Here is a 56,439-nt window from a genome sequence, read left to right on the forward strand (position 1 = left end):
AGATCCCAGTCGACCAGCACGCATTGGAGAGCGGGATCGGACCTGATCACGGCGATACCGTCGTCAGCGCTTTCGGCGGTCACCACCTCGATCTGGCGGCGCTCGAGTTCCGCGATCAGCGACCGAACGGCGCGGCCGGCAGCACTTTCCTCGCTGATCTCGTCGTCAAGAACGAGTGCCTTCATGCCGAGGCGGCGGTGACCTCTGTTTGACGTGCTCATATCCAATCCTCTCCATAGTTCGGTGCTAGGTGCGGGTGGGGGTATTTCGAAGTGTCAGCTGGTGGACGGCTCCTTCCTCTCGACTGACAGGTAAACGGGCAGTGCCACGAGCAGCAGGAGCAGGCACCAGAGGCCCGCCTGAGGTCCGCTGCCGTAGACCGTCAAAAGGGAAAAGACGAAAGCGACCAGCGCATAGGGCTTGTAGGGGCCGATGCGGATGCCGGCCCACTCCGCGTCGCGCGGACGCGCGAGCGCCAGGAAAAGCGCGCCCTCGACGAGGCTGCAGAAGACGTAGGGCACCATGGCCGCCGTGGTCGAAAGATCGACTGCGAAGCGATAAACAGCCATCAGCCCGGAGACGCCCGAGGTCTGCAGCACCAGCAGTGCCGAGGCGAGCAGCATCGACACGACGATGCCCCATTGAGGGACGCCGCGGCTCGACAGGCGGCCGAAAACCGGCGGGAACAGGCCGTCTCGCGCCGCCGCCATTGGCACCTGCGCCATCAGCAGCGTCCAGCCGTTGAGCGCGCCGATCGACGAAAGCACCACCGCGGCAGCCACGAGAGTGCTCCCCCACCCGCCCCACATCATGAAGGCCGCATCGGAAAAGGGGGCGGCAGAACGGGCAAGCGCCTCGCGCGGAACCGTGCCCATCACCACGAGCGTGCCGAGGATGAAGATCAGGCCGCAGCAGAGCGTGCCGAGCACCGTCGCCCGCGGGATCGTGCGTTTCGGATCGTCGACATCGCCGGCCGGGACGGTGGCAGACTCGATGCCGAGAAAGGCGAACATCGTCAGCGGGGCGGTCGCCGAGATCAGCCCCAGGACGGAAAGCCCGCTCGGGTTGACGGGTGTGAGGTTCTGCGGCTCAATCCAGAAGAGGCCGAGAAGGGCGATGGCGATGAAGGGAACGAGCTTCAGCCCGACGGTGACGATCTGGAAGCGGCCGGCGCTCTTGACGCCGAACATGTTGATGGCGGCGACCAGCCACATGGCGGCAAGCGAAACCGCGGTGAACCCGCCTGGCACATGCTGAAGGTTCGGGAAGAAGACGGCGAGATAACCGGCGAAGGCCATGGCAATCGCCGGCAGCGACGCCCAGATCGATATCCAGTAGGCCCAGGCGACGAGGAAGCCGGCAAACGGCCCGAAAGCCATGCGGCTGTAGGCGTAGGGGCCGCCGGTCGCGGGCCTGACGCTGGCAAGCCGCGCAAAGACCAGCCCGAGGCACATGGCGGCAATGGCCATGCCGACCCAGCCGACGAGCGCTGCGGCGCCATAGGGGGCGAGCGCTGCAGGCGACAGGTAGAAACCGGAGCCGATGATATTGCCGACGACGAGCGCCGAGCAGGCCCAGATGCCGAGGCTCGGGCGAACGTCCGTCCCTGCGGACGTCATTTGCGAAGGATTGCCGGCGGTTGCATCAAGCGGCTTCATCATCGAGTGCCGTCGTTCCAAATGCCAAGGACGAGGCGAACTTATGAACTGTTTCTTATGGTTGCAACTGCTTTATTTCACTCCACTATCAGTCGCCGCATGCGCCGACGCGGTGCTTCTGCAAGATCGGTTTTGACCGCCGGTCGTGACGAGCCTCCACGATCGCTGGCGTTGCAGGCTTCTCATGAAACTATTCCATTTTTGCGATGCCGTTTTGCCGCCGGGGGATGTAGGTTGCCCTGCGACGAAATGCCTGCTTCGCGAACGGGCCGATGGACAGGAAAACGACGAAAAAATGACGAATATCAAGCGCTTGCGCCTTCGAGATCTTGGTTTCCGGCCAGGTGTCTACGAGCCGGGTCCGCTCAACGCGATCACCGATGTCCCGGGTGTTGCCGTCGGCCAGGCCACCGTTGTCGATGCGGACCGCATCCGCACCGGGGCGACCGCCATCGTGCCGCATGACGGCAACCTCTTTCAGGATAAGGTGCCGGCCGGCTTCGCCGTGCTCAACGGCTTCGGCAAGTTTGCGGGTTCCACCCAGATCGACGAACTTGGCGAGCTGGAAACGCCCGTCGTTCTCACCAACACGCTGGCGACGGGGCGGGCTATCGAGGCCGTCAATCGCTGGACGCTGGCGCAGCCGGGCAACGAGAAGGTGGTGTCGCTGAACGCGGTCGTCGGCGAGACAAACGATTCCCGCCTCAACGACATCCGCGCCGGTCGGCCGACGATCGACGAGATCGGCGCTGCCCTGGCCGCTGCGAAGGCCGGTGCCGTCGAAGAGGGGGCTGTCGGTGCCGGAACCGGCACGGTGGCCTTCGGGCTGAAGGGCGGCATCGGCACGAGTTCGCGCCTTGTGAAGGCGGCCGGCTCGGTCTTTACGCTCGGCGTGCTCGTCCAATCCAATTATGGCGGCCGGCTCACCGTCTGCGGCCGTGCCTACGATGCGCCGGCGGCACACGACCGGGACGGCTCGATCGTCATCGTGGTTGCAACCGATGCGCCGCTGTCTGCCCGCAATCTCAAGCGCCTGGCCGAACGCGCCTTCGGCGGTCTCGCCCGCACCGGGGCGGCACTCAGCAACGGTTCCGGCGACTATGCGCTTGCCTTCTCGACTGCGGCTAGTGTGCGCCGCACCAAGGCGCGGCGAGCCGCGATCGCCGACTATCCCGACCTTCCGAACGACCTGATGTCGCCGCTCTTTGAAGCCGCGATCGAGACGACCGAGGAGGCGATCCTCAATTCTCTGACGATGGCGTGCACGACGCACGGCTTCAACGCCGCGAACGGCAAGCCGAGCACGGTCGAGGCGATCTCGCTCGAACGGCTTCGCGCGCTCAACGAACACTGATTTTGCGCCTCTGGATCGCGCCCGGTGTTGCGGTCCATGCGCTTCTGCCAAACCAATTCCTACGGAGCCCCCATGTCCCAGCCGTCCATCCGCACCGTCTATCTCAACGGCGAGTTTTTGCCGGAGAACGAAGCGCGCCTCTCGATCTTCGACCGCGGCTTCCTCTTCGGCGATGGCATCTACGAGGTCACCGCCGTGCTCGAAGGCAAGCTGATCGACAGCGCCTCGCATATGGCGCGCCTGGAGCGCTGCGCGCGTGAAATCGATGTGTCGTTGCCGGTATCGACCGACGAGATCGTCGCAATCGAAAAGCGGCTGATCAAAGAAAACGGCCTTGTCGAAGGCATGGTCTATCTGCAGCTCACCCGGGGCGCCGAGGACCGGAACTTTCTGTTCTCAGAGGATATCAAGCCGACGCTGGTGCTCTTCACCCAGGCAAAGACGCTGGTGACCGCCACCACCAAGGGGCTGTCGGTCAAGACCGTGCCCGACCAGCGCTGGGCGCGCCGCGACATCAAGAGCGTGTGCCTGCTGCCGCAGGTGATCGCCAAGCGGATCGCCAAGGCCGAAGGCTGCGATGAGGCCTGGATGATCGAGGAGGGGTTCGTGACCGAAGGCGCATCCTCGACCGCCTACATCGTGACTGCGGACAACCGCATCGTCACGCGCGGCAACAGTCAAAAGACGCTGCCCGGCTGCACCAGGCTCGCGGCTCTGGCGCTCGCCGCCGAACAGGGAATGACGCTGGAAGAACGCCCCTTCACGCTCGAAGAGGCGCTCAACGCTCGCGAAGCGTGCCTCACCAGCGCTTCAAACTTCGTTGCGCCGATCACCCGCATCGACGGCAAGCCCGTCGGTAGCGGTGAGCCGGGCCCGGTGGTCAAGCGCCTGCGCGAGCTCTATCTGGAGCACGCGCGGCGAACGGCGATCTAGCTCGACTGTGCGGGCCGGGCTGTCGCTTAGGCGACAGCCTCCAGGTTCTGCCAGACGCGGCCGACGACCGGGCGGCGGTTTTCCTTGGCGCGATAGAGCCGGATCTCGACGCTCACGTCCCAGCGCGGGTCGGCGGCCCTGACCAGCGCGCCGTTCGCCAGTTCGTCCGTCATCAGGCTCTCGGGCACCCAGGCAATGCCCCAGCCGGCTTCCGCCATGGCCTTCAAGCCCACCGACATGCTGCCTTCGTGGACCCTTTGCGCCGGCGGCAGCGTGGGGCCGATCAGGTCGTCGAGAAGCTGACCGAAGAAGGACGACTTTTCGTAGCGCAGATGCGGGAAAGGTTTCGTGCCGCCTTCGAGCCGGTGTAGCGGCGCGCCCGCTTCATTCGCCGCCGAAACGGGGATGATGCGTTCGTGGCCGAGCACGCGATGTTCGAAGGCCTGCGGGTCGAGCAGGTGCGGGACCTGGGTGTGGGCGTAGGTCAGCAGGAAGTCGCATTCGCCGTCGACGAGCGAGTTGAGGTTTTCCTCCATGCTGCCGGAATCCGGACGAAGCCGGGAAAAGAGCGGCCCGCTGCGGGCGTTGACCCGTGTCATCCACGCGGGAAAGAAGGTGAAGGAGAGCGTGTGCAGCGCCGTCAGCTTGATGGTGCGGGCGTCGGAGCCCTCCTCCTGCTGCAGATTGCGCCTTGCCTGATAGAGTTGCTTCAGCGTGTCCTGCGCCACCGGCACGAATTTCGATCCCGCTTCCGTCAAGCGCGAAGGATAGGTCGCGCGGTCTACGAGCGTTGTGCCGAGCCAGGCCTCCAGCTGTCGGATGCGCCGGCTGAAGGCGGATTGGGTGACATGGCGCTCGTCCGCCGCCTTTGAGAAGTTCAGCGTGCTGGCGAGCGCCAGAAAGTCCTCAAGCCATTTGATTTCCACGGGCATGCACTCCTGAAGTCCGGTCCGTCATTCGCCGGCGACCGGACTTCTTTTGTGGCAGCGCCCGCGCGTCATCAAGAAAAATCAGGCGCGGCGGCGATATTCGATCATCCGGGCTCGGCTTGTCACCAGTTCGAGGTGATCGGGCCCGAGGAGATGCAGGCAGATGCGCTTGACCCAGGGCCCATCGCTCAACGTGAACAGGAAGCGACCGTTGCCAAGCGGCGTGAGCTTCATAGTCTGACGGACGGGACCGACGCCCATCAATACCGCGCCGTTCTCGATCGTGAACTCCGCGCCTTCGTCCGAGCACCAGACCCCGGAGAGCGATGCCGGCAGCGGCTCGGCCGTTGCGGCCGGAAGGAAGCGTCGCCCGGCATGCCCGACCTCGCCGACAAGGGCGGAGCCGTCGCGGCGCAGTCGCAGGGGCGATGAGGCGGAGCGCGACGAGACACAGCCGTCGCCGTCGTCATAGAGCGTCTCGTCCGCATCGAGATAGGTGCAGGTACTGCCCTTGACCTCGATCCACCAGGGGCCGGTCTCCGTCACATAGAAACCGTCGCCGAGGTCAGCCGCGGGATCCGGCAGCGCGAGCCCGGTGAGCGCCGCCATGCTTTCGAGCGCGATCTTGTAGCCGTTGGTGTCCTCGCGGTTGGAGACAACGACGAAGCCGGCGCGTGTTTCCGGGTCGAGCAGGAAATAGGTCTTGTACCCGGGGTGTGAGCCGCCATGGCCGACGAATTCGCGGGCGCCGAGCGACGAATTGCGCAGGCCCAACCCGTAGCCCGTGGGGCGCCCGTCGGCGAGATATCGGGGCGCCTGCAACTTCTGCAGGAGACCGGCAAAGCGACCTTCATCATCAAGCAAGGCCTGCAGCCAGGTGGCAAGCGACAGGGCGCTGCCAGTGAGGCTGCCCGAGGCGGAAATGTGCAGGCCGGCGGCAGAAAGCTGCCAGCTTTCGCCCGCGTGCCAGTATCCGGGAACGAGGCCCGCCACCGGATCGTTCCAGACATCCGGCGCCTTCAGCGCGATGCCAAGCGGGCCCGCGATTTCCCGTTGGATGAAAGCGTCGAAGCGGAAGCCCTTGCGCTCCAGCGCCGCTTCGATGAGGCGATAACCGGTGTTCGAATAGGAGACCTCGGTGCCGGCATCAAAGTTCAGCCGCTCCAGGCGTGAGAGGTATTCGAGCAGCGGCCCCGCCTTCGTCTCTGAGTAGACGGAAAGGCCGAGCAGCGACAGGCATTCGCGGGTATCCGGCAGGCCGCCAGTCATGTCGAGCGCCTGCCCGACCGTTACGTCCGCAAGCGGCGAGCGCAGTTCCGGAAGGTGCTGACCGAGCGGATCGTCGAGACCGATGAGATCGGCATGGGCCAGCACCATCGCTGAGAAGACGTGCTTAGTGAGCGACGCATAACGCACGACGCTGTCGGCGGTGAACGGCGCAAACGTAGCGAGGCTTTCGACGCCGGCCGTATGCGAGAAGCACATGCCGGATGCGTCGAAGCCGATGACCGCGCCGCCCGGCTCGTCCGCCGCCCATTGTGCGGTCAGGCCTCTCGCAGCCGCTTCGGCGGCCTGCCAATCGAGCGTTACCGGCTTCGTCATGTCCATTCTCCAATCCTGATCGCAGCGGTTTCCCGCGCGTATCGCCGACTAAGCACGACAGTGCCTTGTGCCGCCAATTCCGATTCCGGCAGGGCCTATGCACGGTTTGCATTTGCCCGGTCTGCCTGCACCGGGTTAGTGCAGCGGGGAAAAAGGGTGCGGTTCCCGCACCCAATGTCTATGGTCCGTTCGCGACTATCCATGAGTCGCGCTTGAGGACAACAGGTTGAGAAGGCGGTCCAGAATTGGCGACGCAAGCGAAAATCCCGGTCTTTGACGGACATAACGACGTGCTGTCGCGGCTCTGGCGTTCACCGGGCGGCGCTGCCGAGCGTCGTTTCCTCGATGGTGTCGATACCGGGCATATCGATCTCGACAAGGCCGCAGCGGGTGGCCTCGCCGGCGGTCTCTGCGCCGTCTACGTGGCATCGCCGGGCCTTGCCAAGGACGGCAGCGGCGAGTTCGCAACGCCTGATCAGCAAAGCGCGCTCGAAGCCACGCTCGGCATGGCGAGCCTGCTGATGCGGATCGAGCGCCAGTCGAAGGGCCGGCTGAAGATCTGCCGCAGTGCTGCTGATATCCGCGCCGCCATGGACACTGGTGCCTTTGCCTCGGTGCTGCACATCGAGGGCATCGAAGCCGTTGGCGCTGACCTCGATGCGCTCTATGTGCTGCACGCCGCGGGTCTGCGCACGCTCGGCCCCGTCTGGAGCCGGCCGAACATTTTTGCCTATGGCGTTCCCTTCCGCTTTCCCTCCTCGCCCGATATCGGTCCGGGCCTCAGCGAGGCCGGCAAGGATCTCGTGCGCGCCTGCAACGAGTTGAAGATCATGCTCGATCTTTCGCATATGAACGAGCAGGGCTTCTGGGACATCGCCGCGCTGTCGCAGGCGCCGCTCGTCGCCTCCCATTCCAACGTGCATGCGCTCTGCCCGCACAGCCGCAACCTGACGGACCGTCAGCTCGACGCGATCAGGGACAGTGGCGGTTTGGCCGGCATCAACTTCGGCGTCCTTTTCCTGCGCGCGGACGGGACCAGGAACACGGATACGCCGCTCTCGCTCCTTGTCGACCACATCGACTACATCGTCGAGCGTATCGGTATCGAGCATGTGGCGCTCGGCTCTGACTTCGACGGTACGGCCATCCCGGCGGCCATGCGCAGCGCGGCCGATCTGCCGCTGCTCGTCGACCTCTTGCGCACCCGCGGTTATGACGACGCGGCGCTCGCAAAGATCTGCCACGGCAATTGGATCCGCGTGCTGGAGACAACCTGGGGCGCGTGAGCCCCGGCCGGAGCCGCGCAGGCGTTAGGTCCTGGAAGCGATCGGCAGGGCTTCGAGCAGCACGCTGATCGCGCAATCGACAGCGGCCGTGCGTCGATCCCTGGCGAAAAGCCCATATTGCACGGCAAACGGCTTCGGTACGGCAGACGAAGCGGGTAGCGCCCGCATCGTGCCCGCGCGGATCGCTTCCGGCGGAAGCAAACCAATGCCGAGGCCGTTCTCGATCGCGGCCTGCAGCGCCGTGATGCTCTGGCTGGTAAAAGTGATCCGGTGTTCCCGGCCCTGGTCGGCCAGCGTCTCGATCATGCGCCGGCGCCAGAGGCAGGGCGCGGCGAAGGCGACGAGGTCGACCGGCCGCGTTTCGTCGAAAGCGTAGTCCGTCGCACAGACCCATTGCAGTTCGACGTTCCAGGTGGTGAGGGCGTCGGCGGTGACCACCGAGGTTGGCACGACCATGATGTCGAGGTCGCCTTCGGGCCAGGTCTTTCCAAGCGCCACACATTGTTCGACGACAACATCGAGCCGGATCTCCTGGTAGCCGCGCCGCAATCGCCCGAGCGCTTCGGGCAGCGCCGTCGTTGCCACTTCCTCGGCAAGCCCGACCCGCACGCCGCCGCTAAGGTCCACCTGTCTGAGCCGCGCCGCCGCTTCGTCGCCGAGCGCCAGCATGCGCGTGGCGTATCCCAGAAACAATTCGCCTTCGGGTGTTGGCACGACGCCACGACCGGTGCGGGTGAAAAGTTGCCGGCCGAGCACTTCCTCAAGCCGGCGCATCTGCATGCTGAGCGCCGATTGCGTACGGCCGGTCTGGGTGGCGACACGGTTCAGGCTGCCCTGTCGGCAGACCGCGACGAAGCTGCGGAGGAGGTCGATGCTGATCTGATCAGATATCACGATCTTTGAACTCTGTTGTCATTGATATCAGTCTACACGGGGGACTCACGCATGGCTATCTGTCAGATGTGATCAGCGAGGAAGGCGGAGCAGCACCAAGCAGATTGGCATCGACCGTCGCTTGGAGGCTGCCAGGGCCAGCCGACCAACCAGAGGACCAGATCCATGAAAGCTATCCGCGTGTATCAGCACGGCGGGCCTGATGTGCTCGCCTATGAAAATGTCGAACTCGGCGAACCCGGCCTCGGTGAAGTGCGCGTGCGCAACCGGGCGATCGGCGTCAACTTCGTCGACATCTATCTGCGCAGCGGCGCCTATCCGCCGCCGCAGCTTCCTTTCATCCCAGGCAAAGAGGGAGCGGGCGAGGTGATCTCGGTCGGGCCTGGCGTCGAGGGCTTCAAGCCGGGGGACCGCGTCGCCTACGCCGAAGCGCTTGGTGCCTATGCGGAGGAGCACAATGTGCCTGCCCGTGTTCTCGTGCACCTGCCTCACGGCATCGATTTCGAGACGGGTGCAGCGATGATGTTGAAGGGCCTGACAGCGCAATATTTGTTGCGTCGCACCTTCCGGGTTGAGGCCGGTCATACCCTCCTCGTCCATGCGGCCGCCGGCGGTGTCGGCCTTATCCTGACGCAATGGGCGAAACATCTGGGCGCAAAGGTCATTGGCACCGTCGGTTCGCCGGAGAAGGCCGAACTGGCGCTGGCCAACGGTGCGGACCACGTGATCGACTACGGCAAGGAGAATTTTGCGGCGCGCGTGCGCGAAATCACCAAAGGCGAGGGGGTCGATGTCGTCTATGACAGCATCGGCAAGGCGACGTTCGAAGGTTCGCTCGACAGCCTGCGCCCCTTCGGTCACTTCGTCAGTTTCGGTGCCGCTTCCGGCCCGATCCCGCCCTTCGACATCACGATGCTGGCGCAGAAGGGTTCGCTTTACGCCACCTGGCCGCTGTTGCCCGCGCATCTTGTCCGACGCGAGGACGTGCTGGCGATGAGCAAGGATCTCTTCGCCGTCGTCGCAAGCGGCGCGGTCACGATCCCCGTGCATGCGCGCCTGCCGCTTTCCGAGGCAGCCGAGGCGCATCGCCGGCTCGAAGGACGTCAGACGACGGGTGCCATGGTGCTCCTGCCATAGATCAGCGGGGCGAGCCCATCGACAAACGCGTGACGGCGCCGGCTGGGGCGCCTGTCACTTGTCTTCGGCGATCCCGCTGGCGTCGAGCCGGTTTTCGGCCCGGGTCACGGCAAGGCTGTCGGCGGGGCTTCCGGAGGGGGCGCCGTCGCCGAAGACGTCCATGGTGCAGGTGTGCAGGATCGTGGTCGGCTCGCTGGTGTGGTTCCACATCGTATGGGTGCGCAACGACGGGAAATGGGCGGAATCGCCCGGCTCCAGAACCATCGCTTCGCCGTCCACTTCCAGCGTCAGCGCTCCCTTCAGGATGAAGAAGATCTCCTCCCCCTCATGCGACATCGGTTCGCTGCGATGGCCGGGCGGCTCGTGGATGATGGTGCTTCTGAGCACGTTGCCGGGAAAGGACGCGGAGAGCCGCTCGTAGGAAACGGCCTTGCCGCTTTCTCCACCGAGCCCATAGACCGGCCGGTGTTCGCGCCGGGTGAACGGCGTCGCCACCTTCGGCGGGTTGAGAAAGCTGCCGGCCTCGACCTTCAAGGTACGGCAGACGGCGATCAGCGAGGTCAGCGAGGGAACGGTGATGCCTCGCTCGATCTGCGAGATGAAGCCGACGGAAAAACCGGCCTCGTCGGCGACCTCCTGAAGCGTCATCTTCAAGCTCTTTCGCCGCTGGCGCAGGCGATCGCCAAGCGACGGCGTTTCTGCCGCGCCGGTCGATGCGCCGCTGGCATGGTCCGCCGTCGTCACTGTCTGTCCCCTTCTCGTCTCTCCTCAAGCTAGGGTGCAGCCCGATTTCCTGTCAATCGTTTTTAGATATCCTAAAAATCTCGCGTTCCCCAAAGCTCGGTTTGGGGTCAACGCGAGAAACCTGTCAGTTGCTGCGCGACTGTTCGACGGTGGCCGCTACGATGCGGCGCACGAACGGAAGGACCACCAACAGGCTGGGGAAGGCGACCAGCCAGGAGAAGGCCCAGGCCTTGATCCACAGTGCGAGAATATCGGGCTGGATGCCGTTGCCGATCGCCGTCGAGACGAAGGAAACGATGCCGGACATCAGGACGGAGAGAACGAGCGGCATGACGATGGTCTGGTATCGGTGCGGAAGCTTCTTTGGCATGAGGTGAACTCCGGGGGGACGGGAAGGGATGCGGTCGCCGGCCGCTAGGCCTGCACCAGTTCGTGAATGAAACTCTCGAGATTGCGGGGTTCGCGCTGAAGTGTGGCGCGTAGCGTCATGCTGTTTCCACCGAGGCCGACTTCGGCATAGTGGGCGTGGACCTTGGACAGCAGTTCCAGCTGGTGGTCTGTGTATTTTGCGGCGATCGGCTTTGCCCATTCGTGAAAGCCGATGGTTGCCGCAACGATCGGCCGACCGAGCGCGATGCTCATCATTTCGGCAATTTCCTCGCGGTTGTGCCGGCCCTCGGCAGAGAGCTCCAGCGTCGCATAGGCGAGGCGGTCTTCCGTGAGCGCGATCGCCGCGACTTCGGCGACATCACGGTAATCGACACGGGCGATGCGCGTGGTCGTCGGAAACGGCTCTGCGAAGCTGCTGGTAGCAAGCACACTTGCCCAGGCGGACCGCAGGTTCTGCATGAAGTTTGCCGGATGCAGGATGGTGTATTCGAGCGGCGAGGAATAGAGCGCATCCTCCACCGGGATCTTTGCCGCGTGGTTCTTCAGCCGCACATGGGTCGGCTGGATCACCGAAGAGAAAACGAACTTCCTGACACCGGCGCGCACGGCGGCTTCGACCATCGATACGCCCATCGCTGCCTCATCCGGTGCAAAGGCCGGACCGATGTGAAAGACACCGGCAGCACCCTCAAGCGCCTGGTCCAGACTGGCACGCTCGCGCAGATCGCCGATCGCGATTTCCGCTGCGCCGAGCGATTTCGCAAGCGCGCCCTGCGCTTTGTCGCGGATCAGGGCACGGACCCTGGCGCCGCGCCGCGCCAGTTCCGGAACGACGAGGCCGGCAAAGCGGCCGCTGGCGCCGACGACAAGGATCGTGTTGGAGCGCTGGTTCATGGGTGTCTGCCTTTCGAGCCATCGTGATGTGACGATCTCAAGCTAATGGCGCGCAACAATGCGGACAATCAGCGCAAAATGTGATTTATTCTCCAGCAAAACGGGATTATTGCATGAGCCGCATTGAAGACCTGGAAGCCTTTCTGGCCATTGTCGAGCAGGGGAGCCTGACGGCCGCGGCGAAACGCCTGGGGCGGCCGCTGCAGACGGTCAGCCGGTCGCTCGCGATGCTCGAAGCCGATGTCGGGGTCGAGCTGGTGCATAGAACGACCCGCCGCTCGATGCCGAGCGAGGCGGGTGAGAGCTTCTATCTGCGCATCAAGCCCGCAGTGGAGCAGATTCACGAGGCGCGGGAGGAGGTGGCACAGCGTCGCTCCGAGCCATCAGGCGTGCTGCGTCTTGGGGCGCCCAGTCTGTTTGCGCCGCGGTTCCTGATGCCTGTGATCGCCGAATACATGGCGAGATATCCGCAGGTCGAGGTCGATCTCGACCTCTCCGATGCCTTCGTCGACCTCGCCGCAAGCGGGCTCGATCTGGTGGTGCGGATCGGCGATCTCCAGGATTCCGGGCTGACCGGCAAGCGCCTGGGCGCGCTGCGCCGCGTCGTCTTCGGTTCGACCGCCTATTTTGCGCGCTTCGGCCGGCCGGCTCATCCGCAGGAACTCTCGGCCCATCGTTGCGTCACGCGCACAGGCGACGAGCGACCCGGCGTCTGGATGTTCACCATCGACGGGCGGGCTCGGGCGTTCAAGGTGAGCGGCGCGGTTCGCACCAACTCGATGAACGCGATCTATGCGGCGGTGGAACAGGGGCTCGGCCTTGGTTTTTCGCCGCTGTGGCAGATCAAGGACCTGATCGATGCGGGCAAGGTCGAAACAGTGCTGGAAGACTTCGAGCCTGCTCCGGTGCCGATCCATGCGCTCTGGCTGGAGGGGCGAACCCCATCTGCAAAGATCCGCCGCTTTCTCGATCTGCTCGGAGAGCGGTTGAAACTCGACCGCCTCTAGAGGGCTTGGGCTGCGCCGCCCCGTGAAAAGTCGGCTATTTCGCGAACTTCTTGGCGCCGGCGACGCAGAGCACGATCGCGCCGGTCGCCGCCAGCATGCTCCAGCTGACCGGCTCGCCGAGAAGCGTTGCCGCCAGCGCCAGGCCGAAAAAGGGCTGAAGAAGCTGTAACTGCCCGACGCCGGCGACGCCGCCGAGCGCGAGGCCGCGATACCAGAAGACGAAACCGACCAGCATGCTGAACAGCGAGACATAGGCAAGGCCCGCCCAGGCGCCGTTCGTGACGGTCGCGAAAGAGGCTGGCAGCGTGAACAGTGTCAACGCCAGCATGATCGGCAAGGACATGACCAACGCCCAGCAGATCACCTGCCAGCCGCCGAGCTTGCGCGACAGGCTGGCGCCTTCGGCATAGCCGAGGCCGCAGACGATGATGGCGCCGAGCATCAGGAGGTCGCCGATCGGCGAGGCGGCAAAGCCCTGCACCAGCGCAAAGCCGACGACAGCAGCGCTGCCGAGCGAGGAAAAGAGCCAGAAGGCCGGGCGTGGCCGCTCGCCGGCGCGCATGACGCCGAAGATCGCGGTTGCCAGCGGCAGCAGGCCGACAAAGACGATCAGATGCGCCGAGGTGACATGCTGCAGGGCCAGCGCGGTCAGCAGCGGAAAGCCCAGTACGACGCCGAAGGCGACGATTGCCAGCGAAACGAGGTCGGCCTTCGCCGGGCGCGGCTGGCGGAAGATGAGAAGCAGGACGAGCCCGAGCAGGCCGGCGATCGCCGCGCGCGCCACCGTCAGGAATACCGGGTCGAAATCCATCACCGCGACGCGGGTCGCGGGCAGTGATCCACTGAAGATCAGCACTCCGAGAAAACCGCTCACCCAACCGTCTGCCGTCTTGTCCATAGCGTTCTCCTTTTTCGCCTGTATCGGGCGAATGGGCTGGCCCGGCCAGAGACAATGCGGTACAGTTTTGCAAAACTGTATTGGACGGAAGAGCAGTACGGATGACGGTCCAGGATTTGGAGATCGGCAGCGAAACGCTGCTCGAAGGCGTGATGGCGACGATCCGGCAGCGGATCGCCGGGCGTATCCTGACGCCGGGGACGAAGCTTCCGTCGATCCGTGCCTTCGCCAACACCATGCGCGTTTCGAAGTCCACCGTCGTCGAAGCCTATGAGCGGCTGGTGGCCGAAGGCGTCATTCGCTCAAAACCCGGCGCCGGTTTTTTCGTCTCGGCGCCGTTGGCGCCCCTTTCTCTGGCCGAGATCGGTCCGCGGCTCGACCGGGCCGTCGATCCGCTCTGGGTGTCGCGCCAGGCGCTGGAAACCGGCGACAACGTCTTGAAGCCGGGCTGCGGCTGGCTGCCGCCGAGCTGGATGCCGGAAACTGCAATCCGTCGTGCGCTCAAATCCGCAACCAAGCTGGAGGTGAGCGGGCTGACGGACTACGGAACGCCGCTCGGTCATCGGCCCCTGCGCCAACTTCTCGCGCGACGCCTCGGAGAACACGGCGTCGAGGCATCGCCCGACCAGATCATCCTGACGGAATCGGGAACGCAGGCGATCGATCTTCTCTGCCGCTTTTTGATCGAGCCAGGCGATACGGTCGTGGTCGACGACCCCTGCTATTTCAATTTCCATGCCCTGCTGCGTGCTCATCGGGCCGACGTGGTGAGCGTGCCCTATACGCCTTCGGGGCCCGATCTCGAGAAATTCGCCGAGGTTCTCGCGACCCACCGGCCGCGGCTCTACATCACCAATTCCGCCCTTCACAATCCGACGGGCGCCACGCTTTCTCCGGTCGTCGCCCATCGTCTGCTGAAGCTGGCCGAACAGGCCGGGCTGACAATCGTCGAGGACGACATCTTCGCCGATTTCGAGCACGCGCCGGCGCCGCGGCTTGCCGCCTTCGACGGGCTCGAGCGTGTCGTGCAGATCGGCAGCTTCTCCAAGACCCTCTCGGCCTCCATCCGCTGCGGCTTCATCGCCGCGCCGCGGGAGTGGATCGAGGGACTGGTCGACCTGAAGATCGCCACCACGTTCGGCGGGCCGAGCCTTTCGGCGGAGCTGGTTTTTGCGATGCTCAAGGACGGCAGCTACCGCAAGCACATGGAGGCACTACGCCAGCGCCTGTCGCGGGCAATGAGCGATACGGCGGCGCGGCTTGGCGCGATCGGCATCACGCCATGGATCGAGCCGCAGGCGGGCATGTTTCTCTGGTGCCGCCTGCCCGAGAGTATCGATGCGGCTGAGGTGGCGCGGAAGGCGCTGCAGCAGGAAATCGTTCTGGCGCCCGGCAACGTCTTTTCCCATGCCGGCACCGCCAACGGTTTCCTGCGCTTCAATGTTTCCCAATGTGATGACGCGCGGCTTTTCAAGGTTCTGCCCACGATCATGCGCCAATGCGGGAAGCCGCCGGCCGGCTGAGCGAGCTGTTTAAGGGGCCGCTGCACGTTTTCCAGGCAATCGCCGGCGTTTGCCGGCGCTCGATCATCTATCGCCGCGTTGTTGCCCTGCTTTGCTGCGGAGTCAGGCAGTATTTGCCTATTTTTTGTGCGATGCGCTGTTTCCTTGCGCTGCCGCGCCGGTCCGCCGGCGCCGCATCTGTCGCCAATGATCGTTTTATCTCGTTTTTCGGCCCTGAATCCGAGTTGGCACGATTAATGCTTCTTAATTGGCATCGGTCGTCGGGTAGCCAATCTGGATTGCCCAGCCGCCTTCGGAACCCAGCCATTCCTGGCGTCATGTGAGAGAACGAAATGACAAAGTTTAAGCTCGAATACATCTGGCTCGACGGTTACAAGCCCACCCCGAACCTGCGCGGCAAGACCCTGATCAAGGAATTCGACGCTTTCCCGACGCTTGAGCAGCTTCCCTTCTGGGGCTTCGACGGTTCCTCCACGATGCAGGCCGAAGGCAGCAGTTCGGACTGCGTGCTGAAGCCGGCCGCCGTCTATCCGGATCCGGAGCGCAAGAACGGCGTTCTCGTCCTTTGCGAAGTCATGATGCCGGATGCCAAGACGCCGCATCCGTCCAACACCCGCGCGACGGTCCTTGAAGACGATGGCGCCTGGTTCGGCTTCGAGCAGGAGTACTTCTTCTACCAGGGCGGCCGCCCGCTCGGCTTCCCGGACGCCGGCTTCCCCGCGCCGCAGGGCCCCTACTACTGCGGCGTCGGCTTCAGCAACGTCGGCGACGTGGCCCGCAAGATCGTCGAGGAGCATCTCGACATCTGCCTGGCTGCCGGCATCAACCATGAAGGCATCAATGCGGAAGTCGCCAAGGGCCAGTGGGAATTCCAGGTGTTCGGCAAGGGCTCGCGCAAGGCTGCCGACGAAATCTGGCTCGCACGCTACCTGCTGCAGCGCCTGACGGAAAAGTACGGCATCGACGTCGAATACCACTGCAAGCCGCTCGGCGACACCGACTGGAACGGCTCTGGCATGCACGCCAACTTCTCGACCGCCTACATGCGCGAAGTCGGCGGCAAGGAATACTTCGAGGACCTGATGGCGGCTTTCGCCGAAGCCCGTGCCGACCACATTGCCGTCTATGGCCCGGACAACCACATGCGCCTGACCGGCAAGCATGAAACCGCTTCGATCCACCAGTTCAGCTATGGTGTTGCTGACCGTGGTGCGTCGATCCGCGTTCCGCACAGCTTCGTCAACAACGACTACAAGGGTTACCTCGAAGATCGCCGCCCGAACTCCAAGGGCGACCCCTACCAGATCGCTTCGCAGATCCTGAAGACGATCTCCACCGTTCCGACCGACGTCGAAAAGCGCGAAGCCGCCTGATTTAACGGCCCGGCGCACACGAGGGCGCCGGGCCAAAATCGACGGGGTTGCGCTTTTCGCGACCAAACAAAAACGCCCCGCGGCAAGCGGGGCGTTTTTGTTTTTGCCGGTCGGCGGGCGGCTCAGGCCGCGCGCACGAAATGATCGGGCTCGACCTCGCGGATCGTCGCCTGATCTGCCGCCGAGCGCCGGCGGGTTTCGTCTGCTTCAGCGGAACTGACCTGCGCGTTCGGGTCGTCGAAGCGGATATCCGGATCTGGCACTGCAGACAGCAGCAGCTTCGTGTAGGGATGAGCCGGGTTGTCGATGACCTTGCCGGTATTGCCCCATTCGACAATCTGGCCAGCATACATCACCGCGATATCCTCTGCGACGTAGCGGGCGGTGGCGATGTCGTGGGTGATGTAGAGCAGGCCGAGGTTCATGTCGCGCTTCATCTCGCTCAAGAGATTGAGCACGCCGAGCCGCACGGAAACGTCGAGCATCGAGGTCGGCTCGTCGGCAACGATGACCTCGGGCTTGGCCGCGAGCGCCCGGGCGATGTTGACGCGCTGGCGCTGGCCGCCGGAAAGTTCGTGCGGGTACTTCGGCGCGACGATCTCAGGATCGAGCTTCACCTGGCGAAGCAGGGCCTTGATCTCCTCTTCGACCGCAGCCCCCCGGATGTCGGGACGGTGCAGCATCAGCGGCCGCTTCAGGTGGTAGGCGATCGTGTGGGCCGGATTGAGCGAGGCGAAAGGATCCTGGAAGATCATCTGCACCGAGCGGCGATAGTCGGCGATTTCCTTGGCTCCGGCCGCGTCGACGGGCTTGCCCTTATAGAGCAGCCGCCCTTCGCTCGGCGCATATTCGCGCATGGCGATGCGGGCGCAGGTGGTCTTGCCGCTGCCGGATTCGCCGACGACGGCGAGCGCTCGTCCGGCATGCAGCGAGAAGGAGATGGCCCGTGCGGCGCGCACCGCGCCGGGGCCGTTTCCAAAGGTCTTGCTGACTTTATCCAAAGTCAGAATGGGTGCGGATAGGCCGGTCATCGAAGAACGCCTCCGTGCAACGAGGGGAAGGAAGCCCAGAGCTTCTTGGTATAGTCGTGCTCCGGTGTCCGGTAGATGGCGTCGGCGGTGCCCTGTTCGACCAGCTTGCCGCCGAGCATGATGCCGATGCGGTCGCAGAACTGCACCATCAGCCCGAGATCGTGGGTGATGAAGAGCACTGCAAACCCAAGCTTGCGCCGGAGTTCGTTGATCCGCTGCAGGATTTCGCGCTGCACGACGACGTCGAGCGCCGTCGTCGGCTCGTCCATGACGATCAGCCGCGGATCGAGCGCAAGGCAGATGGCAATGACGATGCGCTGGCGCATGCCGCCGGAAAACTGGTGCGGATAGTCGCGCATCCGGTCCGGCGAGATGTCGACGAGCTTGAGCATCTCGGCGGTGCGGTCCCGCGCCTGTGCGCGAGTGATGCGCTTGTGTGTTCTTAGCACGTCGTAGAACTGCTGCTCGATGCGCAGCACTGGGTTCAGCGAGTTCATCGCGCTCTGGAACACCATTGCCACTTCGCGCCAGCGGAAGTCGGCGAGATCCTTCTGGTCGAGGTCGAGCACGTCTCGGCCGTCGAGCAGGATAGCGCTTTCCTTGCGGATCAGCGCCGGCGGCTTGTGCAGCCGGCTGATGGCAAAGGCGATCGTGCTCTTGCCGCAGCCGCTCTCGCCTGCAAGGCCGAAGACCTCTCCGGGAGCAACGTCAAAGCTGACATTGTCGACGGCGCGGAAGTCGTTGGTCTCGCCGATATAGTCGATGGTCAGGTTCTTGACCGAAAGCAGAGGTGCGGTCACAGGCGGCCCTCCCCGGAGCGGATGAGCGCGGACCAGCGGCCGAGCCGGTTGCCGGTGCGAAGCCGCGGATTGGCGATTTCGTCGACGGCGAAGTTCAGCAGCGACAGGCCGATGCCGAGGAAGGCGAGCGCGAAACAGGGCGTCAGGATGTCCCACCAGGCACCGACCGAAAGCGCAGAGGCCTTCTGCGCGGCATAGAGCATCGTGCCCCAGGAAACGACCTTGGGGTCGCCGAGGCCGAGGAACTCCAGGGTTGCCTGGGTGATGATCGCGAAGATCACACTGCCGATGAAGTTGATGCCGACGATCGAGATGAGGTTGGGGAAGATCTCGAAGGTCATGATGCGCCAGCGTGGCTCGCCCATCATCTCGGCGGATTTCACATAGTCCTTCTGCTTGACCGAAAGCGTCTCGGCGCGGGTGACGCGGGCGCCCCAGGCCCAGGAGGTGCAGCCGAGAATGAGCGCGATGACCCACGGGCTTGCCTGGCCGATGAAGGCGGCGAGCACGAGCAGCAGCGGCAGGTTCGGTACGACGAGCACCATGTTGGTGAAGAAGCTGATGACCTCGTCGATCTTGCCGCCGCGATAGCCGGCGATGATGCCGAGCGCCGTGCCGACAATGGTGATCAGAAGCCCGGCGCCGAAGCCGACGGCCAGCGACGTGCGAGCACCGTAGACGAGGCGTGCGAAGACGTCCTGGCCGATGCGCGTGGTACCGAGCCAGTGTTCGAGCGACGGAGACTGATGCGGCCGCCCGACGCGGGCGCCCGGGTCATAGGAGGTTAGCAAGGGGGCGGCGATCGCGACCAGCAGAATGAAGGCGACGATCAGCGCGCCGACCATGGCCTTGCGGTTGTGGATGAGCGGGAAGGAGGAGGTCTTCATATCACGCCCTCTTCAGTCGCGGGTCGAGCAGCACGTAGCTGACATCGACGATGAAGTTGGCAATGAGCATGGTGGCGGTCATGATCAAGAGCTGTCCCTGGATGACGGGGTAATCGCGGGCGAGGATCGCCTGGTAGAGGATGTTGCCGAGGCCGGGGTAGTTGAACACCACCTCGGTGACCAGCGAGCCGCCGAGCACCGTGCCGATGGCGATCGCAAGGCTCGAGACGGTCGGCAGCAGTGCGTTGCGCGCCGCATACCAGATCATCACGCGGGTGTCGGAGAGCCCCTTGGCGCGGGCCATGACGATATAGTCTTCGCCAAGCAGGTTGATCATGTTGTTGCGCATGGTCACGGCGAAGCCGCCGGTCAGAACGGCGCAGAGCGTCAGCATCGGCAGGATGCCGTGGTAGAGGATGCTGCCGATATATTCGAACGTGAAGGCGGGATCGAGCGCCGGGTCGGCGGCATAGCCGGTCGGGAACCAGCCAAGCGTGAAGCCGAAGGTGAAGACGACGATCAGCGAGGTGACGACGGCGGGAACCGAGGTCGCGAAGATCGCGCCGACGGAAACGATGACGTCGAACAGGCTGCCACGGCGCCAGGCCGCGAGAATGCCGAGGAAGGTGCCGAGCGCGAAACTGACGACGGTGGCGGTTCCCATCAGACCGACGGTCCAGACGAGTGCGTTGCCGAGCACGGTGGTCACCGGCAGCGGGAAATACTTGATGGAACGGCCGAGGTCGCCGCTGAAGATGCTGCCGAGATAGGTGAGGTACTGCTGCCAAAGCGGGCCGTCGACGAAGCCGAAGGTGAGTTTCAGGGCCTGCAGGCTTTCGGGCGGCAGTTCGGCGCCGGCGCTCGAAAACATGATCTGCACCGGATCGCCGGGCATCAGCCGCGGCAGGAAGAAGTTGATCGTCGCCGCCGCGACGAAGGCCGCCAGATAGAAGCAGAGGCGGCGAAGCAGAAAGGCCATCGGGAACTCCATCGACTGCGGCTGCCGCAAGAGCGCGTCAGGTGGCAGGGCTGTCTTCTTGTCGAACCGCCCGTGGAGACGGACCCCAAGGACGATTGCGTGGCGGACGAAAAGCGCCCGCCACCGTTGCCGATCGAGATGCGGCGCCCTCCCGGATCATCGTCCGAAGGGCGCCGCGCCTTCGATCAGGGGTCACTTCACCGGTTCAAGCGCCAGCAGGTGCAGAAGACGCGCCGGGTTGTTGCGGGTGATCGACGGGTTGACGAAGGGGTTTTCCGCCGTCGCCCAGCCCTTGAAGCGCTTGGTGTTGTACTGGTACCAGTTCGGGTTGTTGAACACCGGCATCATCGGCATGTTCTCGGCGACGATGCGCTGCGCCTTGTTCATCGCTTCCTTCTGCTTGGCCGGGTCAGCCGTCTGGGTGAACTCGGTCAGCAGAGCCTCGACTTCCGGATTGAACCAGCGTTGCGAGGTGAAGCGGGTCTTGCCCTTGTCCGACGCGCTGAAGGCGCGCTTGTAGGGATAGTAGGGCGAGGCCGATGCCGGCAAGCTGTTGATCGCGGCGTCGAAGGTGCCGTTGATCAGGTTGCCGGTCCAGACGGCTTCCTCGGGCGTCTCGATCTTGGCGTCGAGACCGACGGCCTGCAGGCCTTCGACGGCGATCGTCACCGTGTCGATCCAGTCGGTCCAGGAGCTCGGCACGATGATCGAGAACGAGATCTTGCTGCCATCCGGGTTGTCGCGGAAGCCGTCACCGTCCTTGTCGGCATAGCCGGCCTCGTCGAGCAGCGCCTTGGCGGCATCTGCATCGTACTTGCCGTACTTGCCGAAATCGGCGGCAACCGACGGATCGGCCCAGCTCTTGTAGAGCTCGCCCATGCCGGCCGGGTCTTCGTTCAGCGTCGGATAGCCATAGCCGGCGACGTCGACCATGGTGCCGCGGTCGAGCGCCATCGAGGCGGCACGGCGGAACTTCACGTCATTGAAGGCCTTGCGGTTGTTTCCATTGGCCGTTTCCTGGTTGAACAGGAAGGCGACCATGCTGCTCGGCGAATACCAGAAGTGGAAGTGTTCCGGATCCTTGGCGACGTAGACGTTCTCGATGTCCGGGATGAAGGAGACGCCCCAGTCGAGCGTGCCCGACGCGGTCGCCGTCAGGATCTGGTTGTTGTCGGCAAGCTGCGGGAAGCGCACGCAGTCGACCTTGAGGGTAGCCGCATCCCAGTAATGCGGGTTGCGGCACTGGTCGTAGGTCTGGCCGGTGAAACGCGGGATTTCGGTCAGCGGACCGCTGCCGACAGGCGTCTCGTTGGCGAAGGTCACCGGCTCGGCGATGTCCTTCCAGACGTGCTCGGGCACGATCGGCAGTTGCGCCAGCTGTTCGGCTGCAAGCGAGCTCGGGTTGGCGAGCGTGAAGCGCACGGTCTGAGCGTCCACGGCCTCGACGCCGGTGATGAAGGTCCAGATGCTGACGAAGTCGAGCGCCGGGAATTTCTTCAGGTAGTCGTAGGTGAACTTGACGTCGGTCGCCGTCAGCGGCTTGCCGTCCGACCATTTCAGGGTCGGACGAAGCTTGAACTCGATCGACTTCAGGTCGTCGGCGAGCTTGAAGCTTTCTGCAAGGCGAAAGACCGGCTTGTTGCCGTCGAAGCGGTTGAAGACGACCAGCGGCTCGTAGATGAAATCGAGCGTGCTCTGGCGCGCCGAGGTCTGGTTGAACGGGTTGAAGTTGCGAACCCAGGTGGTCGCCGGCTCGATATTGGCCGTCAGCACGGTCTGTGCCGCGGCAGGGCCGGCGATGAGGGCGAGCGCGGTGGCTGCGCCGAGAAGCGATTTTTTCACGGTAGTTCCCCTTTTAGATCGCTAGGATTTCTTGTTTCGGTCAGGCAACGAGGGCGCTGTTGAAGATGTCCTCGACTTCGGCATGGGCTGCGCGCACATCGACCTTCAGCGTGCCGAGGCGCGCCTTGCCTGCCGCGATGCGTTTCAGTGCGGCCTCCGTCAGCGGCCTTGCTGCCTTGGCTGCCGCTTCGCTTTCCGCGAGTGTGCCGTGGCTGTGCAGCGCAATGTCGGAGCCGGCATCGAGCACCTGGCGGACGCGCTCCGGCAGTGTGCCGCGCAGCGATTCCATGAAGATGCAGTCGGAGACGAGCACGCCGTCATAGCCCATGTTGTTGCGGATGACGTCGTGCATGATCGGCGAGATGGACGCTGGCAGCTCCTTGTCGAAGGCGGAATAGACGACGTGGGCGACCATGGCCCAGGGCGTGTCGCGAAGCGCAACGAAGGGCTTGAAATCGGTGGACGTCAGCAATTCGCGCGAGGCGTCGACAACAGGGCGCTCCTTGTGCGAGTCGAGCGTCGCGCGGCCGTGGCCGGGAATGTGCTTCATAACAGGCATGTTGCCGGTCTCAAGCAGGCCATCGACCACTTCGCGGCCGAGGGCTGCGATAAAATCCGGGTCGGCGCCGAAAGAACGGGCGCCGATGACGGAGCTCGTCGTCGAGAAGACGAGGTCGAGCACCGGCGAGCAGCCGCTCGTCAGGCCGAGCTCGGTCATCATCGTGCCCATGGCCTGGCTCGACAGGCGCAGCGCCTTCTTGCCGAGGGCAAAGTCACGGCGGGCCAGTTCGGCGAATTCGCCGAAGGAACGGAACAGCGGCCAGGGGCCGGCGTCGAGATGCTGAACGCGTCCGCCCTCCTGGTCGGTAAATACAGGTGCGTCGTCGCGTCCGACGGCTTCGCGGAAGCGCTCGATCAGCACTTTCACCTGGCCGGGTTCGCGCTGGTTGCGGCGGCCGACGAAGAGGCCGAGCGGGTTGGTTTCGCGAAACAGCGCGAACTCGTCGTCCGAAAGCGTAGGATTCGGAAGACCGACAAAAAGGGCGAGGGGTGTCGAGGACATTCAGAGGCTCCGGGATTGGAATTATTTGGAGGGGCGACGCAGCATGCCCTGGTAGATCCCCTTGTCGGGGGCGGGGATCGGCACGGCGCCGACGGTCTTTGCGTAGAAATCGACGGGACCGGCGTCGCCGATGAAGGCATAGGCGTGGCCAAGCGTCTTCATGGTGTCGAGGCAGTCGGAAAGCAGGGCGACGCCGATGCCCTTGCCGCGGGCGACGGGATCGACGCCGGTCGGGCCGAAGAAGCCGGGTGCGGTCGTGTCGTAGCAGGCGAAGCCGACGAGCTTGCCGTCGTCAACCGCGATAAGACAGGCGACGGGCCTGCGCGTGAAGGCGACAGTCACCTCGCTCGCCCAGTTCTCGCTGAAGTTCTCCCGAACCCAGCCAACGACCAGGCCCATTTCCGGCGGCAAGGCGGGACGGATCGTCACCTTGTCGGTTTCGGTTCTGCGCTTGAGTTCACCGAGGATCGGCGAATACAAGCTCACCAGCATGTCAGGCATATGCTCCTCCACATATTCCTTTATTAAGGAATTGCTGCCTTTGTAATGCAATAGATGGAGCCAACCCGACCGGCTTGTCAATCGCCAATCGTCAGTTTTGGGGGTCTATCTGCGTTTCGCAGGTGGGCATGTGGGCCGATGAAACGTTTCCACGGCCGTTCGCTTTGTCTAAAATCACGCGATCGTGCATCGCGTGGATCCGGAACAACGGTCGAGCAAGAGAGGATGCGCGGCTGCGGAAATTGCACATTTGTACAACTTTGTTCTTGAGTTGTTCGAAGTATATTTTGATTTACAAAAACACTAAGTATCGATGGGTGTGCCCATAGCGTGTGCTTTCGGGTAATATTTCGACCTTTTCGAGTGTGAAGTATTTCTTGAGAACAGAGGTATCGTTTGGCGCGTGGATGGGGCCGGCTTCGGGCCCGGCTACTCCGCGGGGCGCGTCAGGATGAACAGCGCGGGAAGCGCCATAGCGGCTGCGACGATAGCAGCGAGCAACAGGCTCGGATTGCCGAAGAAGAGGAAGAGGCCGAAGCTGGCGGCCATGAGGCTGACTGCCCCGGTCTTGGCCCGCCGGGAGATCGCCCCCTTTTCGCGCCACAGCCGAAGCGAGGCACCGAAGACCCGGTGGTTGAGCAACCATTGCTCCAGCCGGGGCGAGGCGCGGGCAAAGAGCCCGGCCGCCAGCAACAGGAACGGCGTCGTCGGCAGGATCGGAAGGAAGGCGCCGATGACGCCGAGGCCGACCATCAGCCATGCGAGGCAAAGGTAGAGAAGGCGAAGCGCGGGGTTCACCGGAGAGCTCCAAGCTGGGTCATGCTTCGGATGCCTCGGTGCTCGCGACCGTTATGGTCTCGAGCGGAGGCCAGCGGCGAAGCGCTTCGGCCCCCTGTTCCGACAACGCGTAGATACCGCGGTCGACCCGGTCGAACCAGCCATAGACGTTGCTGAGCAGGATTTTGGCCGCATCCGGCGCGACCGGGCGCAGATCGCGCGGGCGTTGCTGGCCAGCTTGAAGGGCGGCGGCGCAGGCGAGCGCCTGCTGCCGGTAGGCGGTCATGATCGGTGTGCGAGTGGCACCGCCCGCGGTCGGATCGCCTTTGCGGCGGCGGTGTTCGCTGATCAGGCGCGCCCGCTTCCTGTTGTTTTTGCGCGGCATCACCGCGGAAGCCGTGAGAATGACGTCGACCATGCCGTTGTCGGCAACCGCCAGCATGCCGAAGCCGAGCCGGCGGCAGAGATCGCGGAAACGCCGGTCGCTCTCGCGCCCCTTGCCCTTGGCCGAAACACGCGCGGCGACCCACACCTCGTCACCGGCGGTGGCGCGATCGACCGCCTGGAGGATCAGTTCGAAATTGAAGCTCAGCTTCAGTTCGCACACGACCACCAGCGGCGGTTCGTCGTCGCTGAGTGCGACGATATCGCAGCCGCCGATCTCGCCCTTGACGCTATAGCCGCGGGTTTCAAGGAAGCTCTTGATCGGCTGGTAGAGGGTCGTCTCCAAACCCAAAAATCCTGTTCTGCTGAAACCGGAAGGCGCCATGAAGGCGGTCTCGAATAGGCGGCGAAGCGTTGCCGCCGAAATGAACACCTAGCAGATAACGCCGATCGCCGCCGTTGTCATCCCGTCGTAGCCGGGAGGCCGCCGGCGTCCCAAGCTCTGACTTGCGGGCTCGGGTGTGCAGTAGCAGCCTTCGCTTCGTCCTAACCTTGTGTTGTGCTATCATGCGGCGAGTGGCCCTGTTTGCAGGTGTCGAGCATGCGAGGTTCTGACGACGGATGTTGCGAACCCTCACGCTGTTGTTTTTGTTGATCTTGTCCTTCGCGTTTCCAGCTTCGCCGCGGGCCGAAAACGATCGGGTCGCCTTGGTGCTGCATGTCAACGGCGCCATCGGTCCGGCGACCGCCGAATATGTCAGGCGCGGCCTGACGAAGGCGGAAGAGCGCCGGCTGCCGCTGGTGATCCTGCAGATCGATACGCCCGGCGGGCTCGACACCTCGATGCGCGAGATCATCCGCGCGATCATTGGCTCGCCCATACCGGTCGCAACCTACGTTGCGCCGAGCGGTGCGCGGGCGGCGAGCGCCGGCACCTATATCCTCTATGCCAGCCACGTCGCGGCGATGGCGCCGGGTACGAACCTTGGTGCGGCGACGCCGATCGCGATCGGCGGCGACATGTTCGGTCAGGGTAAGGACGGCGACACCGGCAAGGACGGCGACAACCAGCCGGCGGCGCAGAGCCCTGCCGAGGCGAAAATGGTCAACGATGCCGTGGCCTATATCCGCGGGCTGGCGGAGTTGCGTGGTCGCAATGCCGACTGGGCCGAGAAGGCGGTGCGCGAGGCTGCAAGCCTCTCGGCCGGGGCGGCCGTTCGGGAGAGGGTAGCCGATTTCACTGCGACCGACGTTGCCGATCTGCTGAAGCAGGCGAACGGGCGGACGGTGCGCGTCGGGCAGCGGGAGATCGTGCTCGACACGGCAAGTCTTGCGACCGAGGACTTCGTGCCCGACTGGCGCACCCGGCTGCTTTCGGTGGTCACTGATCCCAACATCGCGGTCATCCTGATGATGATCGGCATCTACGGCCTGATCTTCGAGTTCCTGTCGCCGGGGTCGGTGGCGCCGGGAACCATCGGCGGTATCTGCCTGCTGCTCGGGCTCTATGCGCTTTCGGTGCTGCCCGTCAGCTATGCCGGAATCGGGCTGATCATGCTCGGGATCGGATTGATGGTCGCCGAGGCGCATTCGCCATCCTTCGGCGTGCTCGGTGCCGGCGGCAGTTTTGCACTGGTCTTGGGCGCGGCCATCCTCTTCGACACGGATACGCCGGATTTTGGGGTCTCCTGGTCTGTGCTTACGGCGCTTGCGGTTGCAAGCCTTGGCTTCAGTCTGCTGGTCGCGCGGCTCGCCTTCAGCTCGCGCCGCCATGTGGTGGTGACCGGCAGCGAACAGATGATCGGCCTTGCCGGCACGGTCGAGAACTGGACGGGCGCGGCCGGTACCGTCATCGCCCATGGCGAGCGCTGGCAGGCCGTCAGCGCGGAGACGCTGTCGAGGGGCGAGAATGTGAAGGTCATCGCGCGAAACGGACTGACGCTCGAAGTGATCCGGGACGGGCCAAAGACATAGCGCCCGCGGATCCGGTGAGGGCGCGGTGAAGGCGCCCGGAATGGAGGAATGGTCATGGACATGTTCGGGAGCCTTGCTCCTTTTGCCGCGTTGTTGGTGCTCGTCATTCTCGTTATCGCCTATTCGATCCGGATCCTGCGCGAATACGAGCGAGGTGTGGTCTTCACGCTCGGCCGGTTCACCGGCGTCAAGGGGCCGGGGCTGATCCTGCTTGTGCCCTATGTGCAGCAGATGGTGCGGGTCGATCTCAGGACGCGGGTGCTGGATGTGCCGAGCCAGGATGTCATCTCCCACGACAACGTGTCGGTCCGCGTCAGCGCCGTGATCTACTTCCGGGTGATCGATGCGGAGAAATCGACGATCCAGGTCGAGGACTTCATGATGGCGACGAGCCAGCTGGCGCAGACGACCCTGCGCTCGGTGCTCGGCAAACACGACCTCGACGAAATGCTGGCCGAGCGCGACCGTCTGAACGACGATATCCAGAAGATCCTCGACAGCCAGACGGATGCTTGGGGCATCAAGGTGGCGACGGTCGAGATCAAGCATGTCGACATCAACGAGAGCATGGTGCGGGCGATTGCCCGTCAGGCCGAAGCCGAACGCGAGCGGCGCGCCAAGGTGATCAACGCCGAGGGCGAGCAGCAGGCGGCGGCCAAGCTGCTCGAGGCTGCCGAGATCCTCGCCCGGCAGCCTCAGGCCATGCAGTTGCGCTATCTGAGCACCTTGAACGTCATTGCGGGCGAGAAGAACTCGACCGTGATCTTTCCGTTCCCGATGGAGCTCGGCGGCCTGCTGGGCTTCAAGCCCGACAAGCCGACCGGCTCGACTGAGGGGTGATCAGGCTGCCGCCCGGTCGAGCTGGGCGACCTTCAGCAGGTCGTCGACGGCGCCGGGTGCTGCCGCCAGCACCGGCGCCCAATGCGTCAGCGCCTCGCCGCGCGCCGGGAAAGGCAGCGTCCAGCCGCCGGCTTCGGCCACCAGGCAATAGCCGCCAAGGCAATCCCAGGCATGCATGTAAGGCTCGTAGTAGCCGACGAGGCGGCCGGCGGCGACATAGGCGATCATCAGCGCGCCGGAGCCGTTGCGCATGAAGTTACCGCCGTCCGAAAGCAGGCGCTCGACGATAGCGCCCATCTCGCCCGGTTTCACCTGGTCGTTGGCGCCAAGCCCGGTGACGGCGTTACGGATCGTGCGGGTACCGTCGAGACGAAGCGGCTTGCCGTTAAGCGTTGCGCCCCGGCCGGTTGCCGCGGCATAGGTTTCCTGATGGCAGGGTGCGTGGATGACGCCGATAACGGGCTTCTCCGCATTGACCACCGCAATCGAGACGCACCAGTTCGGCATGCCGTTGACGAAGGGCGTGGTGCCGTCGATCGGGTCGAGCACCCAGGTGAAGCCGGAGGTTCCGTCGAGAAGACCATGCTCCTCACCGAGCACGCCGTCATCAGGAAACGCGGCTGCGATCTTGTCGCGGATCAGCGTCTCGACGTTGCGGTCGGCGATCGACACGACGTCGTGCGCGTCGCGCTTGGTCTCGATGACGAGCGTTTCCCGCTTCAGGAAGTAATCGTAGGCGAGCCGGCCAGCCTCTTCAGCCATGGATTTGGCAAGCGCGAACCGGGCGTCGAGGCCGGCAATTTCAGCAGTCATGCAAGTGTCCTTCTCGTATCCAGTTGTGCAAAGTCATGCGTCAATCAAAGCCAGGCCGCGGTTGCGGAAACCGATGGCGACCTCCGTTGCCGGAGATAGCATTTCCTCCACCGCCTGATCGACAACAAAGAGCAGACCCGCCGGCGTTTCGACCTCGTATTCGACGTGGCCGCCGAGATAGGCGGCGCTGCTGATCGTGCCGGAAAGGGCAGCCCCCTTGGCCGGCGTCAGCGTCACCGCGTTGGGCCTTACGGCGAGTTTCGACGGACCCGGCCGGGCACTCTTGGAGGGCAGGCGGTGCTCAAATCCGCCGATGCGGATCGTCGCCTGGCCGGCATCAGCCGCGGTCACTTCGCAGGGCAGCACGTTAGCCTCGCCCATGAAGTCGGCGATAAAGGTGGAGGCGGGCGCCTCATAGAGGTCGCGCGGTGCACCTTGCTGCGCGATAGCACCATCCTTCATGACGATGATGCGATCGGAAACGGCAAGCGCCTCGTCCTGGTCGTGGGTGACGTAGACGGCGGTGAAGCCGAGGCGCTGCTGCAACTCGCGGATTTCCGTGCGCACCTTGCGGCGCAGACGTGCGTCGAGGTTGGACAGCGGTTCGTCGAGTAGCAACACCTGCGGTTCGAGCACGAGCGCGCGGGCAACGGCGACGCGCTGCTGCTGGCCGCCGGAAAGTTCTGCCGGAAGCCGCTGGCCGAGACCGCCAAGGCCGACGAGCTGCAGGCCTTCCTCTGCACGCTCGCGGGCTTCCTTCTTCTTGATCCCCGAGGATTCGAGGCCGTAAGCGACATTGTCGAGCGCGGACATGTGCGGGAACAGCGCATAGGACTGGAAGACCATCGACACGTCGCGTTCGTTGGCCGGCAGCATGGTCACGTCCTTGCCGCCGATCAGGATCCGGCCGGCGGAAGGATGTTCGAGGCCCGCCAGCATGCGCAGTGTCGTCGTCTTGCCACAGCCGGAGGGGCCGAGCAGGGTCACCAGCGTGCCCGGCTCGATGGCGAGCGACAGGTCGTGGATGGCGGTGAAGCTGCCGAACTGCTTGCGCACGTTCTGGAAGACGACCGAGCCGGTGCGCGGGGTGTTCATGGAGGTGCTCATGCGGTTTTCTCCTGGGAGATGGTGTTGGACGAACGGGCCGGAGCGGCGCCGAGGACGCGGTTTTCGCGCCTCAGCTTGCGTTCGCCGACGAGGAGTTGCAGGCCGGTGATGACGGTGATCATCACCAGGATGAGGGCCGAGGAATAGGCGATCGCCACGCCGAATTCGCCGTTTTCGACGAGGCCGACGATGTAGGCGGTTGCCATGTTGTACTCGGCGCTGACGAGGAAGACGACGGCGCTGATCGAGGTGATCGCCCGGACGAAGGAATAGACAAGCGCTGCGACGATGGCCGGCCTCAAGAGCGGCAGGATGACCTTGCGCAAGGTGCGAAAGCTCGTTGCCCGCAGTGTCAGCGATGCCTCGTCGAGGCTCTTGTCGAGCTGGCTCATCGCCGCAATCCCGCCGCGCACGCCGACCGGCATGTTGCGGAAGACGAAGCAGGCGACGAGGATCAACGCCGTGCCGGTCATTTCCAGCGGCGGCAGGTTGAAGGCGATGATGTAGCTGATGCCGATGACGGTGCCGGGAATGGCAAAGCTCAGCATCAGCGCGAACTCGAAGACGTCACGGCCGGCGAAGCGCTGGCGCACGATCAGGTAAGCCGTCAGCAGACCCACCATGGCGGTCAGGGGCGCTGCGATCAGCGAGATCTCCATGGTCGTCCAGAAGGAGTTCCAGGCAACGCCGGTCCAGGCGATCGCGCCGTCGGCAAAGGAGATCGAGAAGGCCTTGGCGTAGTGGTCGAGCGTCAGCGAGTTGTCGAGGCCCCAGGTCTTCACGAAGCCGCCGAAGAGGATCATGCCGTAGACGACGACGGTGAAGATCATCCAGGGAATGACGATGGCGTGAACACCGATCGAGATCGAGCGCGGCAGTGCGCTGTGGGCGCCGGAGTCACCTTTGCCGGTCACGGTCGAATAATTCTTGCCGGCAAGCCAGTAACGTTGCGCGACGAAGGCCGTGAGCGTGAAGCAGAGCAGGATGATGGCGAGCACGGCCGCGCGAGACGGATCGTTCTGCGCGCCGACGACGGCGAAGAAGATTTCGGTCGAAAGCACCCCATGGCTGCCGCCGAGCACCAGCGGATTGCCGAAGTCGGCCATGCTTTCGATGAAGCCGATGAGGAAGGCGTTGGCGAGGCCAGGCTTCATCAAGGGCAGCGAGACGGTCCAGAAGGTGCGCCAACGATCGGCGCGCAGCGTCTGCGACGCTTCTTCCATGGAGGGGCTGACGCCTTCGACGACGCCGATCAAAACGAGGAACGAGATGGGAGTGAAGGAAAGGACCTGGGCGATCCAGATGCCGGTGAGGCCATAGAGCCAGCGGCCCGGTTCGACGCCGAAGGCATCCGAGAGAAATTCGGTGATGACCCCGGCACGGCCGAAGAGCAGCGTCAGCGCCAGGCCGATGACGAAGGGCGGCGTGATGATCGGCAGCACCGTCAGAAGCCGCATGCCCTTCTTGAAGGGGAAGCGGGTGCGGGTGGCGACGAGCGCGAAGGCAAGGCCAAGCAGCGTCGAGCCGGACGCCGTCATCAGCGCCAGCCACAGGGTGCGCCAGGCGACGCCGCACCGGCCTTCGCCGACGACACAGCTCAGGCTCCAGATCGAGGCGTCCTGGATATTGCGGATGAAACCATCCGGCTTGAAAGAGCCGTCGAAATCCTGAACCGATGCGGCGAACATGCTGCCGACCGGATAGAAGACGAAGACGATGACGAGGGTCACAAGCAGGGAAATCGCCGCGACGATGAAGGCGTCGCCCTTGAGCACGCCGCGCTCCGCAAGTCCGAAGGCGAATAGAAGAACGAAGGTGAGTGCCATCAGCACGGCGCCGGCTCCCATCGACGGCTGACCATCGGAAAGCGTGCCGAATAGCGTCTCGCTGATCGTCCAGGTCCAGCCGGAAAAGCCGATCGCCAGCCCCTGGAGAGCGAGATAGAGAACGCCCGCTGCGCCGGCGACGGCAAGCAGGAGGCCCCGACGCGCGGGATCGCGGACGAAACGCGCTGCCACGCAGATGCCGAGCAGCGCCAGCGCCACGATCAGCCATGGCCGGCCGTGGGCGAAGATCTGCATCAGGCCGGGGGCAACGGCCGGATCGCCGGGGAAATCGGCAAGCCAGCCGAGCCCGAAGAAGCCGCCTTCGATGCGGTACCAGGGGACAGCCAAGAATGCGGCCAGTCCGAGCCGGAGTGTCAGGTCGAGCCTGCGGTTGCGATGTTCCATGACGGTCCTCGCGCAATTTGAAATGAAAGATGATGTGACGTCACATCGCCTCGGCACGTGCCGGAGGCAAAGAATGACGGTTGGGACCGTTGGGCGGTATCGGCCGGATCAATCACCCGGCCGAACCGTTCAAGCCGCGATCAGTTGGCGCTGGCGCCGACTTCGCGGTCCCAGCGCTCAAGCAGGGACTTGCGCTTCTCGGCATCGCCGAAGGTGGCGAAGTCGTAGTCGATCAGCTTGATGTCCTCGAACTTCGGCGCTTCCTTCGGCACCTCGGCCGACTTGTTGGACGGCAGCTGGAAGGACTTGGCGTCCTTCATGCGCGACTGCACTTCCGGCTTCAGTGCCCAGTCGTACCAGGCCTTGGCGCTGTCCAGGTTCTTGGCGCCACGGATGATCGACATCGAGCCGATCTCGTAGCCCGTACCTTCGCAAGGCGCGATCGACTTGATCGGGAAGCCTTCGGCGGTCTGGGCCACCGCGTCGTGCATGAAGACGATGCCGAGGCCGGCTTCGCCGCGTGCAGCCGCCTTCACCGGCGCCGAGCCGGACTTGGTGTACTGCGCGATGTTGCCGTTGAGCTTCTTCAAATAGTCGAATGCCTGGTCTTCGCCCATGATCTGCACCAGCGAGGCAAGCGCGGTATAGGCAGTCCCGGAAGAGTTCGGGTTGGCCATCTGGATCTCGCCCTTCAGCGAGGAGTCGAGCAGGTCGGCCCAGCACTTCGGTTCCTTCAGGCCTTTCTTCGAGAAGATCTCGGTGTTGTAGCCCCAGCCGAGCGCGCCGGCATAGATGCCGACGGTGCGATAACCGGAACCTTCGGCCTGCTTCTTCGCCCAATCCTGGAGCTGGTCGAGCATTGCCGACTTGTATTCGAGCGTCAGGCCGTCCGATGCCGCCTGCAGGTGCGGATCGCCGGTGCCGCCCCACCAGATGTCGGTCTTCGGGTTGCGCGCCTCGGCGCGGATCTTGGCATAGGTCTCGCCCGAGGACAGGCGGACCATATTGACCTTGATGCCGGTTTCCTTCTGGAAGTCGCCGGTCATCTGTTCGCAGATCACCACGTCTGCGGAGCAGATGAGGTTGAGGCTGCCGGCGGCCTGGGCGGGCAGGGCGGCAAGCGCCGTGCCGGCAAAAAGCATGAGGGAAAGCGTCGTTGTTTTCATTGGGGCATCCTCCTGTTGCCTGTTTGAAACTTGGGTGTGAACGGGCATGGCGCGGCCATCGGCCTGCCCGCCGGGCGGCACGTTCACGATTTCGGTACTGCGGACTACTAGGCTCCCGCGGAGCGCTCAGTTCGTCGCGGCGATCTCCGCGTCGAACCGTTTGAGCAGTCGACTTCGTTCGTCCGGCGAGCCGAAGGTGGCGAAGTCGAAATCGACCATCTTGATCAGCGAAATGTCGGGTGCGGCCGGCGGCAGCTCGGCGCGGGCATTGGATGGGACCTGGTTCTGGCCGGCGGCCGCACCCGTGCCCTGGCCTTCCGGGGTGAGTGCGAAGTCGACGAAGCTCTTGGCGTTTTCCAGATGACGCGCGCCCTTGACGATGCTGACGGCGCCGATTTCGTAGCCCGTCCCTTCGCAGGGAGCGACGATGACGAGCGGCGAGCCGGCCTGCTTCTGCGTTACCGCGTCATGCATGAAGGATATGCCGATCAGGGTCTCGCCGCGTGCCGCCGCCTTGACGGGGGCCGAGCCGGCCGTGGTGTACTGGTCGATGTTGCGGTTGAGCGCCGCCATGAACCGGAAGGCTTCGTCCTCGCCGAAGAGCTGCACCAGCGTTGCAAGCGTGGTGAAGGCTGTGCCGGACGAGTTCGGGTTGCCGCTGCGGATACGGCCGCGGTAGGCCTTGTCGGCGAGATCCTTCCAGCAGGTTGGGGCTGGCAGCTTCAGCGCATGCAGCAGGTCGGCATTGTAGGCAAAGCCGAGCGCCCCGGCATAAATGCCCGCCGAACGTCCGCCGGAGATGGCGAAGAAATTCTGTGCCCAGGGCAGCATGTCGCGTTCATGCGCCGGGCGGTAGGTTTCAAGCAGGTTCTCCGATCCCGCCTGCAGATGGGTGTCGCCGGTCCCACCCCACCACACATCGATGGTCGGGGCGTCCTTTTCTTCGCGGATCTGGGTGAGGATATCGCCGTTGCTCTTTCGGGTCATGGCGACCTCGATGCCCGACTTCGCCTCGAACGCGGCCTTCATCGTCGCGCACCACGCCTCGTCGACGCCGCAAAGTACGGTGAGCGCCGGTGCCGTCATGCCTGACGTGGCGGCGCACAGCCACAGGGCCACGCCCGCGCCGATAGCGGTGATGCCTCTCAAGATGTCCTCCCATTTGGAGCGCTGCCGCCCCAATCTCCGCAATCAGGATGTCGGTATTCCCCGCGGGTCGCAACCCGCAGAATGGTTACCGTTCTTACAACACGAATGCGGCTTTGCCGTTTCAAGATTACAAAGATTACAAATGTGACAATGCGCATAACGCGAGCCGCTTTGATCATTGGGACAGCCCCGCCTATGATGGCGACGGGAGGACGTGCATGCTGAGTGAGAGAATACGGATTCTGATCGTTGAGGACGATCCGGACATGGCGGAGCTTGTTTCCGATCTGGTGGAGGCCGAAGGCTGGATGCCGCTGACGGCGCCTTCGGCGGAGGCTGCCGCCATCGTCCTCGAGCGGGAAACGGTGCACCTGGTGCTCGTCGACCATAACCTGCCTGGAACATCGGGCCGGACCTTTGCCCAGCGACTGCGGGCGCGCACCAATATCGGCATCGTCATGGTGACGGCGGCAGGCAGTGCGGCCGACCGGGTGCTGGGATTGGAGACGGCCGCCGACGATTATGTCGTGAAGCCGTTCGAGCCGATCGAACTCACGGCCCGGATCAAGGCCGTTCTTCGACGCACCTACCCGTCGCTGAAGCCGGAGCGGGAGATCGAGCGCGAGCACGAGCCCGCGGCGCTGAAGCTCGGCGACTGGTCGATCGATCTCAAGAGCCGGCGCGCGGTCTGCCTTTCCGACGCGACCCGGTCGCTCACCAGCGCCGAGTTCGCGCTTCTCGAAATCCTCGCGGAAACGCCGAACACGCCGGTCACCCGCGCCCACATCCTCGATCGGCTGGGCGCCGAAAGCGATCGCTACATCGACCGCAACGTCGATGTGCTCGTGCTCCGGCTGCGGCGCAAGATCGAGCGCAATCCGGACCTGCCGCGCCACATCAAGACGCGGCGCGGCAAAGGCTATGTGCTGGATACCGACGACGGCGAGGTCCGGCCGTGATCAGCCGCCCGTTCCTTTCGTCGATCGCCTTCCGCCTGCCGTTTGCGATCGTCTTCATCTGCGTCCTCGTCTTCAGCCTGGCAACGGTCGCCGTGTTCGGCCTGCAACGGGCGCGTGACGAGATGGCGGCCTACGGGCTGCAGGCCTTTTCGAGCCTCGCCAAGGCCTCGCTGGTTTCGCGTCAGGTGTCTGACCTCGTGTCCAGCGCGCCGTTCCTGATGAACGCAACATCGCCCTATCGGGTGTCGAGCGAAAGCCGTTCGGTCGTCGCGCAGGTCGACGTCCTGCTTCAAACGATGGCGCCGGAGGTCGGCAAGACAGCGGTCGACGGCTTTGCCAGCGCCCACATCGTCGAGCTGCTGGATGCTATCCGCACGCAAACGGTGACACTTGCCGCCGACGCGGATTCGGCCCAGCAGTACAAGGCCGATGCGGCAGCAGCACTTGGAGAGATCGCCACCGGCAACGGCATTGCCAACTCGGAGGTCCGCCAGAGCCTCAATGCGATCGTGCAATCGGCGTCCAACTCCGACAGCCTGTTCCAGCTTGGCGAACTGCGCCGCCGCTACGTTGCCGTCACGACGCCCCGTCTGGCGCCCGCCGGGCCCGATAGCCGGATTTCGGCTGCCGAGCTGACGCCCTATGAGCGGGTGTTCGAGGCGCAGACCCACTATCTTCTGGAAATGTTCGCCATCCGCGCCGCGGTGGCGCGGCTGCACACGGTCTCTCGCGATCTCTCGCATGCCACGGAAACACAAAGCGAGGCCGTTGCCCGAGGGCTCAACGAGGATCTCGCCTCGACCTCCGACGCGCTGAGCCGCCTGCTCGTCATCGTCGCGGTCTCCTCGCTGCTCGTGCTCGTCATGGCGATCTTCTCGATCCGCTCCGTCATGCGGGTATCGCGCGGGATCGTCTCGCTCTCCAAGGGCATGAATGCGCTTGCGCAGGGGCGCCGTGATGTCGACACGCCGAGCTACAACGGGACGGAGACCGAGTTCTTGCGGCTGCTCGAAGCCTTCAGCGCGTTTCGCGAAAGCGTCGAGCGCGTGTCGCGGCTCCGCCGTACCGCCGAAGCGGCGGCCCGCACCATTCGCTCGACCTTCCGCAACATGAACGAGGGCATTGCGCTCTTCGACCCGAATGGCAAACCGATCACGATGAACCGGCGCGTCATGGAGCTCGTTGGCTGGCCGGGCTCTGCGCGGAAGTTGCCGTTGCGCCGGTTCGTCAGTTCGATGCCGGAGATCGACCCGACCCTTTTGCCCGCTGATCGGGAGGCGGGCTCGCTCGATGACCGGCTGGTGTTGCGCCATCGATCCGGTATGGGCCGGGTGACCGAAGTCTCGCTGTCGCGGCAGCCGGACCGGGGTATCGTGTTGCTGGCGCGGGACGTGACGGAGATCGACCGCCAGGAGGCCGAGGCAGCCAAGGCGCAGCGGCTGGACGGGATCATGCGCATGACCCACCAGGTGAGCCATGAGGTCGGCAACATGATCGGCATCATCACGGGCAGCCTGGGGTTGTTGGAGCGCGAAACGGGTTTCAGCGACCGGCAGAAACGCCATATCGCCCGCATTCGCAAGGCGGCCGATCGCGGGCGCTCGCTTGCCTCGAGCATGTTGTCCGTCGGCAGCCAGCATCCGCTTCAGCCGGGGGCGCTCGAAATCGGCGCGGTGCTGCGCGGCATGGCCGACGTGCTGGAAATTGCCGTCGGCGAAAAATGCCGGCTCGCCTTCGAGATCGCCGACGGCCTGCCCAACGTGCATCTCGATGCAGCACTCTTCGAGCAGGCGATCCTCAATCTCTGCCTCAACGCCGCCGCGGCGATGCCGCTCGGTGGCACGATCCTGATCCACGCCGGCAGCGCCGGGGCCGATGTCGTCGTCTCCGTGACCGATGCGGGGATCGGCATGTCGCCGGAGGCGGTGGACAAGGCGTTCGAGCCCTACTTTACCACCCGCGACCAGGAGGGCGGCGCCGGCCTTGGCCTTGCCGTCGTCTACGGCTTTGTCCGGCAAAGTGGCGGCGACGCCCGCATTCTCTCGCAGCCGGGGCGCGGAACGACGGTGGAACTCGTCTTTCCGCGTTGAAGCTGTGCCGGTTTCGCGGGCGCTCTATGGCGCGCTTCGGCGCGAAAGGCGCATCACGGCGGCATCGATCCGTTCGCCGTTTTCGGTAAATACGGCCCACAGCCACGCCATCAGCCACAGCATCAGGCACCAGGCCAGAACGACATCGGACAGATAATGCGCGCCGAACACGATCCGGTTCAGCGAGAAGGCGAGGACGAGGGGGACGAGGGCGATGATCGCCGTTCGCCGCCATTGAACCGGCAGCAGCAGCGCAAGCGCCACGAGCGCGATCGCGGTGGCGGATTCGCCTGACGCAAAGGAGCAACTGCGCGAGCAGGCACCAGACACTTGCCAGGCCGGCGTAAACGGCAGGCTGCCGCCGAAATCGGTGATCTCATAAGGGCGCGCCCGCCCGATCAGTCGCTTCAGCGCCTGGATGAGGAGCCCCGGCCCGACCGCAAAGAAGGTCAGGAAGAACAGCGCCTTGTGCGGGCGGGGCAGCCAGGGGCGGGGCGCGACCGCTTGCGCAACCAGAAGTGCCAGCACGAAGGGCAGAATGAAAACCGGCAGGATACGGTTGAGGTCACGAAGGGCGCGCAGCTCCGGCTCCCGCGAGAGCGGGAAGTCGCCGCTGGCGAAGGCGGCCCAGCGCGAGACGGCAAGATCGATGCCGGGAAAGGCCATGAAGACGAAAGCTGCGCAAATGGTCAGCGCGCCGGCAGCCGCAATCGGCTGCTGTTCGAGGCGGGCCCGTGCCTGCCCCGGCCAGAGACGGGGATTGGGGCGCGGCCATCGGCTGCTGTTTGAGGAAGTCGCCGTGGATGAGTAAAGGCTGGACATGCGGTCGCTCGCAAGTTGTCGGAATGTGTGGGCCGGACACTTGCTCCGCTCTGTCAAGGCTGCGTCGAGGAACGGGGAGTGCTTGATGCGCAAGATCAGATGGCTGGCGGATGCACCTTCTGGTCGAGTGCAAAACGGCAAGCGGGAATGCAAGTCTCCAGCACTCTTTAACGGGCGGCTTCGCATTTCGCCGGCGGTAGAGAAGCCTGTTTTGCCGGTTGCGCCGGCCGTCCGCCGCCAATTGTCAAGAAACGGCGAAGATTTGTCCGGAGCTCTACCCGGAGGGCCGGCGAAGCGTCGATCGGGGCACGCGGATGAATTGCAACGCGAGCTCATTCGTCACATAAGCTGCTGATCACAACATCAGCTCCAGGGAGTTAGTACATGGTCGATAAGGGTCTCATCCTTCTGGCGGAGGACGAGCCGGAGATTGCGCAGATCCTCGATGCGTATCTCGTGCGCGACGGTTTCCGGACGGTGCGTGCCGCCGACGGCGAGACGGCGCTGACCCACCATGCGGTGCTGTCGCCGGACCTGGTGCTGCTGGACGTTCGCATGCCGAAGCTCGACGGATTCGAGGTTCTCGCCCGCCTTCGCCGCGAGGGGAACACGCCGGTCATCATGGTCACGGCGCTGGCGGAAGATCTCGACCGGCTGACCGGACTGAGGCTCGGAGCGGATGACTACGTCATCAAGCCGTTCAACCCGCAGGAGGTGGTGGCGCGCGTCAACGCGGTGCTGCGCCGCACCCGCAACGGCGCCGGCGCAACCGTGCTTCGCTTCGAGAGTGTCGAGGTCGATCTCGACGCCCATGTCGCCTTCGTCGAAAAAGCCGGCAATCGCCAGTCGGTGCCGCTGACGCTCAGCGAATTCCGGATACTCGCTCACATGATCCGCCGCCCGACGCATGCCTTCGATCGCGCCGATATCCTCGACGCCTGCCTGCCGGACAGCGACGCGCTCGCCCGCACGGTCGACACCCACATCGCCAATCTCAGGCGCAAGCTGGAAGATCTCGGGGCCTGCGGCTTCTTCAGCGCCGTGCGCGGCGTCGGTTATCGCTTCGTGGAGCCAAGATGAAAGTCAGCCTGTCGCGCCTTCCGCTGGGTATCCTGACCGCCCTGGTGATCGTCGTCCTGCTCGTGTTCAGCGTCGTCATCGTCTACGGCGGTGTGAACTCCATGGAGTCGCAGCTGGAGGCAAAACTGCTGGATAGGATGCCGGCAAAGGCGGTCGAGGCTTACAAGGATCTCAATAGCGGCAAGGTGCCGTCGCCGGACTCGCTACAGGTCCTGCTGGCTAGCACGGAGGAGCTCGAGGAGTGGGGGAACTGGGAAGTCGACAAGCTCATTCTCGGTTTCGGGGGCATTGCCGTCGCGTTCTGCGGCTTGGTCGGCTACTGGCTGGCACGCAAGATCAGCCGCCCGCTTGAAGCGTTGGCACGGGCGACACAGGACCTCCGGGCCGGGGACTTTGCGGTGCGTGTCGGCTCGATCCGCAAGGGGGCCAAGGAGGTGGCTACTCTCGTGAAAACATTCGATGAACTGGCGGCCGAGCTTGAAAGCATGGAAGACAGGCTCCGCTTCAACACAATGGCCGTGGCGCATGAACTGCGCACGCCGCTGACGATCCTGCAGGGCAACCTTCAGGGAATGGCCGACGGCGTTTTTCCCCTTGAGCAAGAGAGGGTGCGGCAATTGCTGCTGCAGGTGGAGGGGCTCTCCGCGCTGGTGGAGGACCTGCGCACCCTGTCGCTTGCCGCCGGACAGAAGCTGGTCACCCAGCGCCACCCGGTGGATCTCGCCGTCGAGGCGACCCAGGTGCTTGGCGCGTCGAACACCCTGCTTGGCTCGGTTGGCATGTCGGTGGAGGTCGCGCTCGAGCCGGTGCGGGTTTCGGGCGATTCGCAGCGCCTGCGCCAGGCGCTACTGGCGCTGATCGAAAACGCCACGCGCTACGCCGCAGACGGCCGCGTCCTGCGCTGCGAGACCGGGCGACGGGGCGTCGACGAGGCTTTTGTCCGGATGCTGGACCGTGGTCCCGGTCTTCCTGACGACGTTTCGACCCATTCGATCGACCTGTTCTGGCGCGGCGACGCCTCGCGATCGCGCGCGACGGGCGGAACGGGTCTGGGGCTTTCCGTCGTCCAGGCGATCGCCAAGGCGCATGGTGGACGGCTGGAGTTTGCCGCGCGCGCCGGCGGCGGCGCCGTAATCACGCTCGTCCTGCCGCGGGAACCCGCCCTCTGAGCAACCGGCGTTGCTGCAGCGTTGCGCAAATTTTCGTTTCTTGTCCGGCCGGAACTTCGACGCGTGACCATCCTTGCGCGTGTATGGAACCGGTGTGCAATTGCCCACCGGTTCTCCGCAAATCCTTGACAGTGCCCGGGCAAACCTGAGCTCGGCCGAGTCCTTCGGCCAGCAGCGTTTGCTCTCAAGGATAGCACCATGTCCCTGGAATTCAGGCAGGAATACAGCGCGGATCTGCGATTGCCGGTCGACGGCAAGGCATTCATCGGCGAGCCGCTGGCGCCTTCGGACCGGTCGGTTTCTGCGCCCGTCGTCGGTGAAAGTTCAGGAGAGAAAACGTCACTCACCGGCCATGTGCTCAAGCTCGGCCTGAGAGTGAGCCTGAAGCGCGCAGTCGTCTTTTCCATGCGGTTTGCGCGCCACCCGCTCCTGACATCGCGCTGGATCGGCTTTCTCGGAGAGTTCTCCGAGCGCTACCGACTCGGCTTGCCGCATGACGACCTCGTGCGCAAATCGATCCCGACATTCTTCCTGCACGGCGCGTCGTCGGCTGCGAGGCTCGACCTGCTGCTCAATCACTTCGATGTCGCAAGCGAGGTTCTTTCGCGCCGGTCGCTGATGGCGCTCTGGCGCGGCAGCACCCTGGAGATGGGCACGGTTTCCGGTCGCAGCGAGAATTATCGCATCCAGCTGCAACTGGCCGACCATAGTGGCGCCCGCCACGAGGGGGCTTTCGCAATCCGGCTGCGCCGGCAGAGCGACGGCTACGCGCTCTGCACCGTCGGCTTCGTCTTCGTGCGGTGCGAGGGAGACAGCTATAGTCTCGCCATCGGCGGAATGCAGGGGCCGAAGGGCGAAGAGGCCAAGCGAGCACTGATCACGGCAACGCGCGATCTCGGCGGGCTCCGGCCGAAGGATGCGGCGCTGCTCGTCCTCAATGGCCTGGTGACGGAAGGCCACGTGGGCCACGTCTTTGCGGTCTCGAACGACAAGCACGTCATCAACCGCCGCCGCTTGAAGCGGCGCCGCATGATGAGGGCGGACCTCGATGCCTATTGGTGCGATCGCGGCGGCGTGCCGGCCGAGCCTTTCGGCTTCAGTCTGCCGATCGGCGACGACCCGGCGGCGCGGGACGGCAACAGGCGCGATCAGAGCAAACGCGCGTTTCGCGACATCGGCGCGTGGTTCTACTGAGCCGGCGCCTGGGCGAAAGCGGCACAAACGTTGCTGCGGTTACGGGGTCTTCGTGAAGTCCATCTCGAAGGCGCCGGAGATTCCGGCCCTTCGGCGTCGGCCCGCTGTCGTCATGGAACAGCATGTCCCGTGAAAGCACGAAGTAGGTGTTCGCCGACATCGCATAGAGCGGCTCGCTGACGCCTTCCTTCAAGGAGACGGTCAACTGTCCGTCGTTGTCGGCAATCGAGAACGTGCCTCGGTGCAGAACCTGATACTCGCTGGCGAGCTTTGCCGCCCTGTCGGCGGCGACCGGAATGCTCGGCCTTTCGATGCTGCGGTAATCAGGCCAGCCATAGGCGACGGAAACGCTGTGGACGAGCTCGTTCGCCAGTTCGCCGCCCTGTTGCTCGTTGGTCATGATCACGACACCGTCGCCGCTCCCGAAAGAAGCGACGAGCATGTTTTCGTAGCCCGCATTGCTGCCGCTATGGAAAAGCTGTGAGCGCCGGCTGTCGTGCGCAGGCTGAAGCCAAGGCCGTAGTCGGATTTCACCGGCGTCAGCATCGCGCCGGGCGTGTGGCTTGCCGCGGCACGGATCGCAAGCACGAAGCGGGCGAGATCGCTTGGCGTCGTCCATAGGCCGGTTGCCGCGAGTTCCGGATAGGCATGCGGGCCGCCGGGGATCGGCGCACCCTTGGCGTCATGCGGCCAGGCCGCCGCCCGCCCGAACTACACGCATGGATGCCTCCAATTTGGTCGCGGATGTTTATACTGGCGCCGATTCGAAGCTACAACTGGAGGTAAGTATGACGCGGTCCGTTGCCAAGAGGCTCAAGCCGCACACGGGCGGATGCCTTTGCGGCGCAATCCGGTTCGAGGCGCAAGGGACAGCCGGCAAACCGCATACGTGTTCGTGCAAGATGTGCCAGCGCCATTCGGGAGCCTTGACCCTGGCGTGGGTCGAATTTCCGAGCGAAGCCGTGACCTGGACTGGACGGGGCGGCGCACCATCGGTCTATCGTTCCTCGGACTATTCCAGCCGCGCCTTCTGCCCGTCCTGCGGCAGCAGTCTCGGCGCGATCGACGATGCGCCGGTGGTTGCCCTTCTGCTCGGCGCGTTCGACAAGACGAATGCCGTCGATCTGATCCCGAAGAGCCACAGTTTTCGCACTGCCCGACCCAGGTGGTGGCACGTGGAGGCGGTGAAGCCCGCGACCTGACGAGGTTGCAGGGCCGAAGTGATTGACGCAGCCGGTAAAGGGCTGCGTCGACAGGCCCTAGAGCAGCCCCCTCGCGGCGGCGCCGATGGCAACGATGCCGAAGGCGATCAGGACCAGCCCCGAAATGCGCGATACCCAGACGACGAAGCTGTCAGGCAGTCGCGACCGGGCGATCGCAACACCGCCGCTTAGGAAAAACCACCAGCCGAGCGATCCCAGGAAGACGCCCAGGACCACGACGGCAGCGCTGAGCGCGTCGCCCGCTTCGGCAAGGCCGAGGCCGGCGAAGATTGCGGCAAAGGAGAGGATCGTCGCCGGGCTCGTCATCGTCAGGAAAAAGGTGGCGATGGTCGTGCGAATGAGATCGCGTCCACCGACATCGGCAGCCGCCGTCACCGGCTTCGGCCGCAATCCGCTCCAGCCGAGCCAGATCATGAATAGTCCGCCGGCAAGGCCGAGCGGCATGGCGATGATCGAAAGCACGGCGGCAAAGGCGGCAAAGCCGATTGCCGCAAGGGCCGCATAGGTCGCATCGGCGGCAGCCGTTCCGAGGCCGCCGGCCACGCCCGCCCAGAAGCCGCGCTCCAGCGTGCGGTTGATGCAGAGCGCCCCAATGGGGCCAAGTGGAGCTGCGACCGCGAGGCCGACGAGCAGGCTTTTTTCAAACAGCAATGTGGACATGGCATAGGGCTCCGGCCGCGGCATGTTCGTACCGATCCGCTTCAAGGACGGTGCCTGCCCGGCAAAACAAGAAAGTTGCAGCAGTTTGCGCGTCCGTCAGGCGCGCGGCGCGATCGTCGTCAGGCTTTCCCGCACGGTCGACAGCGCGATCACCGTTTCGCTTCGCGCCAGGAACCGCCGTTGCTTCATTTCGGCAAGGAACGGCTCGAGGTCACTGAGCGACGGCATCCGCACCTTGACGCAATAGGACCAGGCGCCGGTGACATGGTGGCATTCCCCCACGGCGGGATGGCCGGCCATGAAGCTGCGGAACGCTTCCTCGTCCGCGTCCGGCGCAAGGCCGACCCAGACGAAAGCGAGCACGTCGAGGCCGAGCGCGCGGTGATCGACCTCGACGGTGAAATTTCGGATCACGCCACTGGCGACGAGCCGGCGAATGCGTTCGTTGACGGCCGACGGCGACAATTCCACCGCGGCGCCGATATCGGTCAGCGATCGCCGCGCATCGTCAGCGAGAATTTCGACGATTTTTCTATCAACGTCATCCATGACCAATGAATACGATGATTTTAATGTAATGTACAGAGTATTTTTCTGTCTGATGTCGTGGCGACCGCGGAATCGGTGGTGTCCGAGGCTATTCGATGTCTTTCAACGCGTCGAGCGGGCCTGTCAGCGCCGTGCGCGGCTGCACCAGCTCGGGTTGGATCAGGTGAATGCGCGGCTGGGCGCGCGCGTCTTCGATGACCTCGAAGGCCTTGGTGATCATGCCCTCGACGTCCTGGCGGATCATGATGACTGGGAAGGGCAGGAAGGACGCGAAGGGGTCGTAGTCGTAACAGCCGACGACAAGGTCGGCGAAATTCTCGTGCGGGTGGCCGGCCATGAAACGTAGCAGGCCTTCGAAGTTGATCGACGAGTTGACGAAGAGGCCGCGCGGCAGCTTGCCGTGCTTCTCGTAGAAGGCCTCGAAGGCGAGGCGAGCATTGTTCGGCGCATAGCCCGTCGGCTGGATGCATTCGTCCGGATCGGCGCCGAGAAGTTCGCTTTTGACGGCGCGGAAGCCGCGGATACGTTCGCGGCTGGCGTGGTCGTTGCGGCCGCCGAAGAGGTAGAGTTCGTGCGGCGCAAGCGGACCGGACACCTGGAAGTGACGGATGATCGCTTCCGTCAGCATGCGCCCGCCCTCGTAGTTGTCGCTGATGACGGAGGGCACCTTCGTGCCGGGCAGGTCGATATTGATATGCTTGAGGCCGGCTGCCTCGCAGACCTCGTGCACGCCGTCGGGGTTGGTCGCGCCGCAGATGAACAGTTCGTCGATCGAATAGGAGATCAGCGTTTCGGCCGTCTTGCGCTCTTCCTCCGGGTCGCGGCTGGCGCTGACGACGATCGGGCATTGGCCCTTGCTTCGGACATGCGCCTCGAAGGTCTGCGCCATCGACGAGAAGTAGCGGTTGTCATGGATCGGCAGCAGCAGGCCGATCAAGCCGGAGCGCGAGCTGCGCAACCCGCGCGCCTGGCGGTTGGCCGTGTACTGGTGGGTCTCGGCCAGGTTGCGGATCAGTTCCGCGGTGCTTTCCTTGATCCGGCGCTTCTGCCAGGTGCCGTTCAGAACCGCACTTACGGTTGAGGGCGAGCTTCCCGACAACACCGATAGGTCGTAGATCGTCGCTTTCTTCTTGCTGCTGCTGGCCATCGTTTTCTCCCCTCGTGGTTTTAGTGCCGATTTCCCCTTGACGAAAGATTAAGTCTGCACAATAGTTCTTGCACCATCGATTGTGCAAACAAGAAATATCGATTGTGCAAATTTGATGGTGTCGTCTGAGGAGGCGGCGTTTCAGGGAGGCGAGGAACACTTCGCCAGTGATGATTTGAAACTGGAGGCCGGCGCCGAGGCGACCGGGCGCGTTCCCCCTATGGGAACGAGTGGAGGAGAGAACATGATCAGGAAAATTCTCGTCGCCGCCCTGGCGACATCGCTGGCGCTTGCGAGTTCGGCGGCAGCCTTCGCGCAGGATGCCGGCAAGGTCGGCGTCGTCGTCAAGATCGGCGGCATTCCGTGGTTCAACGCCATGGAAGCCGGCATCAAGGAGCGCGGCCAGAAGCTCGGTATCGACGCCTTCATGGTCGGCCCGACCAGCGCCGACCCGGCGCTTCAAGTCCGCGCCATCGAGGATCTCATCGCCCAAGGTGTGAAGGTCATCGGCGTGGTGCCGAACGACGCCAAGGTGCTTGAGCCGGTGCTGACCAAGGCCAAGGAAAAGGGCATCATCGTCATTACCCATGAATCCCCGAGCCAGAAGGGTGCCGATTGGGACTTCGAGCTTGCATCCTCGACCGGTTTCGGTGAGGCGCATGGCAAGCTGCTGGCAGAAAAGATGGGTGGCAAGGGCGAATATGCCGTGTTCGTCGGCTCGCTGACCGTGCCGCTTCACAATGCCTGGGCCGATGCGGCGATCGCCTACATCAAGAAGAACCACCCGGATATGACGCTGGTCGGCGATCGCTACGGCGTGGCGGAAGACGTCGACAAGAGCCGGTCGACCGCGCTTGATCTGATTTCGGCGCATCCGAACCTGAAAGGCTTCCTTGCCTTCGGCAGCCAGGGCCCGATCGGCGCCGGCCGCGCCGTCGAGGAACGACGCAAGGTCGGCGAGATCTTCGTGCTCGGTCCCTTCTCGCCCGGCCAGGGCCAGAAGCTGGTGAAGGCCGACGCGATCTCCGGCGGCTTCATGTGGAATCCGAAACAGGCCGGCGAAGTCTTCGTCACGCTCGCCGACAAGCTGATGAAGGGCGAGGAGGTCAAGGACGGTGACGAGATCGAAGGTCTCGGCAAGGTCAAGCCGGACTTCGAAAATCGCAACATCATCGTCGACCAGCTCGTACCGATCAACAAGGACACGGTCGCGGATCTCGCGGCTATGGGCCTCTGAAAACCCGAGTTTAAGGGTTCTCCCGGCTGCTGGGCCGGCTTCGGCCGGCCTGGCAAGTCCCTCAACCGTACCGGAGCCGGATGAGGAAAGGTGTTTGCGGTTCTGCCCGCATCCTGCTCGGACTCAACGTGATTTAGGGGCAGTCCATGCACCAGCTTGCGACCGCGGGAGGAGGCGAAACGCCGCTTCTGGCCCTGCGCGATATCAACATGACGTTCGGTGGGGTTCGCGCGCTCAAGAATGTGAGCTTCGACGTCCGCCCGGGCGAGGTTCATTGCCTTGCCGGCGAAAACGGTTGCGGCAAGAGCACGCTGATCAAGATCATCACCGGCGTCTACCGCCCCGCCGACGGCGCCTCGATCGAGTTCGATGGCGAAACCTATTCCCACATGTCGCCGGTGACGGCTCAGGACCGCGGCATCCAGGTGATCTGGCAGGACCTGGCGCTGTTTCCCGAGATGAGCGTCGCCGAAAACATCGCCTTCCAGACCGTGCTCGGCCGCTGGCCGAAGCTCGTTGATTATGGCCGTATGCGCCAGATCGCCACCGACGCGCTTGCCCGTCTTGGCGTGACGCTCGATGTCGATCTGCCGCTCAAGGAATATGCGATTGCCCAGCGCCAGATCGTGGCGATCGCCCGCGCGCTGGTCGGCGAAGCGAGGCTCGTCTTCATGGACGAGCCGACCGCGTCGCTGACGCAATCGGAAACCGACCATCTGCTCGATATCGTTCGCGGGCTCTCCGCTTCCGGTGTTGCCGTCGTCTTCGTCAGCCACCGGCTTGCCGAGGTCTTGGAAATTTCAAGCCGCATTACGGTCTTGCGCGATGGTGCCCTGGTCGGCGTCTATCCCGCCACCGGCATGACCCAATCGCGCATCACCGAACTGATGACCGGCAAGACCTTCGACCAGCAGGTGCGCGCGAAACCCCGTGATGGCCGACCCGTTGTGCTCGACGTGAAGGGCCTTTGCCGCCCCGGCCAATTCGAGGACATCTCGCTCTCGGTCAGGCGGGGCGAAACGCTTGGGATTACCGGCCTGCTCGGCGCCGGGCGCACCGAACTGGCGCTGACGCTCTTCGGCATGCTGAAGCCGGCATCCGGCACCATTGCGCTTGAAGGCAAGCCGGTCCGCTTTTCCTCCAACCGCGACGCGATCGCGGCGGGCGTCGCCTATCTCTCGGAGGACCGGCTGTCGCTCGGCCTCATCCAGCCGCAGTCGATCGCCGACAATCTCGTCATCAGCTCGCTCGACAAGATCCTTTCGGGCGGTCTGCTTTCCGAGGATCGCAAGCGCAGCCTTGTCGGTCGCTGGATCGCCGATCTCGGCGTCAAGATCGGGCTGCAGCAGGATGCGATCTCCACGCTTTCCGGCGGCAACCAGCAGCGGGTGGCGATCGCCAAGTGGCTGGCAACCGATCCGAAGCTCCTGATCCTCGACGCCCCGACTGTCGGCGTCGATGTTGGCGCGCGTGCCGGCATCTTCGACATCGTCGCGCGGCTTGCCGAGACCGGACTTGCGATCATCCTCATCTCCGACGAGGTGCCGGAGGTCTATTTCAACGCCGACCGGGTGCTGCACATGGCGCAGGGCCGCATCGTCGGCAGCTATGATCCGCGCAGCGCTTCGCTCGCCGAGATCGAAGGAGCGGTCTATGCGTAGCTTCGTCCGCACCCACGCAACCGAAGTGTCGCTGCTGGCCGTCATCATCGCCATCAGCGCCGTGCTATCGGTTTCGACCGCCAATTTCTTTTCGCTCGGCAATGCCTTCGACCTGCTCAACATCAGCTCGGTCAACATCATCTTCGCCGTCGGCCTGCTCGTCGTGCTGATCGCCGGCGGCATCGATATCTCCTTTGCCGTTGCCGCATCGGTGGTGCAGTACGGCACGGCGATCGCGCTCGGCTGGGTCGGTGGCGGTGGCTGGATCTCCGGCCTTTTGATCGCCGGCTCGCTCGGCATCCTGCTCGGCGCGATCAACGCCTTCCTCATCCATCGTTTCCGGGTGATCTCGATCGTTGCGACGATCTCCACCTTCAACATCTATTTCGGCCTGTTGATGTTCTTCACCAAGGGCGTGTCGATCTACGACCTGCCGGACTGGCTGACGGACCGCGTCATCCTGTTCGAACACGAAATGCCGGATGGGACCTGGATTGAAATCACCCTGCCAGTTTTGGTGATGGTGCTTTGCGTCATCGCCACCTGGGTGCTGATCACCCGCACCACGACGGGTCGCCAGCTCTATGCCTTCGGCGACAATCCCGAGGGCGCGCGCCGCTTCGGCATCAATATCGGCGCCATGCAGTTCATCGCCTTCGGCTGGCTCGGGCTCATGGCCGGGATCGGCGGGTTGATCCAGACGCACTACGCGCAGGAGGTGGTGCCGAACGCGCTTTATGGTCGCGAACTCGACGTGCTTGCAGCGGTCGTTCTCGGCGGCGCGCGGCTCGGCGGCGGCAAGGGCTCGGTGCTCGGCTGCGTGCTCGGCGTACTTCTGATCTCGATCACTCAGAACGGCCTCAACCTGATGGGCGTCTCGCCCTTCGCCTTCAAGATGATCATCGGCGCCATCATTCTGGTCGCGATCACGCTCTCCAACACCGGCATTGAAAGATTGCTGCCCTTCGCCAGCCAGAAAGGGTCGGGACGATGAACGCGATTTTCGAACGCCTGAAGACCCTCATCGGGCCGGAAATGGCCGGACCGGGGCTCGCCTTCCTCGCCGTCATGCTCACCTTCGGTATCGCCTCGCCGCAGTTCCTGAGTGCCGCCACCTTCGGTTCGGTCGCCTTCCAGCTGCCGGAACTCGGATTGCTGACGCTCGCCATGCTCTTGCCGATCCTGACCGGCGGGCTCAATCTCGCAATCACCTTCACGGCCAATATCGCCGGGTTGACGCTTGCCTGGGTGCTGCAGTCCAATGGCGGCGTTGATGCCGGCCCCGGCGCCTTCCTGCTCGGCTCGGTGCTCGCCATTCTCGTTGGGGCGGCGAGCGGCGTGATCATGGGACTGGTGATCGCCTTTACCCGGGCGCATCCGATCCTCGTTTCGCTGTCGATGATGATCTTCCTGCGCGGCCTCGGCGAGTTCCTGACGCGCGGCGGCGACGTCTCTGGTTTTCCGGCCTTCCTCGGTCCGCTCGGCCACGGGTCGTTTCTCGGCGTGCCGATCCCGCTGATCGTCTTCATCGTCTGCGTGCTCGCCTGGCACGTGCTGCTCACCCGCACCAAGCTCGGCTTCAATACCTACATGATCGGCTCCAACCTCGAGGCGACGCGCTATTCCGGCATCAATACCCGCAAGGTGATCGTGCTCGTCTATGCGCTGTCGGGCGCCATGTGCGCGATCGCCGGCATCATCATGCTGGCGCGCTTCAACTCCGTGCGCATTGGCCACGGCGAAAGCTACCTGTTGATCACCGTGCTCGCCTGCTTCCTCGGCGGCGTCAATCCGTTCGGTGGCTTCGGCCGGGTCATCCCCGTCTTCGTCGCGCTGGTGGTGCTGCAGCTTCTCTCTTCGGGCCTCAACCTCGTCGGCGCCAACCAGCATCTCGCGACCGCCGTCTGGGGGCTGCTGCTTGCCGGCGTCATGGTGCTGCGCTTCGTCGCCACCAAGTTCAAGATTTCATTTGTCAGAAAGGAAACATGACCATGCAGGGTTTTGGCGTCCATACGAGCATGTGGACCATGAATTGGGATCGCCCGGGTGCCGAGCGCGCCGTTGCGGCGGCGGTGAAATACGCCGTCGACTTCATTGAGATCCCGATGCTCAATCCGCCGGCGGTCGATACCGCCCACACGAAGGCGCTGCTCGAGAAAAACAAGCTGCGCGCGGTCTGCTCGCTCGGGCTGCCGGAGCGCGCCTGGGCGTCCGTTCGCCCGGATGCCGCGATCGAGCATCTGAAGGTCGCGATCGACAAGACGGCCGATCTCGGCGGCGAGGCACTGTCCGGCGTCATCTATGGCGGCATCGGCGAGCGCACCGGCGTGCCACCGACCGAAGCCGAATACGACAACATCGCCCGCGTGCTGCAGGCCGCCGCCAAGCACGCGAAGACGCGTGGCATCGAACTCGGCGTCGAGGCGGTCAACCGCTACGAGAACCACCTGATCAACACCGGCTGGCAGGCGGTCGACATGATCAAGCGGGTCGGCGCCGACAACGTCTTCGTCCATCTCGACACCTACCACATGAACATCGAGGAAAAGGGCATCGGCACCGGCATCCTCGATGCCCGCGACTTCATCAAATACATTCACCTGTCCGAAAGCGACCGCGGCACGCCCGGCTACGGCAACTGCGCCTGGGACGAGATCTTCGCGACGCTGGCTGCGATCGGTTTCAAGGGCGGGCTGGCGATGGAAAGCTTCATCAACATGCCGCCTGAGGTCGCCTATGGCCTTGCCGTCTGGCGGCCGGTCGCCAGGGACGAGGAGGAAGTGATGGGCAACGGTCTGCCGTTCCTCAGGAACAAGGCGAGGCAATACGGATTGATCTAGGCGGGCGCGCTTTCGGCGCCGCCTCGATCAGGACGGAGGGTTGCGGCATGGCAGTTTCAGCGGGTGCGGACACGGGGACGGTTGCCGTCCTTGACGTCGGCAAGACCAATGTGAAGCTGAACGCGGTCACATCAGACGGTTTCGTCCTGGAAACGCTGAGCGTCGCCAACCCGGTGCTGCCAGGCCCACCCTGGCGGCATCACGATCTCGAAAGCCTCGGCGAATGGATTTTCGCCAGTCTCGCCGAACTTGGCCGCCGCCATCCGCTGCAAACCTTCGTCGCCGCCGGTCACGGGTCCGGCGGCGTACTCGTCTGTGACGACCCGGATATGGCCGCCGGCGCGGCTCTGCCGATGATCGATTACGAGCAGCCGGTGCCGGAGAAAATCCAACTCGGCTATGCGCCGCTCTCCGGCTCCTTCTTCGATCGCGGCAGCGCGACGATGCACAGCGCCACCCACCAGGCGCGCCAACTCTACTGGATGCAGGAGCATGCGCCAGAGGCGGTCGCGGCCGCGCGCTGGTATCTCGGCCTGCCGCAATATTGGGCGTGGCGGCTATCGGGCGTTGCCGCATCCGAGGCGAGCCTGCTTGGCGCGCAATCGCATCTCTGGAATGTCGCCGACCGCCGCTTCGCGCCCATTGTCGGCGCGCGCGGCTGGCGGAGCCTGATGCCGGATTTTGCCGATGCCTGGCAGGTCCTCGGCTCCGCCCGTCCCGCGCTTGTCCGCCGCCACGGGTTGCCGGAAGGCTTGCACGTGCTTGCGGGCGGCCACGACAGCAGCCTCAACCATTATCGCTATCACGCCGGCGGGCTCCGCGATTTCATCGTCGTTTCGACCGGGACCTGGATCGTCGGCTTTTCCGGCCGCACGGCCCTTGACCGGCTCGACGAGCACCGCGGCATGACGCTGAACAGCGACGTTTTCGGGCGCCCACTCGGCGGTGTGCTCACCATGGGCGGCCGCGAGTTCTCCCATGTGGCGGGCCGCGAACCGCCGGACGCCGCGGTGCCTGACGACGTCGTTCTCGGCCTGATCGCCAAGCGCACCATGACAATGCCGTCCTTCGGCGACGATGACGGCCTCTTTCCCGGAAGTGCCGGTCGCGGTCGTATCAGCGGGCCGCCGCCGGAAACGCCGATCGAACGCAAGGCGCTGGCGCTGCTCTATTGCGCGCTTCTAACGGCGGAGTGCGTGGAGGCGCTGGGGCCGGGGCCGCTGGTCGTGCTCGACGGCAGCTTCTTGCGCGATCCGCTCTATGCCCGCCTCGTCGCCGCACTGCTGCCGAACCGGCGGGTGCGCTTCAATCTCGATACCTATGGTGTGGCCTCCGGCGCCGCGCTGCTTGCAAGCGAGGGCCGGCGCCAGCGCCCGGCGCCGCTTTCGCTCGCCGATCCCGGCGACGTGTCTCACCTCTCGCCTGCTGTCGCCGTCTATGCGTCGCAATGGCGAGCCCGCGCCCGGGCCGGGCACAACAGTGGTTTCAGTCGCGACTTCGAAAGGACATATCGATGACCAAGGCCGACATTCTGTCGCTCCGCCGCGAGATGGTGGACATCTGCCGCCGCATGAACTCGAACGGCATCAACCAGGGCACGGCGGGCAATATTTCTGTTCGCACCGAGACCGGCTTCCTGGTCACGCCGTCGTCGCTGCCCTATGAGACGATGCAGCCCGAAGACCTGGTCGAAATGGATTTCGACGGTACCTATGCCGGTCTTCGCCCGTCATCGGAATGGCGTTTCCATCGCGATATCCTGCGGGAGCGCACGGATATCAACGTCGTGCTGCATTGCCATTCGGTCTATGCGACCACGCTTGCCTGCCACCACAAGACCATTCCAAGCTTCCACTACATGACCGGCATTGCCGGCGGCACGACGATCCGCTGCGCGGAATATGCGACCTTCGGCACCCAGGCGCTGTCCGACAATGCGCTTGTCGCACTCAAGGACCGCACCGCCTGCCTGCTTGGCCAGCACGGCCAGATTTCACTCGGCAAGACGCTCGAAGGCGCCCTGTGGCTGGCGATCGAGATCGAGACCCTGTCGCGCATGTATGTGCAGGCGCTGACGCTCGGCGAGCCGCCGGTTCTGCCCGACGAAGAGATGGAGCGCGTCATCGCCCAGATGCGCCGCATGAGTTACGGGCAGGCCCCGGATGACGAGGGCGTCAACGATCTCGCCCGCCCGCGCGAGGCTGTTTGAGGCCGTCCGGGGGCGTGTCGCTGAAGAGCGCTTGTGCCAGTTGAAACAATCGATTTTCAGGGGATGAAACTGCGCGCTTGTGCCCGGTGGCATCTCTGCCCCCGTACTTCGCGGGTTTGCGAAATGGGGTGAATCAACTAATGCTCAGCCATGATGCAACGATATCTGAGTCGGAGATTCGGCACGTCGGAGAGACGGCTGCGCCCTGCACAAGGTTGGCGCGTGGCTGCAGTGTCGCTCGTGGCCGCGACCGTGCTGGCGGGCTGCAACACGCGCCAGGACGTCGGCACGCCGACCGGCAGCATCATGGTTCCCTCGGAAAACGCGCTGATCCTGCCGCCGCCCGGCGGACCTGCAGTGCTGAACGTCGTCGAACGGCGCAGCACCAACGCGATCGAGCAGGATATCTATCTTTACACTTCGGCGGCGACCCCGGGTCAGAACCTTCTGCGGGCCAAGTTCTTCGGCCCGATGAACGCCAAATTCGACCAGCAGTCGCGCTCGAGCTATGCCGGTGTGCGCGACAACAAGATGATGGCTGAGGCGCGCCGGGCGCTGCCCGGCGTTTCGCTGTCGCTCAACCCATACTTCCTGCAGAACAATTACGGCCCGTTCGGCTATGCCTTCGGTCAGGGCCGAGGGAACGACGCCTGCATCTTTGCCTGGCAGCAGGTCCGCCAGGCGGAGAACCACCGCTCGCCGCTCAAGGGTTACGGCACGATCCAGGTGCGGCTGCGCTATTGCGCGGCAGGCGCCAGCGAGACCGAGCTTCTGGCCCCGGTCTACGGCTACACGATCACCGGCACCTTCGGCGATCCCGCCTGGAACCCTTATGGCGCCCCGCCGCCGCTGGAGGCGGGTCTGGGCCGAACCGGCAGCCCGATTTATCGCAAGGAGGAAACGGCGACCGAGAGTGCGCCCGCAGTGGTCATCCGACGCCAGGCGCAGCCGGTGGCGCGACGCGAGGTCACCAGCGTCCCGGCCCGCGTCGAGCAGCCTGTTGTCGCGCCCACCGCGGTGACGGCGATCCCGGTTCCGCAACCGGACGGGACTGTCTCGGTGCCGCAGGCGCAGGTAGACACCAGGGCGAAACCGCTGCCGAACGTGATTGTGCCGGCTCCGGCGTGTGCAGGGCAGCAGGCCGGAGGAGCCTGCCCTTAATCGACCGCTAACCATCCTTTGTTATGGGCTGGTGTCGGTAGGGGAGGCTCGGTCGAATATGGGTCGGGCAATACCAGTGGCATGATGCCGAACGCTGGAAGGCAAATGTATGAGCAGGATCGGATCGGTTGCGGCTTGGGCGTTTTTCTCGCTTTGCGTGATGGCGGTCATCACGCTGCCGGTGAACCTCCAGACGCAGCTCATCGTCAGCGTTCTCATTGTCACCTTCATGGCCGTGCTGAAGCTTGCCAATGCCGGCGGCCGCTGGCGGCTCATCGCGCTCGCCTTCGGTACGGCGATCGTGCTGCGCTATGTCTACTGGCGCACGACGAGCACGCTGCCGCCACTCAACCAGCTTGAAAACTTCATTCCGGGCTTCCTGCTCTATCTCGCTGAAATGTACAGCGTGATGATGCTGTCGCTCAGCCTGTTCGTGGTGGCGATGCCGTTGCCGCCGCGCAAAGCGAGCTCGATCTCCCCCGGCAAGTTTCCGAAGGTCGACGTCTTCGTGCCGTCCTACAACGAGGACGCGGGCCTGCTCGCCAATACCTTGGCGGCCGCCAAGGCGATGGATTATCCGGCCGACAAGCTGACGGTCTGGCTGCTCGACGACGGCGGCACGCTGCAGAAGCGCAATTCGGCAAACCTCGTCGAAGCGCAGCGCGCATCCACCCGCAATGCCGAGCTGCAGGCGCTCTGCGACGATCTGGGCGTGCGCTATCTCACGCGCGAGCGCAACGAGCACGCCAAGGCCGGCAACCTCAACAATGGTATGCTGCATTCCGACGGCGAGCTGATCGCGGTCTTCGACGCCGACCACGCGCCGGCGCGCGACTTCCTGCTGGAGACCGTCGGCTATTTCGAGCAGGACCCGAAGCTGTTTCTGGTGCAGACGCCGCACTTCTTCCTTAACCCGGACCCGCTCGAGCGCAACCTGCGCACCTTCGAGAAGATGCCGAGCGAGAACGAGATGTTCTACGGCATCATCCAGCGCGGTCTCGACAAGTGGAATGCCGCCTTCTTCTGCGGCTCGGCCGCCGTTCTGCGCCGCAAGGCGCTGGAGGATACTGAAGGCTTCAGCGGCATGAGCATCACCGAAGACTGCGAAACGGCGCTGGCGCTGCACGGACGCGGGTGGAACAGCATCTATGTCGACCGCCCGCTGATCGCCGGCCTGCAGCCGGCGACCTTCGCCAGCTTCATCGGCCAGCGCAGCCGCTGGGCGCAGGGCATGATGCAGATCCTCATTTTCCGCTTCCCGCTGTTCAAGGGCGGCCTGTCGATCCCGCAGCGGCTTTGCTACATGTCGTCGACGCTGTTCTGGCTGTTCCCGATCCCGCGGACGATTTTCCTTTTCGCACCGCTCTTCTATCTGTTCTTCGACCTTGAAATCTTCACGGCGTCTGGCGGCGAGTTCCTCGCCTATACGCTGGCCTACATGGTCGTGAACCTGATGATGCAGAACTATCTCTACGGCTCGTTCCGCTGGCCCTGGATCTCTGAACTCTACGAGTTCGCCCAGACGGTGCATCTGCTGCCGGCGGTCATCTCGGTGCTGCTGCGGCCGAGCCGGCCGACCTTCAAGGTGACGGCAAAGGATGAATCGATCCTCGAAAGCCGGCTCTCCGAGATCGCCCGGCCGTTCTTCGTCATCTTCGCGGTGCTTTTCGTTGCCCTGCTCATGACGGTCTACCGGGTCTACACCGAACCCTACAAGGCAGACGTGACGCTCGTCGTCGGCGGCTGGAACCTCCTGAACCTGATCATGGCCGGCTGCGTGCTCGGCGTCGTGTCGGAGCGCGGCGAGCGGGCAGCCTCCCGGCGCGTCAAGGTCAGCCGCCGCTGCGAATTCGGGGTCGCCGATAAATGGTATCCGGCAACGATCGAGGATGTCTCGGCGCACGGCGCGCGCGTCCAGGTCTACGGCATCGACGCATCGACGCTGCCGACCGACACCGAGGGCGGGATCCGCTTCGAGCCCTACAGCGGCAGCGGTGTGGCCGAGACGCTGCCTGTCGCGATCCGCAACAAGGAGGTTGCCGGCGATATCACCATCATGGGCTGCCGCTACCTGCCCCAGGTCGCCCGCCATCACAGCCTGGTCGCCGATCTGATCTTTGCCAATTCGAGGCAATGGAGCGAGTTTCAAAGCGCCCGGCGCGGTAATCCGGGACTGGTGCGCGGAACGTTCTGGTTCCTCTGGCTGGCGCTCTATCAGACGAGCCGCGGCATGATCTACTTCCTTCGCAGCCTGCGTGGCTCCGAGGCGCAG

53 protein-coding genes (2 of these 53 running past the window's edge) are annotated in these 56,439 nt (G+C 64.3%); 25 read left to right on the forward strand and 28 right to left on the reverse strand.

Going from position 1 to position 56,439, the window contains the following annotated elements:
• Positions 1-221: the start of an Orn/Lys/Arg decarboxylase N-terminal domain-containing protein gene (locus IB267_RS21450; RefSeq protein WP_192449478.1), read on the reverse strand. It extends 2,080 nt beyond the left edge of the window; the window shows 221 of its 2,301 coding nt (coding positions 1-221); its start codon is at positions 219-221; its stop codon lies off the left edge, out of view.
• Between the two features lie 54 nt (positions 222-275).
• Positions 276-1,661: an amino acid permease gene (locus tag IB267_RS21455; RefSeq protein ID WP_246810783.1), complete on the reverse strand. Its 1,386-nt coding sequence runs from the start codon at positions 1,659-1,661 to the stop codon at positions 276-278.
• A gap of 292 nt (positions 1,662-1,953) precedes the next feature.
• On the opposite strand from IB267_RS21455, the gene IB267_RS21460 reads away from it, so the two are divergent.
• Both IB267_RS21460 and IB267_RS21465 read left to right on the forward strand, forming a co-directional pair.
• Positions 1,954-3,012 carry a P1 family peptidase gene (locus tag IB267_RS21460; protein ID WP_192449479.1) on the forward strand — a complete coding sequence of 353 codons (1,059 nt, stop codon included), beginning with the start codon at positions 1,954-1,956 and terminating at the stop codon, positions 3,010-3,012.
• A 72-nt stretch (positions 3,013-3,084) separates the two neighbouring features.
• Complete coding sequence (locus tag IB267_RS21465) at positions 3,085-3,945, forward strand: D-amino-acid transaminase (RefSeq protein ID WP_192449480.1); 861 nt, start codon at positions 3,085-3,087, stop codon at positions 3,943-3,945.
• 26 nt (positions 3,946-3,971) lie between these two features.
• On the opposite strand, the gene IB267_RS21470 is transcribed toward IB267_RS21465, so the two are convergent.
• Positions 3,972-4,871, reverse strand: coding sequence for a LysR family transcriptional regulator (locus IB267_RS21470; protein WP_192449481.1), 900 nt, complete (start codon positions 4,869-4,871; stop codon positions 3,972-3,974).
• A gap of 84 nt (positions 4,872-4,955) precedes the next feature.
• The gene (locus tag IB267_RS21475; RefSeq protein WP_192449482.1) at positions 4,956-6,476 is read right to left on the reverse strand and encodes a serine hydrolase; all 1,521 of its coding nucleotides are present in this window, start codon (positions 6,474-6,476) and stop codon (positions 4,956-4,958) included.
• A 245-nt stretch (positions 6,477-6,721) separates the two neighbouring features.
• Between IB267_RS21475 and IB267_RS21480 the strand changes: the two genes are divergently transcribed.
• Positions 6,722-7,762, forward strand: coding sequence for a dipeptidase (locus IB267_RS21480; protein WP_192449483.1), 1,041 nt, complete (start codon positions 6,722-6,724; stop codon positions 7,760-7,762).
• Positions 7,763-7,786: 24 nt separating this feature from the next.
• Here IB267_RS21480 and IB267_RS21485 read toward each other — a convergent pair whose 3' ends face one another.
• Positions 7,787-8,656, reverse strand: coding sequence for a LysR substrate-binding domain-containing protein (locus IB267_RS21485; protein WP_192449484.1), 870 nt, complete (start codon positions 8,654-8,656; stop codon positions 7,787-7,789).
• 165 nt (positions 8,657-8,821) lie between these two features.
• Between IB267_RS21485 and IB267_RS21490 the strand changes: the two genes are divergently transcribed.
• Positions 8,822-9,793 (forward strand): quinone oxidoreductase, encoded by a 972-nt coding sequence (locus IB267_RS21490; protein ID WP_192449485.1) that lies wholly within the window; start codon positions 8,822-8,824, stop codon positions 9,791-9,793.
• Between the two features lie 54 nt (positions 9,794-9,847).
• Here the strand turns inward: IB267_RS21490 and IB267_RS21495 are convergent, their stop codons facing one another.
• The 3 genes from IB267_RS21495 to IB267_RS21505 form a co-directional block, all read right to left on the reverse strand.
• Positions 9,848-10,537, reverse strand: coding sequence for a helix-turn-helix domain-containing protein (locus IB267_RS21495; protein WP_210335958.1), 690 nt, complete (start codon positions 10,535-10,537; stop codon positions 9,848-9,850).
• 124 nt (positions 10,538-10,661) lie between these two features.
• A complete protein-coding gene (locus tag IB267_RS21500) occupies positions 10,662-10,907 on the reverse strand; it encodes a DUF2798 domain-containing protein (protein ID WP_192449486.1) in 246 nt (81 codons plus the stop codon).
• Positions 10,908-10,951: 44 nt separating this feature from the next.
• Complete coding sequence (locus tag IB267_RS21505) at positions 10,952-11,821, reverse strand: NmrA family NAD(P)-binding protein (RefSeq protein ID WP_192449487.1); 870 nt, start codon at positions 11,819-11,821, stop codon at positions 10,952-10,954.
• A 113-nt stretch (positions 11,822-11,934) separates the two neighbouring features.
• On the opposite strand from IB267_RS21505, the gene IB267_RS21510 reads away from it, so the two are divergent.
• The gene (locus IB267_RS21510) at positions 11,935-12,828 is read left to right on the forward strand and encodes a LysR family transcriptional regulator (protein ID WP_192449488.1); all 894 of its coding nucleotides are present in this window, start codon (positions 11,935-11,937) and stop codon (positions 12,826-12,828) included.
• Between the two features lie 34 nt (positions 12,829-12,862).
• Here IB267_RS21510 and IB267_RS21515 read toward each other — a convergent pair whose 3' ends face one another.
• Positions 12,863-13,726: a DMT family transporter gene (locus tag IB267_RS21515; protein WP_192449489.1), complete on the reverse strand. Its 864-nt coding sequence runs from the start codon at positions 13,724-13,726 to the stop codon at positions 12,863-12,865.
• Positions 13,727-13,827: 101 nt separating this feature from the next.
• Here IB267_RS21515 and IB267_RS21520 point away from each other — a divergent pair, with 101 nt between their 5' ends.
• The 3 genes from IB267_RS21520 to IB267_RS21530 are packed head-to-tail and all read left to right on the forward strand — an operon-like array spanning position 13,828 to position 16,622.
• Entirely contained in the window at positions 13,828-15,249 is a 1,422-nt protein-coding gene (locus IB267_RS21520) for a PLP-dependent aminotransferase family protein (RefSeq protein WP_192449490.1), read from the forward strand.
• Complete coding sequence (locus IB267_RS21525) at positions 15,225-15,572, forward strand: hypothetical protein (RefSeq protein ID WP_192449491.1); 348 nt, start codon at positions 15,225-15,227, stop codon at positions 15,570-15,572. Before IB267_RS21520 ends, IB267_RS21525 begins: the two co-directional genes overlap by 25 nt.
• Positions 15,573-15,581: 9 nt before the next feature.
• The gene (locus tag IB267_RS21530; RefSeq protein WP_192449492.1) at positions 15,582-16,622 is read left to right on the forward strand and encodes a glutamine synthetase beta-grasp domain-containing protein; all 1,041 of its coding nucleotides are present in this window, start codon (positions 15,582-15,584) and stop codon (positions 16,620-16,622) included.
• A 122-nt stretch (positions 16,623-16,744) separates the two neighbouring features.
• Here IB267_RS21530 and IB267_RS21535 read toward each other — a convergent pair whose 3' ends face one another.
• The 9 genes from IB267_RS21535 to IB267_RS21575 all read right to left on the reverse strand — a co-directional run bounded on the left by IB267_RS21535 (position 16,745) and on the right by IB267_RS21575 (position 25,232).
• Entirely contained in the window at positions 16,745-17,653 is a 909-nt protein-coding gene (locus IB267_RS21535) for an ABC transporter ATP-binding protein (protein ID WP_192449493.1), read from the reverse strand.
• Positions 17,650-18,453 carry an ABC transporter ATP-binding protein gene (locus IB267_RS21540; protein ID WP_192449494.1) on the reverse strand — a complete coding sequence of 268 codons (804 nt, stop codon included), beginning with the start codon at positions 18,451-18,453 and terminating at the stop codon, positions 17,650-17,652. The genes IB267_RS21535 and IB267_RS21540 overlap by 4 nt, the downstream gene beginning before the upstream one ends.
• On the reverse strand, positions 18,450-19,340 hold the full coding sequence (locus tag IB267_RS21545) for an ABC transporter permease (RefSeq protein ID WP_192449495.1): 891 nt from the start codon (positions 19,338-19,340) through the stop codon (positions 18,450-18,452). Before IB267_RS21545 ends, IB267_RS21540 begins: the two co-directional genes overlap by 4 nt.
• Before the next feature lies 1 nt (position 19,341).
• Positions 19,342-20,319, reverse strand: coding sequence for an ABC transporter permease (locus IB267_RS21550; protein ID WP_192449496.1), 978 nt, complete (start codon positions 20,317-20,319; stop codon positions 19,342-19,344).
• A 192-nt stretch (positions 20,320-20,511) separates the two neighbouring features.
• Complete coding sequence (locus tag IB267_RS21555; protein ID WP_192449497.1) at positions 20,512-22,161, reverse strand: ABC transporter substrate-binding protein; 1,650 nt, start codon at positions 22,159-22,161, stop codon at positions 20,512-20,514.
• A gap of 40 nt (positions 22,162-22,201) precedes the next feature.
• A complete protein-coding gene (locus tag IB267_RS21560) occupies positions 22,202-23,224 on the reverse strand; it encodes a glycoside hydrolase family 3 protein (RefSeq protein WP_192449498.1) in 1,023 nt (340 codons plus the stop codon).
• 21 nt (positions 23,225-23,245) lie between these two features.
• Positions 23,246-23,725, reverse strand: coding sequence for a GNAT family N-acetyltransferase (locus IB267_RS21565; RefSeq protein ID WP_192449499.1), 480 nt, complete (start codon positions 23,723-23,725; stop codon positions 23,246-23,248).
• A gap of 429 nt (positions 23,726-24,154) precedes the next feature.
• A complete protein-coding gene (locus IB267_RS21570; RefSeq protein WP_192449500.1) occupies positions 24,155-24,523 on the reverse strand; it encodes a YbaN family protein in 369 nt (122 codons plus the stop codon).
• A 19-nt stretch (positions 24,524-24,542) separates the two neighbouring features.
• Positions 24,543-25,232 (reverse strand): DUF2161 domain-containing phosphodiesterase, encoded by a 690-nt coding sequence (locus IB267_RS21575; protein WP_192449501.1) that lies wholly within the window; start codon positions 25,230-25,232, stop codon positions 24,543-24,545.
• Between the two features lie 275 nt (positions 25,233-25,507).
• On the opposite strand from IB267_RS21575, the gene IB267_RS21580 reads away from it, so the two are divergent.
• Both IB267_RS21580 and IB267_RS21585 read left to right on the forward strand, forming a co-directional pair.
• Positions 25,508-26,860, forward strand: coding sequence for a nodulation protein NfeD (locus IB267_RS21580; RefSeq protein WP_192449502.1), 1,353 nt, complete (start codon positions 25,508-25,510; stop codon positions 26,858-26,860).
• Between the two features lie 54 nt (positions 26,861-26,914).
• On the forward strand, positions 26,915-27,700 hold the full coding sequence (locus tag IB267_RS21585) for a slipin family protein (protein WP_192449503.1): 786 nt from the start codon (positions 26,915-26,917) through the stop codon (positions 27,698-27,700).
• Here the strand turns inward: IB267_RS21585 and IB267_RS21590 are convergent, their stop codons facing one another.
• The 5 genes from IB267_RS21590 to IB267_RS21610 form a co-directional block, all read right to left on the reverse strand.
• Positions 27,701-28,513 carry an inositol monophosphatase family protein gene (locus IB267_RS21590; RefSeq protein WP_192449504.1) on the reverse strand — a complete coding sequence of 271 codons (813 nt, stop codon included), beginning with the start codon at positions 28,511-28,513 and terminating at the stop codon, positions 27,701-27,703.
• 33 nt (positions 28,514-28,546) lie between these two features.
• Positions 28,547-29,608 carry an ABC transporter ATP-binding protein gene (locus tag IB267_RS21595; protein WP_192450011.1) on the reverse strand — a complete coding sequence of 354 codons (1,062 nt, stop codon included), beginning with the start codon at positions 29,606-29,608 and terminating at the stop codon, positions 28,547-28,549.
• An 8-nt stretch (positions 29,609-29,616) separates the two neighbouring features.
• The gene (locus tag IB267_RS21600; protein ID WP_192449505.1) at positions 29,617-31,851 is read right to left on the reverse strand and encodes an iron ABC transporter permease; all 2,235 of its coding nucleotides are present in this window, start codon (positions 31,849-31,851) and stop codon (positions 29,617-29,619) included.
• Between the two features lie 140 nt (positions 31,852-31,991).
• Complete coding sequence (locus IB267_RS21605; RefSeq protein WP_192449506.1) at positions 31,992-33,017, reverse strand: ABC transporter substrate-binding protein; 1,026 nt, start codon at positions 33,015-33,017, stop codon at positions 31,992-31,994.
• A 126-nt stretch (positions 33,018-33,143) separates the two neighbouring features.
• Positions 33,144-34,166 carry an ABC transporter substrate-binding protein gene (locus tag IB267_RS21610; RefSeq protein ID WP_210335959.1) on the reverse strand — a complete coding sequence of 341 codons (1,023 nt, stop codon included), beginning with the start codon at positions 34,164-34,166 and terminating at the stop codon, positions 33,144-33,146.
• Positions 34,167-34,384: 218 nt separating this feature from the next.
• On the opposite strand from IB267_RS21610, the gene IB267_RS21615 reads away from it, so the two are divergent.
• Together IB267_RS21615 and IB267_RS21620 are read left to right on the forward strand one after the other, a co-directional pair.
• Positions 34,385-35,125, forward strand: a complete 741-nt coding sequence (locus IB267_RS21615) for a response regulator transcription factor (RefSeq protein ID WP_192449507.1) — start codon at positions 34,385-34,387, stop codon at positions 35,123-35,125.
• Positions 35,122-37,215 carry an ATP-binding protein gene (locus tag IB267_RS21620; protein ID WP_192449508.1) on the forward strand — a complete coding sequence of 698 codons (2,094 nt, stop codon included), beginning with the start codon at positions 35,122-35,124 and terminating at the stop codon, positions 37,213-37,215. Before IB267_RS21615 ends, IB267_RS21620 begins: the two co-directional genes overlap by 4 nt.
• Positions 37,216-37,239: 24 nt before the next feature.
• Here IB267_RS21620 and IB267_RS21625 read toward each other — a convergent pair whose 3' ends face one another.
• On the reverse strand, positions 37,240-38,037 hold the full coding sequence (locus IB267_RS21625; RefSeq protein ID WP_192449509.1) for a phosphatase PAP2 family protein: 798 nt from the start codon (positions 38,035-38,037) through the stop codon (positions 37,240-37,242).
• A gap of 384 nt (positions 38,038-38,421) precedes the next feature.
• On the opposite strand from IB267_RS21625, the gene IB267_RS21630 reads away from it, so the two are divergent.
• The 3 genes from IB267_RS21630 (at position 38,422) to IB267_RS21640 (ending at position 41,480) form a co-directional block, all read left to right on the forward strand.
• Complete coding sequence (locus tag IB267_RS21630; protein ID WP_034790028.1) at positions 38,422-39,117, forward strand: response regulator; 696 nt, start codon at positions 38,422-38,424, stop codon at positions 39,115-39,117.
• The gene (locus IB267_RS21635) at positions 39,114-40,286 is read left to right on the forward strand and encodes an ATP-binding protein (RefSeq protein ID WP_192449510.1); all 1,173 of its coding nucleotides are present in this window, start codon (positions 39,114-39,116) and stop codon (positions 40,284-40,286) included. Before IB267_RS21630 ends, IB267_RS21635 begins: the two co-directional genes overlap by 4 nt.
• Before the next feature lie 198 nt (positions 40,287-40,484).
• On the forward strand, positions 40,485-41,480 hold the full coding sequence (locus IB267_RS21640; RefSeq protein ID WP_192449511.1) for a DUF535 family protein: 996 nt from the start codon (positions 40,485-40,487) through the stop codon (positions 41,478-41,480).
• Here IB267_RS21640 and IB267_RS21645 read toward each other — a convergent pair.
• Entirely contained in the window at positions 41,383-42,099 is a 717-nt protein-coding gene (locus IB267_RS21645) for a hypothetical protein (protein WP_192449512.1), read from the reverse strand. The genes IB267_RS21640 and IB267_RS21645 overlap by 98 nt on opposite strands.
• Before the next feature lie 169 nt (positions 42,100-42,268).
• On the opposite strand from IB267_RS21645, the gene IB267_RS21650 reads away from it, so the two are divergent.
• On the forward strand, positions 42,269-42,682 hold the full coding sequence (locus tag IB267_RS21650; protein WP_192449513.1) for a GFA family protein: 414 nt from the start codon (positions 42,269-42,271) through the stop codon (positions 42,680-42,682).
• A gap of 57 nt (positions 42,683-42,739) precedes the next feature.
• On the opposite strand, the gene IB267_RS21655 is transcribed toward IB267_RS21650, so the two are convergent.
• The 3 genes from IB267_RS21655 to IB267_RS21665 all read right to left on the reverse strand — a co-directional run bounded on the left by IB267_RS21655 (position 42,740) and on the right by IB267_RS21665 (position 45,059).
• Positions 42,740-43,363: a LysE family translocator gene (locus IB267_RS21655; RefSeq protein WP_192449514.1), complete on the reverse strand. Its 624-nt coding sequence runs from the start codon at positions 43,361-43,363 to the stop codon at positions 42,740-42,742.
• Between the two features lie 96 nt (positions 43,364-43,459).
• Complete coding sequence (locus IB267_RS21660) at positions 43,460-43,912, reverse strand: Lrp/AsnC family transcriptional regulator (protein WP_192449515.1); 453 nt, start codon at positions 43,910-43,912, stop codon at positions 43,460-43,462.
• A gap of 88 nt (positions 43,913-44,000) precedes the next feature.
• Positions 44,001-45,059 carry a LacI family DNA-binding transcriptional regulator gene (locus IB267_RS21665; protein ID WP_192449516.1) on the reverse strand — a complete coding sequence of 353 codons (1,059 nt, stop codon included), beginning with the start codon at positions 45,057-45,059 and terminating at the stop codon, positions 44,001-44,003.
• A gap of 244 nt (positions 45,060-45,303) precedes the next feature.
• On the opposite strand from IB267_RS21665, the gene IB267_RS21670 reads away from it, so the two are divergent.
• The 9 genes from IB267_RS21670 to bcsA all read left to right on the forward strand — a co-directional run.
• Positions 45,304-46,296, forward strand: a complete 993-nt coding sequence (locus IB267_RS21670) for an autoinducer 2 ABC transporter substrate-binding protein (protein ID WP_156134040.1) — start codon at positions 45,304-45,306, stop codon at positions 46,294-46,296.
• Positions 46,297-46,442: 146 nt separating this feature from the next.
• A complete protein-coding gene (locus IB267_RS21675) occupies positions 46,443-47,957 on the forward strand; it encodes a sugar ABC transporter ATP-binding protein (protein ID WP_192449517.1) in 1,515 nt (504 codons plus the stop codon).
• Positions 47,950-48,951, forward strand: coding sequence for an ABC transporter permease (locus IB267_RS21680; protein ID WP_192449518.1), 1,002 nt, complete (start codon positions 47,950-47,952; stop codon positions 48,949-48,951). Before IB267_RS21675 ends, IB267_RS21680 begins: the two co-directional genes overlap by 8 nt.
• On the forward strand, positions 48,948-49,946 hold the full coding sequence (locus IB267_RS21685; protein WP_192449519.1) for an ABC transporter permease: 999 nt from the start codon (positions 48,948-48,950) through the stop codon (positions 49,944-49,946). The genes IB267_RS21680 and IB267_RS21685 overlap by 4 nt, the downstream gene beginning before the upstream one ends.
• A gap of 2 nt (positions 49,947-49,948) precedes the next feature.
• The gene (locus IB267_RS21690; protein ID WP_034789974.1) at positions 49,949-50,797 is read left to right on the forward strand and encodes a sugar phosphate isomerase/epimerase; all 849 of its coding nucleotides are present in this window, start codon (positions 49,949-49,951) and stop codon (positions 50,795-50,797) included.
• Positions 50,798-50,844: 47 nt separating this feature from the next.
• A complete protein-coding gene (locus IB267_RS21695; protein ID WP_192449520.1) occupies positions 50,845-52,314 on the forward strand; it encodes an FGGY family carbohydrate kinase in 1,470 nt (489 codons plus the stop codon).
• Positions 52,311-53,006 (forward strand): class II aldolase/adducin family protein, encoded by a 696-nt coding sequence (locus IB267_RS21700; protein ID WP_192449521.1) that lies wholly within the window; start codon positions 52,311-52,313, stop codon positions 53,004-53,006. The genes IB267_RS21695 and IB267_RS21700 overlap by 4 nt, the downstream gene beginning before the upstream one ends.
• 222 nt (positions 53,007-53,228) lie before the next feature.
• The gene (gene bcsN / locus IB267_RS21705; protein ID WP_371742609.1) at positions 53,229-54,167 is read left to right on the forward strand and encodes a cellulose biosynthesis protein BcsN; all 939 of its coding nucleotides are present in this window, start codon (positions 53,229-53,231) and stop codon (positions 54,165-54,167) included.
• A 109-nt stretch (positions 54,168-54,276) separates the two neighbouring features.
• Positions 54,277-56,439, forward strand: the 5' portion of a protein-coding gene (bcsA, locus tag IB267_RS21710) for a UDP-forming cellulose synthase catalytic subunit (RefSeq protein WP_192449523.1). The gene runs 15 nt beyond the window's last position; the window shows 2,163 of its 2,178 coding nt (coding positions 1-2,163); the start codon lies at positions 54,277-54,279; the stop codon falls past the right edge of the window.

Origin of the sequence: Ensifer sp. ENS09 (genome assembly GCF_014852425.1) — a bacterium.
GTDB lineage: Bacteria > Pseudomonadota > Alphaproteobacteria > Rhizobiales > Rhizobiaceae > Ensifer.

Excerpts from the sequence above, each read along its gene's own strand:
- IB267_RS21455 (WP_246810783.1), bottom strand. The coding sequence starts at position 1,661 with ATGATGAAGCCGCTTGATGCAACCGCCGGCAATCCTTCGCAAATGACG.
- IB267_RS21460 (WP_192449479.1), top strand. The coding sequence starts at position 1,954 with ATGACGAATATCAAGCGCTTGCGCCTTCGAGATCTTGGTTTCCGGCCA.
- IB267_RS21465 (WP_192449480.1), top strand. The coding sequence starts at position 3,085 with ATGTCCCAGCCGTCCATCCGCACCGTCTATCTCAACGGCGAGTTTTTG.
- IB267_RS21475 (WP_192449482.1), bottom strand. The coding sequence starts at position 6,476 with ATGACGAAGCCGGTAACGCTCGATTGGCAGGCCGCCGAAGCGGCTGCG.
- IB267_RS21490 (WP_192449485.1), top strand. The coding sequence starts at position 8,822 with ATGAAAGCTATCCGCGTGTATCAGCACGGCGGGCCTGATGTGCTCGCC.
- IB267_RS21500 (WP_192449486.1), bottom strand. The coding sequence starts at position 10,907 with ATGCCAAAGAAGCTTCCGCACCGATACCAGACCATCGTCATGCCGCTC.
- IB267_RS21505 (WP_192449487.1), bottom strand. The coding sequence starts at position 11,821 with ATGAACCAGCGCTCCAACACGATCCTTGTCGTCGGCGCCAGCGGCCGC.
- IB267_RS21510 (WP_192449488.1), top strand. The coding sequence starts at position 11,935 with ATGAGCCGCATTGAAGACCTGGAAGCCTTTCTGGCCATTGTCGAGCAG.
- IB267_RS21515 (WP_192449489.1), bottom strand. The coding sequence starts at position 13,726 with ATGGACAAGACGGCAGACGGTTGGGTGAGCGGTTTTCTCGGAGTGCTG.
- IB267_RS21520 (WP_192449490.1), top strand. The coding sequence starts at position 13,828 with ATGACGGTCCAGGATTTGGAGATCGGCAGCGAAACGCTGCTCGAAGGC.
- IB267_RS21525 (WP_192449491.1), top strand. The coding sequence starts at position 15,225 with ATGCGGGAAGCCGCCGGCCGGCTGAGCGAGCTGTTTAAGGGGCCGCTG.
- IB267_RS21530 (WP_192449492.1), top strand. The coding sequence starts at position 15,582 with ATGACAAAGTTTAAGCTCGAATACATCTGGCTCGACGGTTACAAGCCC.
- IB267_RS21535 (WP_192449493.1), bottom strand. The coding sequence starts at position 17,653 with ATGACCGGCCTATCCGCACCCATTCTGACTTTGGATAAAGTCAGCAAG.
- IB267_RS21545 (WP_192449495.1), bottom strand. The coding sequence starts at position 19,340 with ATGAAGACCTCCTCCTTCCCGCTCATCCACAACCGCAAGGCCATGGTC.
- IB267_RS21550 (WP_192449496.1), bottom strand. The coding sequence starts at position 20,319 with ATGGCCTTTCTGCTTCGCCGCCTCTGCTTCTATCTGGCGGCCTTCGTC.
- IB267_RS21560 (WP_192449498.1), bottom strand. The coding sequence starts at position 23,224 with ATGTCCTCGACACCCCTCGCCCTTTTTGTCGGTCTTCCGAATCCTACG.
- IB267_RS21565 (WP_192449499.1), bottom strand. The coding sequence starts at position 23,725 with ATGCCTGACATGCTGGTGAGCTTGTATTCGCCGATCCTCGGTGAACTC.
- IB267_RS21580 (WP_192449502.1), top strand. The coding sequence starts at position 25,508 with ATGTTGCGAACCCTCACGCTGTTGTTTTTGTTGATCTTGTCCTTCGCG.
- IB267_RS21585 (WP_192449503.1), top strand. The coding sequence starts at position 26,915 with ATGGACATGTTCGGGAGCCTTGCTCCTTTTGCCGCGTTGTTGGTGCTC.
- IB267_RS21590 (WP_192449504.1), bottom strand. The coding sequence starts at position 28,513 with ATGACTGCTGAAATTGCCGGCCTCGACGCCCGGTTCGCGCTTGCCAAA.
- IB267_RS21595 (WP_192450011.1), bottom strand. The coding sequence starts at position 29,608 with ATGAACACCCCGCGCACCGGCTCGGTCGTCTTCCAGAACGTGCGCAAG.
- IB267_RS21600 (WP_192449505.1), bottom strand. The coding sequence starts at position 31,851 with ATGGAACATCGCAACCGCAGGCTCGACCTGACACTCCGGCTCGGACTG.
- IB267_RS21605 (WP_192449506.1), bottom strand. The coding sequence starts at position 33,017 with ATGAAAACAACGACGCTTTCCCTCATGCTTTTTGCCGGCACGGCGCTT.
- IB267_RS21615 (WP_192449507.1), top strand. The coding sequence starts at position 34,385 with ATGCTGAGTGAGAGAATACGGATTCTGATCGTTGAGGACGATCCGGAC.
- IB267_RS21625 (WP_192449509.1), bottom strand. The coding sequence starts at position 38,037 with ATGTCCAGCCTTTACTCATCCACGGCGACTTCCTCAAACAGCAGCCGA.
- IB267_RS21630 (WP_034790028.1), top strand. The coding sequence starts at position 38,422 with ATGGTCGATAAGGGTCTCATCCTTCTGGCGGAGGACGAGCCGGAGATT.
- IB267_RS21635 (WP_192449510.1), top strand. The coding sequence starts at position 39,114 with ATGAAAGTCAGCCTGTCGCGCCTTCCGCTGGGTATCCTGACCGCCCTG.
- IB267_RS21640 (WP_192449511.1), top strand. The coding sequence starts at position 40,485 with ATGTCCCTGGAATTCAGGCAGGAATACAGCGCGGATCTGCGATTGCCG.
- IB267_RS21645 (WP_192449512.1), bottom strand. The coding sequence starts at position 42,099 with ATGGACGACGCCAAGCGATCTCGCCCGCTTCGTGCTTGCGATCCGTGC.
- IB267_RS21650 (WP_192449513.1), top strand. The coding sequence starts at position 42,269 with ATGACGCGGTCCGTTGCCAAGAGGCTCAAGCCGCACACGGGCGGATGC.
- IB267_RS21655 (WP_192449514.1), bottom strand. The coding sequence starts at position 43,363 with ATGTCCACATTGCTGTTTGAAAAAAGCCTGCTCGTCGGCCTCGCGGTC.
- IB267_RS21660 (WP_192449515.1), bottom strand. The coding sequence starts at position 43,912 with ATGGATGACGTTGATAGAAAAATCGTCGAAATTCTCGCTGACGATGCG.
- IB267_RS21665 (WP_192449516.1), bottom strand. The coding sequence starts at position 45,059 with ATGGCCAGCAGCAGCAAGAAGAAAGCGACGATCTACGACCTATCGGTG.
- IB267_RS21670 (WP_156134040.1), top strand. The coding sequence starts at position 45,304 with ATGATCAGGAAAATTCTCGTCGCCGCCCTGGCGACATCGCTGGCGCTT.
- IB267_RS21675 (WP_192449517.1), top strand. The coding sequence starts at position 46,443 with ATGCACCAGCTTGCGACCGCGGGAGGAGGCGAAACGCCGCTTCTGGCC.
- IB267_RS21680 (WP_192449518.1), top strand. The coding sequence starts at position 47,950 with ATGCGTAGCTTCGTCCGCACCCACGCAACCGAAGTGTCGCTGCTGGCC.
- IB267_RS21685 (WP_192449519.1), top strand. The coding sequence starts at position 48,948 with ATGAACGCGATTTTCGAACGCCTGAAGACCCTCATCGGGCCGGAAATG.
- IB267_RS21690 (WP_034789974.1), top strand. The coding sequence starts at position 49,949 with ATGCAGGGTTTTGGCGTCCATACGAGCATGTGGACCATGAATTGGGAT.
- IB267_RS21695 (WP_192449520.1), top strand. The coding sequence starts at position 50,845 with ATGGCAGTTTCAGCGGGTGCGGACACGGGGACGGTTGCCGTCCTTGAC.
- IB267_RS21700 (WP_192449521.1), top strand. The coding sequence starts at position 52,311 with ATGACCAAGGCCGACATTCTGTCGCTCCGCCGCGAGATGGTGGACATC.